The following is a 57,671-nucleotide window of genomic DNA, read 5'->3' as shown; positions in this document are numbered from 1 at the left end:
ATAGCAAAAGCAATTGATCAATATAATGATATTGAAAATGATGTATCAAAAAATAAAAATGATAAAAAGGTTCTTAGCAAGTTGACTGACATAACGAATAAAATTGATTCTGCACACACTACATATGAAAATGATATTGATAAAGATAAAATGAGTGATGAAGATAAGAGTAAAAAGAAAAACATCACTAAATTAAATAAAGACCTTAGTTCAGCAATGAATGATATTAGAGATGGTTATAGTGAGAAAGATAAGAAAAAACTTAAAAAAGGACAAAAAGCCCTATCAACCATTAGTATCGATAATAAACAGAGTTAACAACTTAATAGGAGTGTTATAAATTGAAACGAGCAATTTTTTATATAATAATCGCAATCGCAGCAATTGGGTTAATTCTCAATTTAGATGCGTTTATATTCAGTTTTGTTAGTATGGCAATTAGTTTTGCTGTATTTGCAGGGATTATATATGCGATATATTACTTCTTCTTTTTAACAGAAGATCAACGAAAGTATAAATGCGCACAAAGAAAATATAAAAGACGCAATAGAAAAAAATAATTTTATTGTGCTATCTTACTCTTAAAACTTTTATTTAAATCTATCTAACTTTATATGTATAAAAAATGTGAGGATACAGTCGTTAAAAACTGTATCCTCACATTTTTTTAGTGTAAATATATTATTTACGATAGTTCCATTCGTCAGCTTTATATTTTTCAATGAGTACATTTACTTCTTCTTGTTGTTTATGTGTTAGGTTTAGTGGTTTAAAATCAATATTCAATCCTTTCTTAAAACCTATCTCAAAAGCCTCTTCCATTTCGGGTATTGTAATATGTCGGTCTGAAATATCATTAATCGCCACTGCTTTTTCTAGAAAAGATTGTTTCATTTTATCTTTTAAACGCTCGTTTTTAAAAATGAACATATCGAATAAATCATCAATGTCGACGTCTTGTAACAAGGAACCATGTTGTAAAATGACTCCTTTTTGACGTATCTGCGCACTACCCGCTATTTTACGTCCTTCTACAACTAACTCATACCAACTAGGAGCATCAAAACACACAGCACTTCTTGGTTGTTTTAATTTCTCACGTTCTTCCTTTGAACGAGGAATTGAAAAGGATGCTTCGAAGCCTAAAGCTTGAAATCCCTCTAACAAACCTTCAGATATCACTCTGTATGCTTCTGTTACGGTCGAGGGCATCTCCGGATGAGATTCTGGTACAATAACACTATATGTAAGTTCTTTATCATGTAGCACGCCTCTGCCACCTGTTTGACGTCTGACTAAACCATATCCTTTTTCTTGTACTTTTTCTATATCTATTTCTTTAGTCAGTCTTTGGAAATAACCGACAGATAATGTTGCTGGATTCCACGTGTAAAATCTTATAACTGGATCAATTTCTCCTCTAGAAACAAAATTAAGCAGCGCTTCGTCCATTGCCATATTGAAATATGGATCGTTACTTCCTGTATTTATAAAATTCCAAGATTCAGTCACACTAAAAACCCCAATCAATAAATTAAATTGTTTTAATCCTCATTTTATGTTATCGTTTGCAATAATTGTCTAAGTTTGTCAGCATTATCCAATAAATTAAATAAAAAATTTTGATAAATTGTGCTAACAGTCTTATAATATATAATATCGGTTAATTAGGGAGGATGCAAGATGAGTAATTTTTGGTTTATAGCGTTAGCAGCATTAATAATAATCATCGCTTACATGCTAATCAATTATCTTGTTAACAAGAGAGCAGTCACAGAACTAAACCAAAATGAATTTCATAATGGTTTGCGTAAAGCTCAAGTTATTGATGTAAGAGAAAAAGTGGATTATGATTACGGGCACATTAACGGCGCACGTAACATTCCAATCACAATGTTTAAGCAAAGATATCAGGGATTGAGAACAGATCAACCTATTTATCTATGTGATGCTAATGGCATTGCAAGTTATCGTGCTGCTAGAACATTAAAGAAGAATGGTTATACAGATATCTACATGTTAAAAGGTGGATATAAAAAATGGACTGGAAAAATTAAGTCGAAAAAATAAATGTATAAATAAGTATTGCGTTTATAAAACTTGATGTGCATTAGCTTAACTCTACATAATCATTTTTATAGCGGATTATTGACCTTATTGGGTGAATAATCCGCTATTTTTAATATGTATAAATGTATCAAAAAATTTAGTCGTCGTTTCATTACTGGATTTTTTATTTTTAAAATGACTATGATTATTTGATATAAGATACTTTAACATAATGAAACGATTTTGATTAATCATAAGAATTTAATATAAAAAAATACTACTCCTATTATAATTTTAAAGGAGTAGTATTTATATTATAGAAATAAGGATGCATTACTCAGACGTTCTATTCTTTTTCTGAACGTAAATTTTCAAATTTCAATACTGGATGGCGTGCAGCTTTCGTTTCATCCAATCTATCTATAATTGTAGTGTGTGGTGCTTCCAAGACTTTGTCCGGATCTTCTTTAGCTTCATTAGCTATTTCTATCATTTTATCACAGAAATAATCTAGAGTTTCTTTTGATTCAGTTTCTGTAGGTTCAATCATCATACCTTCATCCACGTTAAGTGGGAAATAAATTGTAGGTGGATGAACACCGAAGTCTAGCAAACGTTTAGCCATATCTAATGTACGCACACCGTGTTCTTTTTGTTTTGAACCACTTAACACAAATTCGTGTTTACAATATTGTTCATATGGTATTTCAAAGTGGTCTTTTAATCGAGCTTTAATATAGTTAGCATTTAACACAGCAGCTTCTGAAACTTCTTCAAGACCTTTATTACCCATCGTACGAATGTAAGTATATGCTCTTAAATAGATTCCAAAGTTACCGTAGAACGGTTTAACGCGACCGATTGAGTTTTCAATATCATTATCATATTTATATTCGTTATCTTCTTTGATAACCATAGGTTTTGGTAAGAAACTAGCAAGTTCTTTCTTAACACCTACTGGACCTGAACCTGGTCCACCTCCACCGTGAGGGCCTGTGAATGTTTTGTGTAAGTTTAAGTGTACAGCGTCAAATCCCATATCCCCCGGTCTTACTTTATCCATAATTGCATTTAAATTTGCACCATCGTAGTATAATAAGCCGCCTGCTTCATGAACGATATTTCTGATATCCATAATATTCTTTTCAAAAATCCCCAAAGTGTTAGGGTTAGTTAGCATAATTGCTGCTGTTTTTTCATTAACTAAGCGTTTCAAATCATCAATGTCAACTTCGCCGCGCTCATTTGATTTCACAGTAACTGCTTTGAATCCTGCAAATGCAGCTGAAGCTGGATTGGTACCGTGAGCTGAGTCAGGAACAATAACTTCGTCACGGTGTCCTTCGCCATTTTTTTGATGATAGGCTTTGAAAATCATTAATGCAGTCCATTCACCATGTGCACCAGCAGCTGGTTGTAATGTAACTTCATCCATACCTGTAATCTCTTTTAACTCTTCTTGCAGACTATGAATAATTTCTAATGAGCCTTGAACTTGTGATTCATCTTGTAATGGATGTGATTCTGCAAATCCTGGTATTCTTGCAATTTTTTCATTTATTTTAGGATTATATTTCATCGTACATGAACCTAATGGATAAAATCCTGAATCAACGCCAAAGTTTTTGTTTGAGAGTTCGGTATAATGGCGAACCAAATCTAATTCTGCAACTTCTGGTAATTCTGCTTTGTTTTTTCTGATGAATTTATCATCTAGTAATTTATCTACAGCACCATTATCAATTTCTTTCTGTGGTAACGAGTATGCATAACGATCCTTTTTAGAACGTTCAAAAATTAGTGGACTAGATTTACTTACTACCATTTAATTCACCTGCTTTCTTAACAAATGTGTCTATTTCATCTTTCATTCTTAATTCTGTTACTGCAATTAACATATGATTATTAAAGTCTTCAGAAGCTTCACTTAAGTCAAATCCTCCGATAATTCCTTCTTCAATTAGAGCATCATTAACTTCTTTTACTGATTTGTCGAATTTAACTACAAATTCATTAAAAGATGTACCGTTAGCAACTTCAAAACCAGCTTGTTTGAATTGATCTTTAGCATAGTTAGCATTTTCAAAGTTTCGTACCGCGATATCATAAATACCTTGTTTACCTAAAGCTGACATACAAATTGAGGACGCCAAAGCATTTAATGCTTGGTTTGAACATATATTTGATGTCGCTTTATCACGACGAATATGTTGTTCACGTGCTTGTAATGTTAATACAAAACCACGATTGCCATCTCCATCTTCGGTTTGTCCTACCAAACGACCAGGTATTTTTCTCATTAATTTTTTAGTTGTTGCGAAGAACCCACAATGAGGTCCACCAAATTGAGCAGGTATACCAAATGGTTGTGTATCTCCGACAACAATGTCTGCTCCAAAACTACCTGGAGGAGTTAATAAACCTAATGCAAGCGGGTTTGCGTATACAATCATTAAAGCCTTTTTGTCTTCAATAAATGAATTGATTTTTTCTAAATCTTCAACAGAACCATAGAAGTTTGGATATTGTACAGCAACTGCTGCTGTATCATCGTCAACTGCTGCTTCAAGCTTGTCTAAATCTGTAATCGTACCATCTAAATCAACTTCAACGATTTCAAATTCTTCACGTGTTTTAACATAAGTTCTTAATACCTGTAAAGCTTGATAATGTAGCCCTTTTGATACAACAACTTTGTTTTTACGTGTTTGATTGAAAGCTAAAATACATGCTTCTGCAAAACTTGTAATACCATCATACATTGACGAGTTTGCTATATCCATATCCGTTAATTCACAAATTAGCGTTTGAAATTCGAAAATCGCTTGTAATTCACCTTGAGAAATTTCTGGTTGATAAGGTGTATACGCAGTATAAAATTCTGAACGTGAAATCATTGAATCAACAACAGCTGGAGCATAGTGATCATATACCCCTGCACCTAAAAATGATGAATGCGTTTCTTTAGTGATGTTTTTGTTTGCAATTCTGCTCAATCGCTTACTTAATGTTGTTTCTGATTCAGCATCAGGTATAGCTAATTCTCTTCCCAGTAAGATATCTTTTGGAACGTCTCCAAAAAGTTCTTCAATAGAATTGGCTCCAATAGTATCTAACATTTCCTTTTTATCTTGCTCTGTTAATGGAATATAACGATGACTCATAGTAACACCCCTTTGAATTATTTAGTAATTTGGTTTTTCTTAACAATTTTAGCTTTAAGTTGTCTTTTTCTAACTTGTACAATTACTTCTTTACCCATTTCAAAAGCATCGCGATTGATTAAAGCTAACCCAATTGATTTACCACTCAATGGAGACTGTGTACCAGAAGTGATTTCACCAATTTCATGGCCATCTAAATCATAGACTGTGTAACCAGTTCTTGGAATACCTTTGTCTATCATTTCTAAACCAACAGTTCTGCGTTTAGAACCATTTTCTTTTTGGTCTTTGAGTACGCTTTTACCAATAAAGTCAGCTTCAATCAATGGTTTTGCAGCAAATGCAATACCAGCTTCATATGGTGTTATAGACTCAGTCAAATCTTGACCATGCAGTGGCAGTCCAGCTTCAAGTCTTAATGTATCTCTTGCACCTAGTCCACAAGGTTGTACATTAAATTCAAGAATTTTTTCCCATAAGTAAGGTGTATCTTCTGCATTACAATAAATTTCAAATCCATCTTCACCTGTATAACCTGACTGTGAAAGGATTACATTCTTTCCAAAGAATTCAACGTTTTGTTTAAAATCAAAAGGCTTCATTTCTGCTACGTCAACGTTAACATGTTGTTTAACTAAATCACGTGCTTTCGGTCCTTGAACTGCTAATTGACCATAATCATTTGAAGCATTAATTACTTCTGCATCAAAATTTTTGGCATGTTCTTTCATCCATTCAAAATCTTTATCTGTATTTCCAGCATTTACTACTAATAAATAAACTTTTTCATCTAATTTGTAAGTAATTAAATCATCAATAATTCCACCATTTTCATTACATAGCGCAGTATATTGAGCTTTAGTAGTAGTTAAGTTTTCAATATCATTTGAAAGAAGATATTGTACTAATTCATCTGCTTCAGAACCTTTAATAATAATTTCTCCCATATGGCTTACATCAAACAAGCCAATGTCAGTTCTTACGGCATTATGTTCTTCTTTTATACTTGAAAACTGAACTGGCATTGCCCAGCCACCAAATTCCACAATTTTAGCCCCGCTATCAACAAAATTTTGATAAAGCGGTGTATGTTTAAGTTCGTTAGACATGAAGAAACCTCCTAAAAATTTTATAAAAAAAAACAGAGTAGACTAAGCTACCCTGTTTATGATACTCCAGGAATGCGTCACAGTATTATCCTTTTGCCTGAGAGTTTCGTTGAACTTGCACCTTCGGCGATGGCCTAATGTTATATATAATATAACCTACCATTCTCTCTAATACTGGTCATTCGCATGTTAGCTCTTTCATGATTTCTTTGTGTAAATCTGAAAGAGCATTACTACTATTTACTTTTTTGAATGCGATTTCATTATATCTTGAAACCCTAGATGAATACAAGCTTTTTAAATCAAAAAGTGATTTATTATTAGCATTCGGTCTATTATTATCATTCTTAATTCTATTGTAAACAATTGTCAAATCACAATCTAACCAGATAATTTTAGTTTGTTGCTTTAACAAGGCATATGACTTCTCGCCTTCTATAATGCCACCACCAGTAGAAATGATATCAAAACGATCAATACACTCTGTTAAATATTTATATTCTAGTGATCGAAAACCACTTTCACCTAGTTGCTCAAAAATATCAGGGATTGTATTGTTTTCTTGTTGAACGATATAGGCATCTAAATCGACATAAGAGAGGTGATTAGCTTTAGCAAGATATTTACCTAAAGTTGTTTTGCCAGTCCCCATAAATCCTATAAGAATAATTGGCTCTAAAATGTTATTTTTCAAAAATATCTTCCTTTTTTATAAATAAGTTGATTTGTTTTTCGTAATAAGATTCAATATTATCTAACGTTTTTAGCTGAGCGCTAAATTGGAACGTGTAGTTTGTTATTAAAGATAAATATAGCACAAATATGACCATCACAAAAGGATATATATAGCCAGATATATTAAAATTGAATTTGTTTTTCAAATGTCTTATCCTTATCAAAAATTTTTAAGTTAACAAGTAAAGATTTATTTTTTAGAATTCGAAATTTTATAGCCTTTACGTTATTAAGTAATGTGATATTTCCCTTCCCATTAATAGACTTAACAATTTTATTATTTTTAAAGCTATAAGATATAAGTTTATTTTTGTCTTTAATAGAAAGTTGAGTTCCTTTAGATTTATCTATCATTATATCCCCCTTGTTATTCATTAAATCTTGCGTTAAATCTCTCGCAAAAAATTCACTTTCTATATTTAGATGATCATTTGCTAGAACACTTAAGGCTGTAGTTGATTTGAATAATGAAGGAATTATAGTTAGTAACAATACAGTTATCATTAATGCAAAAAGCACTTCGATATAAGTGAAAGCTTTAATCTTTTTTATAATAGCAAATTCCATTTTTTGTTTCCCTTTTTATTATACAAATTTTATTTTCTTTAAGAGTTAAACTATATTCATCCAAAATCAAACCTCTTTTCAATTCAGGTTCACTGTAATTATGCAATGAAAGTAATAGGATTCTTTTCATTTCAATTTCTGATAACTTTTCTTTTGTAGCTTGATTTAATTGTAATAACATTGGTAAAAACACTAAACAGATAGTAGTGATGATTGAGAAAGAAATAATAGCATCTAAAAATAAAGAAGCCGTGACATTATATTTTTTCAAATCTCATCCTTCCTTTTTCAATGTGAAAAATGATTTTATATAGTCGACCGTTTGTAGATAGGTAAAGTGTTCCGAATTTATTAGTATCACCATTTTTATCAAAGGTTAAATAATTTATATTTGTTCTCGGATGAATATAAGTATTTTTAGTTAATTTTATATGAGGATTTTCATGTTGGGGTTCTCTAACAATAATTTTCGAGGAAAAAGTATTGAATATTAAAGTAATTGGTTTATTATCTTTAATTGCTTTCGATTTTAAAAAATTAAATTGCATAATTAGATTAATCATAGAATGATTATTTGATTGGAGTGCGGAATTATTTATAGAGATATATCTAACTTGTAAAAATAATAATAAACTTATTATACCTAAAACCATTAACATTTCTATATAAGTAAAAGCTTTATTAGTTAGCAACTGCTTCACCATTATTTATTGAAATTGTTGAACCAGTTTTACATCGCTTTTGACTTTCGTTAATATATCCTTCTGAGACGAGTTCATCGATTGATGTTGGCTTTTTATTATATTTTAATGAATAAGCTTCAATTTGACTGTCTATCATTTTTATTTGAGCTTCACAACCAGCAGTTTGTATATGTGATGATTGTTTTGCAATGTTAGGTATGATTAAAATAAGCAATAAACTTATGATTAATAAAACAAGCAACATTTCTATAAGTGTAAATGCTTCTTTATTAAATAGTTTTTTTAAGTTTTTCAAAAAATGTATAGGCTCCTTTCGTTTTCATTTAATTGTTTGCATTAAATCAAACATTGGTAACATAATAACGAGATATAAAGATACGATGAGGAAAGCTAATAATGTGAAAATACAAGGTTGAATGAATTTTATGAGGAGTTGTAAATAACGTTCTATTTGTGCAATGACTATCTCACTATATAATTTCAATTCTATTTCAACTCTACCTTTTTTCTCGCCTTCTTCTATAAATTCTGTTAATTCTTTTTCAAAACATGCGATGTTAGTTAAAATTTCACTGAGTGTTAATCCATTTTGTGTTCCAAGTGTTATGCGATTAGCTAAAAAATTTAGATATTTATCATTGCGTTGTTCAGCATAAATTTGCACTATTTTTTGCAAATTCACGCCATTTTTATAAAATAAAGAGAATTCAGAAGCAATTCGATACGTTTTATAAAGTTTGAAAAATTTACGTATGATAGGCAATGCTAAAACAAGCTTATGTTTATGCTGTATTGATAAAGTATTGTAATAAAGGATAAATGCTATTGTAGTAATGAACAGTAATATAATAAGGTAAGATATGAAAGTAGGAAAACAGAGAATACATGTTGACAAAAATTGTTGTAAAGTCGATATTTGGACATCCATATTGTTATATAAATTTTGAAATTCTGGAATAATCGTATGATTTAAAACAATCAACATAGTTATGAATAACGTTAATAATAATAATGGATATTGAAGTGTTTTTAATAAGGCTTTTTTAGCATTATAATTTCTCAATAAATAATCATGTGCATGGGCTAAACTCACAGGTAAATCACTAAATAGCTCTGAGAAATAAATAAGCATCACAACAGGTTGTGGATATTTTAATATTCGAAGGATTTGATGACAGTTTGCGCCATTCTTTAATTCTTCTTCAATTATTGTAGTTACTTTAGATGATTTAACTTTAATATGTTTTAATAAAAACCTAAAGGCTTCAGAAAGTGTAAATCCATGTTCTAGTAAATCTTTCAATCTTATTAAAAGTTCTATTTGATTTTTTTCTGTTATTATCTTTTGTTTGGGTATTTTAAATATAGCGATCAACAGTTTCTTCACAAATAACACCTGCTTTAGACATTTGCTTTAAATGAAAGGATAAATTATGAAAATGGTTTGGTAATGTGTAATCATTATTTAAAAAATAACTTATATCGTGTTGTAGTAACTGTTCATAAATTAATTTTCTTTCACTGTTATATATTGTGATTAGTCTTTGGTTTAACACACTCAAAATAGATTGGTTAATTTCTTGTTTTGTTATGCCCATTTCTAATAATCTTAATAACGCGCCCTTACAATTGTTAGCATGTATTGTAGTTAGTACTAAGTGACCACTTAAACTTGCTTGTATAACGTATTTTGCTATCGTAGGATCTCTAACTTCTCCAATAAGTATAATGTCTGGATCACACCTTAGTATTGCCTTAAAAGAACTCTCATAATTAATACCTGCCTTTTCATTGATAGAAACTTGAGTAACACCCTCAACTAATTGTTCCACCGGATCCTCTACAGTTATGATATTTAAACCTAACTTTTCTTTTGCATACATAACCATTTGATACATTAAAGTACTTTTACCAGATCCAGTTGGACCGCTAAATAGTATTAAACCTTGCTTTTTATTCATTAATGTATACAGTTTTTCAATATCATGAGTGATATTTTGCTTTTGAAAATATTGAGGAATGATTCTTACAACACAACTTTCATTACCGAGAGACAATGGTAACGTAGAGATTCTTAAATAAAATATTTGTTTTAGTTTATATATGTATCTTCCACTTTGTGCCGAATTATGTTTTGATACATCTAATCCAGCTTGATATTTCATATAAGTAAGCAGCTTTCTATAAACATGTGTCTGAATTGATTCAATAAAAGTTAAATCATCATGAATTCTAAATTTGATATACACTTCCTTTTCAGAAGGTATAAAGTGTATATCAGTAGCATTTCTCTGAATTGCTTTCTCAATTATGTTGTTGAATAATAGCTTCAAAAAAACACCTCCTACTTATAAACACGTAGGAGGTGATAGAATTACTTTACCTATTTTATTTTTAATCGTTTTTATAATCCTTATTTACACGATGATATATTAACCATGTAAATAAGGATTTAATTGTTCATCCTCTACTGTAGTGTGCGGCCCATGACCAGGGAATAGTGGTAAATCAGCGTCTAATTTGAACAATTTATCTAATATTGAATTAACCAAAGTTTCATAATCACCTTTATATAAATCAGTTCTGCCTATACCTTGATTAAATAATGTATCACCAACAACTGCAAATTCATTAAAGACGAATGATAAACTACCTGGAGAATGTCCTGGCGTGTGAAGCACTTCGAAATTAAAGTCAGCAATTTGTGCTTTACCCTCTTTAAGTTCTGTTGGTGTCGCTTTACTTTTTATAATTGGCATGCCGTATTGTTTGAATTTTTCAGAACCATTTTTTTCTGTATTTGTTAAAAAATCAAATTCTGATTTATGCATATAAACTGGCACATCATATTTTTTTATAATATCATCTAAAGCACCAATATGATCAAAATGTGCATGTGTTAACAATACAGCTTTTAGTGATTTATTAATTTGATTTAGTTTTTTAATAATTAACTCGCTATCACTAGCAGGATCTACTAAAATGACTTGCTTATCATTTTCAATAAAATATGTGTTAGTATCAACTAAACCTAAGCTTAAACTCGAAATCCTCACCCTAGTTGCCTCCATTTTCCAAATGATTTTGGACAGCTTTTACCTTATCATTCATTTTGCGAGATTTATCACGACGATCATCAATCCTTATATTCGTACAGACACGGTCTAAACCTTTATCAAAAGGTAATTCATGAATTGCTTGAACAACCTCTAATAAATCTTTTAAGTCACCTTCGATTAATGTGTTCATAGGTGTCAATTGATAATCTATTTTGCCTTGTGCTTTATATTCTTTTAATTTTGTTTGTATTTCTGCAATATATTTACTAACACTCGGACCATCTGTACCAACTGGTATAACAACTACATCAACAATAGCCATTATTTAACACCATCCTTTTCAATTATATAAGTATAAATTAACCCGGCTGCTCCGGTAATGCCAGCATCATTTCCAAGTTGTGCTTGAACTATTTCTGTACCTTGTTGTGCTGGTGTAAATGTTAAATTATGATACTCTGTTTTAATATTTTCAATTAATATCAAACCAGCTGTAGACATGCCTCCACCTAAAACAATATATTTAGGATTACTTGTAACGCTAATAATACTACATAAGTAGGCAATATAATTTGCTACACGTTCCGTAATGAAAATACAAAATTGATCTCCAGCCTTAGCCGCATCGAATACTGCTTTTGCACTTACTTCATTATCTTTAATTAACTGCAAAATTGATGATTTAAACGTTAATTTAGGATAATAAAAATTGACCAAATTAACTACACCAGTTGCAGACGCTACGGTTTCAATACAACCTGACTTGCCACAATTACAACGGAAACGCTGATCATGATCTACTCTAAAGTGTCCAATCTCTGCACCAGAACCGTTATGACCGTGAACAATTTCTCCATTAGAAATAATACCGCCACCTAATCCGGTTCCTAGTGTTATAGCCACAACATCATCTGAACCATTTCCAGCGCCTTTATGTTTTTCACCTAAGGCTGCAACGTTCGCATCATTATCAACGTAAACTGGACAATCTACAAACTGTTGGAATATATGTCGCACATTAACACTTTCAGTCCAATATAAATTAACTGCTCCATTTACTTCGCCCGTTTCGAAATTCACTGGACCTGGGACACCTATGCCGACACCAAGAACGTTTGAAAAAGTATATTCAGATTCATCTATGTAATTTACGAAAGAATCATAAACCTTTTTTAATAGTAAATAGCCAGTAGCATCAGACGTATCTGTATCAATTGACCATTTTGCTAAACGATCAAGTTTTTCGTCAAAAGCACCTAATTTACATGTTGTTCCACCAATATCTGCTGCTAATATGATTTTATTCATTAATTTATTCATCCTTCTCTGTTTTTTTGAAAGGGTATGCTATCTTTCACTGTAGTTCAAAAACGCTTATATATCAAGGGGTTTGGAGATTTTACATCAATAAGTACTTCATATTTTTTTAGTGTTTTTAAAATAATACGTCCTTTTTACCCTTAAAATATTACTAGATATTTCCTTATATACATTTTAATCTTAATCAATTATCAATTGCAATTATAATGAACAATAAACACCTGTTAATCTAGTTAGGACTTTACTAATACTTATCTAATTTCATAAAATCTGATTATAATTTTATATTGTGGTGACTTATAAATAGAAAAAGGCAACACACATACGTGCATCATCCAATTAAGCCCGTTAAAAAAACTGTGGCATTATTCTTAAATTATATACTTAATAACCATCGAACCTACCTAAGTTAGCGATGGTTATTTTACTAAACTAATGGTTTATAACACAACCATCAGCATTTCATAATCAGTCATGCTAGCCCTTTCTAGGAGTAAGATCTAGCATGAAATTTTGGTCTTTTTAATCCTCAAAATAAATTTCCCCCTGTAAACACAAATGTTATAAGGGGGAAATTTTATTTATTCATTCTTCTTTGATTAATAATTAATATACATTTCAAATATTCATCATTTGTTAATAATTTATAATCGTATAATGATTTTATTTCTTGTTCCATCATTTCATACATATCATTTTTGTCTTTAAAATATATAATAAAGCCAAACTTTTTTAAAAGCTGAAGTACATCATAAAAATTATTAATCTTTTGGTTCACTATTATCGCTCAATTCTTTATTTAAATTAATATAATCATTATTGCTAGGGTCTGCCTTTAACGCAGCTTTTATATATTTTTTTGCTTTATCATCATCTTCAAGAGACCTACTTGCAATCGCTAGTTGATAATTTAATAGACCAGAGTCAGGAAAATACCTTAAGCCCCTTTCCCAACTTGCTACACCTTCAGATTTTGAGTTTAAGGTTGCATTAATTAGTCCATGCAGATAATATGTTTCATCATCTGCATAGTTCTTATCTATCGTATCTTCAACCATGTCTTTAGCCTCATTATATTGACCTTGCTTCATTTCATTTGAAATAATTGTATTATATATATTATCTTCATTAATCGTAAAAATACGAATTTGTGCTGCAATAAATAATACAAGCATTAGAATTATTAAGAACCAAAACCTGTTTTTATTCGCTTTAAAATAATAGCCGATTAATGTAATTAATAGACCACCTACAAAGCCACCAATATGTGCGACAATGTTAATATTTTGCATAAATAAGGATAATCCTATCATTATTACAAGAACAATTAGCAATTGACCAATAAGTTTACGATTAAATTGTTTACCTACATACATAAATCCAAATATTGCACCAATCAAACCGAATATTGCACCACTTGCACCTGCAGAAACAGTGTCAATATTGAATGACAATGATGCAAAATTACCAAATAATCCAGCAACAATGTAGATGACAAGCATTCGCCAATGACCTACGATTGATTCTACAATTTTACCAAAAATGAACAAACTCAGCATATTCATTAAAATATGTTCAAAATCGTAATGTAAAAATATAGATGAAATCAATCTATACCATTCACCATGCACAACATTAAAGTGCACAAGCCCACCTACATCTAACATTTTCAAATCTGAAAATCGATTTAAAAACAGCACCATTGCAAGCCAGATGATAATGTTAACTGCAATTAATGTGTAGGTTACAGGAGAAAACTTTAACATATGTTTCTCAATGGGATTATTATTTAACGCACGTTGTTTATATTGATATTTTGTAAGTTTAGTATCTCGATTATAAATTTTCTTCATTATGAAATTTGGCATTATTCTTTCAGCGTGACTTGCTTCTCTAATAATTTTCACTTTAAATTTCAGTGGTTGTATTTCATTCAAATTTTCATCAGTAAAAGTTTTATCAGTGAATATATATAATTCATAATTTTTAGGTGAAAATTCTAAAAATGAAACGATATTTTCTTCGTTTTCTTGAATTCTACTTTTAGCAAATCTAACTTCTTGAGTGGAATTAGCACCAAATTCAAAGATAGCAACAGACTGTTTTTTCTTGTTTGCTAACCAAATTTCACTATCATCTTGATTACGATGAACAACATGATAATTAAAATATTTAATCCAAGTGTAGATACACTTCCAATAATGTTTTTCTGTAATCATTTCTGCCTCCATAATTAAGTTGTTGCTATTATTAATTTTTCAACGGGCTGATCATGTGATTCAACCTCAAAGTCACCAAGTTGGAAGTCATAAAGTAAACTTATCGTCGGTTGTGTATTTTGACTTAAAAACTTATCAAAATATCCCCCACCGTATCCAATGCGATATCCACTATGATTAAAGACCACGCCAGGAACAATTAATAAATCTAATTGATTTGAAATTTCTGTATCAGCTTCGACATGATTAATACCTTTATCATCTGGTCCGATATGATCAAGACTATCTACATGTTTAAATGCCATTTCTTTACTTTGATAGTTTGTTTCAGGTACAAAAACAGTCTTACCTTCATTAAGCATTTGCTCAATGATAGAATATGTATTTACTTCATGTGGCATAGATAATACAATGCCTACACGCTTTGCTGATTTATATTCACTTGTATCAAATAAATGATTTGCAAGATATTGATCTGAAGATTGTTTTTTATCATTTGACATAAAAGATTTCATTAATTCAATTTTATCATGGCGTAACGCTTTTTTACTCATAACATGCACCTTCCCGTTAATTATACTCTTATTATTATAACGTTAATGAATTACAATGTCATTAAACTGCAATTTTAAAAGATTGGTCAATTTAATTTTCATAAAAAAATAACCAGATTCTAATAAAAGAATCTGGTTCAAAATATAAATTATTTTGTTTCACGGTGCATAGTGTGTTTGTTGTCACGAGCACAATGTTTTTTCATTTCTATACGTTCAGGATTAGTACGTTTATTTTTTGTAGTAATGTAGTTTCTTTCTCCACATTCAGTACAAGCTAGAGTTACGTTTACGCGCATGCTAATTCCTCCTTACCTTTTCAAAATACGACCTACTAATCATACCATTTAGTTATAAAATTGAAAAGTATTAATTTTTCAATAAACACCACTATGTCGGTATTTTTAATAAATAGTACCTTAAAATGATTTAATCTTTGTCTTTTTCTTTAAAATAATAATTTATAACATCTTTACCTAAATCTCCGCCGTTTAACCAAGGTTCAGGTACAGGTTGGTTGGTATATACGATTGAAAATGCTAATTGTGGATTTTCAATTGGTGCATAGCCAACATATGTTGCATTTACTTTAGGATCGCCATCTTGGAATACTTCTGCTGTTCCTGTTTTACCTGCAGAAGGCACTTCAGTATCATTAAAGCTTTCATATCCTGTTCCTTCTTCTTCATTAAAGGCCATTTCAAATCCTTCTTGCACTTGGTTAACTTCCTCTTCAGTGTTATTAACCTTATTAAGTACATCACCTTTGAATTTCTCTTTTACTGGACCAAGAGTATCTTTATTAGTAGCATCTCTTACTTCCAAACCGATATGCGGTTGTACTCTATAGCCATCATTAGCAATGGTAGAAACGTATTGTGATAATTGTAACGGTGTATATGTGTCGTACTGACCAATTGCTAAATCTAAAAAGTTACCTGGATTATCAGTTAATGGTTCAATTTGTCCACTTGTCTCATTAGGTAAATCAATACCTGTTTTAACGCCTAATCCAACTTGGTTTAAACCTTTACGTAATTTTTGACCTGCTTCTGAAATATCTGATGGCAATGTCATATTTGGTGTATAAGCAGATCCAGCGATTTTCAATGCTGTTTTAAACATATAAACGTTAGAAGAATGCATCAATGCTTCTTTATCATCAATAGTCACTTTACCATCTTGATTAAAGTAAGAACTTTTCTTAAGTCCGCCAGCAAATTCCAATGGTTGGTCGACCATCTCATCGCCTACATCAATTGCATCGTTTTGGTATCCGGCTAACAGTGTACCACCTTTTATAGAAGAACCTACTGCATATTGTGAAGTAAATGTACCGATATCATAATCTGTTAAATCGCCATTCTTATCAATTTGTTTACCTGCCATTGCTAAGATATCGCCATTGTTTGGATTTTGGACTACAATCATTGCATTATCCATATCTTTAGCACCTTCACTGCGCAATTTGTCAATTTGTTTTTCTAGATACTCTTCAGTTTTTTTCTGGAGTTCTATATCGATACTAAGAACTAAATCATCACCACGTGAGCCTGGATTTATAACTTTCGAGTCAATAACATCTCCAGATTTATCTGTAGTATATTTCATTTCTTTCTTCTTACCTTTTAGAATGTCATCATATTGATATTCTAAATAAGATTTACCTACTCGATCATTACGTGAATACCCTTTAGATAAATACTTTTCTGTTAATTCTTTTGGTATGCCTTCTTCACTTGTAGAAACGTCACCAAATATACCTCTCAACGTATCATCATATGGGTATTTTCTATCCCAATCCATTGTAGTATTGACTCCTGGCAATTCTGATAATTTTTGAGATACTGCTGCATATTCTTCGTCACTAACGTCTTCGTTTTTAATCATTTGTGGATCTAAAGCTGATCCAGACATCATTTCTCTATAAATAGATAGTATCTGCAAATCTTCATCAGTTAATGTATCGGTTTGTTTAGCACCAATCTTTTTATATAATGCTTCATCATAGTCATCTTGAGAAATACTGCCATCTTCTAATAACGCTTGCTCTTCTTTCATCAAATCTTCAGCTTTATTAGGGTGAATTTGAATCCAATAATCTTGCTTATCTCTTTCTGTAATTTTATCTGTATCCATTTCAATTAAGCGAGACAAGTCTTTAGCAATTTTTAAAACTTCTGATTGGGATGTTTTTCTGCCTCTTGCATATGTAATCGCCTTTTTAGATGCATTATCAACGAGAACTTTACCATTTCTATCTAAAATTCGGCCTCTTGGCACAGCTTCATTAACAGTTAAATTTTCACTATTTTTAATAAGTTGCTCATAATGAGAACCTTCAGCAATTTGTAAATAACCCAATCTTAAAACAATTACTGCGAAAATGAATACAATAACACCAAAAACAAAACTAATTCTTTTATTCATTGTATTTCTAATCTTTTCATCATTTGATTTTTCTTTTAGTCTTTTTAGCAAAACAACATACCTCTATTCAAAAGTTCTCACTACAAATGATATATGAAATCAGACAATATTTCTATTATTTTAGTTAAAAAAAATGACGACCTTCGAAAAGGCCGTCATAATCCACTGTTTAATTATTTAGCAACGCTATATAATTCGTCAACTTTTTCCCAATTTACAACGTTCCAGAAAGCACTAATATAGTCTGGACGTTTGTTTTGGTATTTAAGGTAATAAGCATGTTCCCAAACATCTAAGCCTAGGATAGGTGTTTTACCTTCAGTTAATGGGTTATCTTGATTAGGTGTAGTAACGATTTCTAATTTACCATCGTTTACAACTAGCCATGCCCAACCTGAACCGAAACGTGCTGCAGCTTGGTTAGCAAACTCTTCTTTGAATGCATCTAAAGAACCCCATTGTTCTTTAATTTTATCAACAACAGTACCTTTTTCTTCAGAGTTTGGAGTTAATAATTCCCAGAATAATGAATGGTTTAAGTGTCCTCCACCATTATTGCGAACAGCTGTTTGAATGTTTTCTGGTACACTGTCTAAGTTTGCAACAATTTCTTCGATTGATTTAGATTCTAAATCAGTTCCTTCAACTGCTGCGTTTAATTTAGTTACATAAGTGTTATGGTGTTTGTCATGGTGAATCTCCATTGTTTGTTGATCAATGTGTGGTTCCAATGCATCAAAACCATAAGGTAAGTTTGGTAATTCAAAAGCCATAAATAATCATCCTCCTAATTAATCTTAAATAAAGCATAACAAGTTATATTAATGACAACAATTAATATGCTTGTAGAAGCAATTAATAGTCATAAAATAATATTTGTCATCTTTAGTTCCTTTATTAGTATATCTCAAATCAGACCTATTTAAACATATTTGACGAACTATTTTAAAAATTCAATTTAATTCATACTAATGACCTATGCTTAATCAACTCATTTTTAGTAGAAAGAATTATTTTGTAGTGATTTACAAGTTGTAAAGAAAGGTTTTTGTGTACTTATCTATTATACAAATTATTCATGCATGTTTACTTAGTACTTAAATAAGTAGTCCATTACATTTATATAAAACAGCTTAACATGTTAATTTTAAACATAAAAATAAGCCAAACGTCTTTATGAACGTCGGCTTATTTTATATGTTCTGCGCTTAGTTTAAAAGAACTTAAGCTTTTTGGCATAATTCACAAACACCATAAACCTCTAATTTATGTGTATGAATATCTACTTGTGGTAGAAAAGCTTTAATTTGTTCAATTGGGCAAAAATCAATCACTTTAGTGTCACCGCATGATTCGCAAATAAAATGATGATGGTGATGATCTGTACAAGCGATTCTAAATTTCATTTCTCCATCAAGTTCTGTACCTTCCACAATTCCTAAATCTTTAAAAAGGTGTAGGTTTCGATATATTGTATCAAAAGAAATACCAGGATAATTTTCATCCATTTTTTGTTGAATATGCTTTGCATTAATATATTTATCTTCAGCAACAAAAATATCTACCATTTCTCGTCTTTTGTTTGTATATTTATGACCGTTTGCTTTGATTATGTCAATAGCTTCTTCAGTTTTCATTTTTAACAGCCCCTTTTACCGCTCTTATTTTAAATTTCTGATACATCATCGTTATTGCGAGAATAAGCACTAGTAATACTACAATCACACCACCAGGAGAAATGTTCATATAAAACGCTAAGACCAATCCACTGATAACTGACAGTTCTCCAATAACAACACTTAAGATGATTAACTGTTTAAAACCTTTCGTCATGCGCATTGCGATAGCTACAGGTAATGTGATTAATGTACTTACCAATAAGATGCCTACAACACGCATTGAAGCTGATATGACCATAGCCACAATAATTATAAATAGAAACTGTATCCATTTAGGAATGCCAATGACTTTACTGTACTCCTCATCAAATGACAATATAAATAATTCTTTATAAAAAGATAATATAAAGGTAATCACAATGATCACAATAACGATAATAGTAACTAGATCACTTTCAGTTACTGCACTAATCGAACCAAAGAGTAAACCAACAATCTCTTGATTAAAACCATCGGCAAGAGATATAAAAATCGCACTCAGTGCTATACCTGCACTCATAATGATAGGAATCGCAATTTCTTGATAATTACTGTAAGAAGTTCTAAGGTTTTCAATTAATAGTGCTCCTATAATAGCAAAAAGAATACCAAACCACATAGGATTTATAAATGTGAAGGCTGGTATAATTGTAATGACAAACATACCAAATGAAATACCACCTAAAGTGACATGACTTAATGCATCAGCAATAAGTGATAACCTTCGTACAACAATAAAAGCACCGATTAATGGTGCAATAAGACCAATAAGTACACCACTAATTAAGGAGTACCGCATGAAATCAAAATTAAGTAATGCTTCTATCATGATGAACAACACTCCCTACTATGCTGGTGATCTACAAATTGGATAGGGTGTCCATATATTTTCGATATTTCAACTTCATCCAGTGATTTGAAATCTTCAGTAGAACCATGAAAATGTAAATGTTTATTCAAACACGCTACTTCAGTAGCTGTATCAGCAACAACACCTATATCATGTGTCACTAAAATTATTGTTACACCTTCATGTTTAAGCGTTTCTAGTGTTTCATAAAATTCACTTACATGCTTGGCATCGATACCACTTGTAGGTTCATCTAATATCAACACTGATGGCTCGCTAATTAATGCTCTAGCTATTAATACACGTTGCTGTTGTCCTCCTGAGAGTTCAGCTATGTTTTTATCTATCAAGTGTTCAATATTCAATCTTTGTAATACTTTTTCCACTTTTTCTTCATCGGTTTTATTAAACCATTGAATCATTTTTTTACGTTTAGTTAGTCCACTAATTACGACCTCTTTAACGCTTGCTGGAAACCCAGCTTTAAAAGCTTGCGCTTTCTGGGAAACATAACTGATTTTTAGCATAGATTGTTTTCCATTGTAATCTTTACCATCAACATAAATTTGTCCTTTTTGTATAGGCAATAATCCAAGTATAATTTTTAGCAAAGTTGATTTACCTGCCCCATTTGGGCCTACGATTGCTAGAAACTCCCCACGATTAATTTTGATATTTATATTTTCAAGTACTTGTTTATTGTCAAAATAATAATCAATATTTTTTAATTCGAATACTGGCGTAGACATGTTTTCACCTCGTTTTATACTATACAACGTAGATGTCATTATGTAAATAGTAATCTTTACGACTTATCAAAAAAAACGAACACTTTTATTTATAAAAAGTGTTCGTGCTTTATATTAATTTTATTGATTTAAAAGTTTGTTTTGCAATTCAGGATCAAATTGTTGTTGCTTTAACATTTCAATCTCAAGTTTGTAAGGTGGCTTTTTACTTTTCTTATCTTCCCCTACGAAAGGCGTTTCTAAAATCTTAGGAACGTCTTTAAAAGTATCATGATGAACGATGTAATTTAAAGCGTCAAATCCGATATAACCAAAACCAATGTTTTCGTGTCTATCTTTATGAGCGCCAATATCGTTTTTACTATCATTCACGTGAACAACTTTAATTCTATCCACACCAATTATTTTATCAAATTCATTTAGTACACCATCAAAATCTTCTTTAACATTGTAACCTGCATCGTGCGTATGGCAAGTGTCAAAACACACTGATAATCTTTCATTATGATTGACGCCATCAATAATTCGAGCTATTTCTTCAAAATTTCTTCCGATTTCTGAACCCTTACCGGCCATTGTTTCTAATGCAATTCTTACATTATTATCATTAGTTAGCACTTCGTTAAGGCCTTCAATAATTTTTTTAATGCCTACGTCAGCGCCTTCACCCACATGTGACCCAGGGTGAAGTACAATATCTTTTGCGCCCAACGCTTGTGTACGTTCAATTTCACTTTGTAAAAATTCCACACCTAAATCAAAAACATGTGGTTTTATAGTATTAGCAATATTAATAATATATGGCGCATGAACAACAATATTTGAAAGGCCATGTTGTTTCATAATTTCATGACCTTTTTCAATATTTAATTCTTCGATGGGCTTTCTTCTAGTGTTTTGAGGCGCACCTGTGTAAATCATAAAAGTAGATTCGCCTAATTTATATGCTTCTTCTGCAGAACCTTCTAACATTTTTTTACCATTCATAGATACATGAGATCCCAATAACATAGTAGTCACCTATCCTTTTTTATTTTTCCTTTGTTGTCGACTTTGTTGTTTACTATATTGTTTTCGTTCTTTTAATTTTAAATCATCTAAATCACGTTTGAATTTCTTTTTATAACCAGGTTTAACTTTTTTCTTATTACTTTTTACTTTATGTTTTAATTCATTTGTTAAATGATCATCTTTATTTCTACGTTTTCGACGGGTATTGTGTGCTTTTACAGCTTTTAATTCACCATCTTTGATGTCGACATTTTCAAATTCATAACCACGTTGTTCAATCAAAGTAACATTTTCTTCTTCATCCGGGCTATATAATGTGATCGCGACACCTTTATATTGGCCACGTCCAGTACGTCCAACACGATGGGTAAAGAAATCAATATCTCTTGGCACATCAAAGTTAATTACATGGCTCACGCCATCTATGTCTATACCACGTGAAGCTAAGTCACTCGCTATAACAAATTGAAATTCTAAGTTTCTAACACGTTTCATTTGTTGTTTACGTTCTCTTGGTGTTAAACCACCATGAATCATCCCTAATTTCAAACCAGACGCAGCTAATTGTTTTGCTAATTCGTCTGCACTATCGCGACTATTACAGAAAATAATACATAGATAAGGATTTAAAATATCAATAAGTTTTAAGGTTTTTTCAACTTTCGCTTCACCTTTTGTTGGAATTAAATAGAACTCTATATTCTTTTTATTTTTTTGAGTATTTTCGATTTCAACATACTCGGGGTTTTCTAAGTATTTGTTTAAAAATGGGTGCAATGATTTTGGTATAGTGGCACTGAAAACTGCAATATGCGCATTTTCATCTAATCTTGTAGCCACATAATCTACTTCTTCGATTAAACCTAAATCAATCATTAAATCTGCTTCATCAATAACCAAATAAGAAGCTAAATGAACATGTAAATCCCCATTTTTAGCTAAATCATTTATGCGTGTTGGCGTACCAATAACAAGTTGTGGTTGGTTTTTCGCTCTATTACGGTCTTTTTCTATATCTGTACCACCAATAAATAGCTTTACAGAGACTTCATTTTTAAATTTGGCTAAGTGACTAGCTACATCAAATAATTGTTGTGCTAGCTCTCTTGTAGGGGCTACGATAATTGCTTGTGGTTCTTTATATTCTGTATTGATTGAATTCATTAGTGGTAATAAAAATGCATGTGATTTTCCTGTACCAGTCTGTGATTGACCTATTAAATTTACCTGTTTCATTATTTTTGGAATTACTCGACTTTGTATTTCAGTTGGTTGAGTAAAATTTAAATCCTTCACAGCGTCTAATAGACTTGGTTCTAAATTAAATTTCTCAAATGGGTGATTCGCCATGTCTTGGCCTCCTTAAATCTTCATCTTATCTATTATAAAGCATTAGCTTATAATTTTGAACTAAATTATTTAATCATATTGCATATCGCATTCATTCGTTGTAAATAATAATAACTCGAACCTACCTGTCATAAGTAAATTCGAGTTATTCACATATTATATATATTCAAATGGGTCTGTATTTAATTGAGATGCATTTATATTGAAATCAATTTCTTCATCGTCTAACCATGTAATTAAAAGTTGACGCAACCCATCTTTCATCACATATTCACTATAATGGTTAATATCTAATAAATTAATACCTGATATTTTAGCGTCTAAAGCATCATGATGCTTAATATCTCCAGTTACAAATATATCTGCACCTTTTTTAGTTGCAGCATACTCAAAACCAATACCGGAGCCACCAATTACAGCAACCGTTTTAACCTGTGAGTTTAAGTCACCAGTAAATCGAACACTAGGCATATGCAATTGTGTTTTAACGTGCTTCACAAATGAATCTGCTGACATAGATGCTTTAAGTTCACCAATCATACCTAAACCATAATTTGCTTCTTTTTCCATTTTTATAAAATCATAGACAGGTGTTTCATATGGATGATGTTGCGTGATTAATTGTTGCGTTAAAACGCGTTGATTGGCTTCTATCATAAATTCTAATTTATACTCTTCAACATGTTCTACAGAACCTAATTCTCCAATATGTGGATTCGCATGACCTACAGGTTTAAATTGTCCGTTACCTGGGCTTTCAAAAAAGCAATATTCATATTCGCCTTCTTGTGCTAATCCTGCTTCACTCAGTCGTTTTTTGAAAGTCTCTAAATTTACTTTTGGAATAAACACTTGGACTTTAAAATATGGAATTGTTTCTGGGTTTAAAATATGTTGATTGTGTAATTCGATTTTATTAGCGAGCATCGCATTAACACCTTTTGGATAAACATCTAAATTTGTATGCAAGGCAATTAGATTAATGTTGTTTTGAATTAACTTACGTATGATAGCACCATAGCCATCTTGTTGTGTAATGTTTTTAACCCCTTTAAATATAAGCGGGTGATGACAAACTATTGTATTACATTGATTCGTCATTGCTTCTTCAACTACATCATCAGTACAGTCAAGCGCAGTCAAAACGCCTGTAACTGTAGAAGATGTATCACCAATAAGTAAGCCTACGTTATCCCATGATTCAGCCGTATTCAATGGTACATGCTTATTAATAATGCGAAGTAATTGTTCGATATTCATTTATATCACCTCATTGATTAAATTAATTTCATTATTGATTTCATTTAAGCGTTCGGCGTGATGTTGTGGATTTAAATTCTGTTGTATTTTATATAATGCATCGCGTTCGCGTTCCCATTTTTTGAAAAACAAATTATTTTTATTTTTCAATAATTCAGGACCAAATTTTAATGCTTGTGATGATAACGGTTCAAAATCTTCTAAATAATCTGCAACTATAATTTCATATATATGACCTTTTTCTTCTAATATATCCTCAGCTATAATATTGTAATTCATTTTCACAAGTTGTTTTCGTATGGCACCAGACTGGATGTTACTTTGCAAAATTAGTCTTGGTTGATTTGTTAATTTTTCAGAACCCTCATCTAGTATTTTAGCAATTAAAGGCCCGCCCATACCACAAATAGTAATCGATGAAATATCATCACTATTTTGTATGACAGATAAACCATCACCGAATCTAACATCAATAACTGAATTTAGTTGTTGATCAATGACATTGCGCTTTGATGCTTCAAACGGTCCTTTAATCACTTCACCGGCAATTGCCTTTTGCGTTAAGTTGTTTTCAATTGCAAAAATTGGTAAATATGCATGGTCCGAACCGATGTCCGCTAGACAATCGCCTTGTATATAAGTACTTACTTTTTTTAATCTTTGATTTAATGTAATCATAAAAAGTTCTCCTCTATGTATATGTAAAAAGCTCTTTTGTACATCGTTGTACAAAAGAGCTAAAAAGTTAGTCCATAAAGTCTTTTAGACGTTTACTTCTGCTTGGATGTCTTAATTTTCTAAGTGCCTTAGCTTCGATTTGACGAATACGTTCTCTAGTTACACCAAACACTTTACCAACTTCTTCTAATGTACGAGTTCTACCGTCATCTAATCCAAAACGTAAACGTAATACATTTTCTTCACGGTCAGTTAGTGTATCTAATACATCTTCTAACTGTTCTTTTAACAACTCATAAGCTGCATGATCTGATGGACTTTGGGCTTCTTGGTCTTCTATGAAGTCACCTAAATGACTGTCATCTTCTTCACCAATAGGTGTTTCTAAGGAAACTGGCTCTTGAGCTATTTTCAGTATTTCTCTTACTTTTTCAGGTGGTAAATCCATTTCTTCACCAATTTCTTCTGGTGCTGGATCACGGCCTAAATCTTGTAATAATTGTCTTTGCACACGAATTAATTTATTAATTGTTTCAACCATGTGAACCGGAATACGAATCGTACGTGCTTGGTCAGCAATCGCACGCGTGATAGCTTGACGTATCCACCATGTTGCATATGTTGAGAATTTGAAGCCTTTATTGAAATCGAATTTTTCCACGGCTTTAATAAGTCCCATATTACCTTCTTGTATCAGGTCAAGAAACAGCATACCGCGTCCTACGTATCTTTTGGCTATACTTACTACAAGACGTAAATTCGCTTCAGCTAAACGTGATTTAGCAACTTCATCGCCTTTTTCAATTCTTTTAGCCAATTCAACTTCTTCTTGTGCGTTTAATAAATTTACTCGTCCGATTTCTTTTAAATACATACGGACTGGATCATTTATTTTGACACCTGGAGGTGCACTTAAATCATTTGGATTTAATTTTGAATCTTTGTCTGAACTATCTTTTTCATTAACTAAACTTATATCATTATCTGTTAATTGGTCAAAAAGTTCGTCCATTTGGTCAGAATCCATTTCGAAGTTTTGCATTTTTTCAGCAATTTCTTCATGACTCAAGTGTCCTTGCTTTTTACCTTTTTCAATCAATTGTTTTTTTACATCTTCTAAAGTTAGAGATGGGTCGATGGTTTGCTTTTTAACTTTAACTTTATTTCCAGACATGAAAAGGCCTCCCGAATATATAATATCAACTTGATACCAAAATATTTTATAGTCAAAATTTATAAAACTGAATTAAAATAACATTCTAGTATACAGGCTGTTAATCCTATTAATATACACATACATTCATTATTGAATTAATTCATCCTATTTTTATTATGATTTACAATTTTTTCTAAATAATATTTTTGCAATTCTAAATCACCTAACCTCGAAGCCTCCCGTAGCTTATGATTAAGCGATTCTATCGTTTCTTCATTTCTATTAGATGTTAGTGTATTTACATAGTCATCAATTTCATATTCAAATGGTTCTTCATTTATCATATAGTTATCTAATGATATAAATGCTTCCTTGATTTCATTGGAATCAATGTACTGTAAAACGTCACTAATATTAAATGTATCATGCTCAGAGTAAAACTGGTGTAAAACATTAAATATACGCTTAAAATACTCATTTGTAAAGTCTTCTACTTGAAGTAATTTGTGATAATTCAAGAAAGTGTCTTTATCATTCATAAAATGTTTTAATAAAGCACGTTCTGCTTTTTCGTTTTTGTTTAAGTTATTAAATTGTGGGACTGTTGGTAATTGGTACGATTGAGGTTGATAATAATCTTGTTGGTGTCCTACTTCATTATTTAGACTATCCAAGCTAACTTTAAACAATTCCGATACTTCTTGCAATATCTTTTTACGAAGTATTGATGACTTCATGAGTGATATATCATTCGTTATCTCTTTTAAATATCTTTCATAAGATAAATCATTATTGTCTATTTCATCTTGATGTATATGCACTTTATATAAAATATATGATTTCTTTTCATGTTCTACATAATAGTTAAATGCATCAGCGCCGTGTTTACCAATATATTCATCTGGATCCATATCTTTTGGGAGTTGGACCACAAATACATTAAATCCTTGTTCCAATAATGCTTGACCTGATTTTAACGTTGCTTCACTACCTGCAAAGTCACCATCAAACATTAAAGTTACATTAGATGTGAGTTTCTTGATGAAGGCAATATGTTCTTGTGAAATTTGTGTACCCATGCTGGCAACAACTTGTTTGATTCCAGCTTGATCAACTTTAATGACATCCATAAATCCTTCTAATAATATAATTTCATCATTTTTTCTTATCGATTTTCGCGCCTTATCAACATTGTATAACAATCTTCGTTTCTGGAAGATGGGCGTTTCAGGACTATTAAGATATTTCGGCTCTTGATTTGTATATGTTCTACCGGAATACCCTACAGTTCTACCTTGAGCGTTCATCAGTGGAAACATAACTCGATCTCGAAAGCGATCATAGTAACTAAAGTTCTCTTCATTTCTTGACAATAAACCCGCTTCATAGGCTAATTGAATGTCGTACCCTTTCTTTTGTAAAAAATCATGGCAAAAATGAGAATTCTTTGGTGCATAACCAATTTTTCTGGCATCAATTAATGCATCTGTAAAGCCACGTTCTTTTAAATAAGTTAAAGCTGCTTCACCTTCAACTGTTTTCTTCAATGCATAGTGATAATATTCTTGCATAAGTTCATGCATTTCAATCATTTGCAAATCTTCAGATGCGACTTGGTGTGTATCATCTTGCCCTGAAGCACTTTGGTCAGTTTCAACTTCAATATTTACACGTTCACCTAATTCTTTTACTGCTTCTGTAAAAGATATATCTTTTATTTCTTGAGTAAACTGAAAAACATTACCACCCTTTTTACAACCAAAGCAATGACAAATTTGTTTATCTTCTGACACTGTAAATGACGGTGTTTTTTCATCATGAAAAGGACACAAACCAATATAATTGCGTCCCCTTTTTTCTAATTTGACATACTCGCTAACTAAGTCGAGTATGTCAGTCTTATCTTTTATTTCATTTATCGTGGATTGTTCTATTCGCAACTTAATCACCTATTAGACATTAATTACAATATTATAGCTTTTTTCATTGATTTTTGAAACTATTTTGCTCAATAATGCTAATAATATCATTTGCAGTTTCTTCTATCGCTTTATCAGAAACATCAATAACTGGACAACCTATCTTATCCACGAGTTCATGGAAGTAATTTAATTCTTCTTCAATACGTTGTTCAGTCGCATATCTTGCACTGTCTCCTAAACCGAGTTGTTTCAAACGTTCTTTACGAATACGGTTTAGCTTTTCCTCACTTATTTTTAAGGCAATGCATTTTGATGGGTCAACACTAAATAAGTCGTCTGGTGGCGTTACTTCTGGAACAATAGGTATATTCATCACTTTATAACTTTTATGTGCAAGATATTGTGAAAGTGGGGTTTTGGACGTTCTAGAAATCCCTAGTAATACGATATCTGCTTTTGATAAGCCTTTAGGATCTTTGCCATCATCGTATTTTACGGCAAATTCAATTGCATCAATTTTTTTGAAATAAGCCTCATCTAATTGGTGTACTAAACCTGGTTCGAAATAAGGCTGTTCATCAATTTTATCTAAAAGAATATTCATCAATGGTCCCATAATATCTACAGACTTGATTTCATACTCTTTAATTTTTGCTTCCATATATTTTCTTATTTCCGGTTTAACTAGTGTGTAAACAACAATAGCTTCTGTATCCTTAGCTACTTGGATAACTTCATCTACGTTTTCTAAAGCCTCAATATATGGATATCTATTAATTTCACTATCGCATTGATTTGGATTAAATTGTGAAATACATGCTCTTGCAACAAGTTCGGCTGTTTCTCCTACCGAGTCTGATGCGACTATAATTTTTATATTTTCCATAAGTTAAATACCACCTATTCGTTTAATAATGAGACAAAGATTTTTGTAATTGTAGTTTTTGATATACGTCCTTTGACTTCATACTTGCCATTTTCTTTTTTTGTTACGATGGGTAACGAATCAATTTCTTTTTCAATCATTAAATTCGCTGCAAAAACGACTCTTTCATCTTCAAGAATAAAGCTTAAATTCGGCATGCGTGTCATGATAATATTTACAGGCATAGTGTGTATATCCTCACCAATCATAGATGCTCGTAATAAATCCTTACGTGAACAAACACCAATAAAATCCCCATTACTATTGATTACGAATAATGTACTGACATCTTCTAAAAATATTGTACATATTGCATCATAAACTGACATTTCATTTTTGACCACAACAGGATGTGATGCATAATCTTTTACTATATATTGTTTTAATTGATCAGCTAATAATTTATTCTTTGGTTTGCCAGAATAATAATAACCTACACGTGGCCTAGCTTCTAAAATACCGGACATTGTTAAAATGGCTAAGTCAGGTCTTAATGTTGCACGTGTCAAACTAAGTCTTTCTGCTATATGCTCGCCAGTTATAGGACCGTTGTTTTTGACAATTTCAACTATTTGCTGTTGTCTTTTACTTAGTTCTATTGGACTTCACCCCTTCACTCATTCTTCTTAATTATACATGGAATTTTTAATTGCTACAAATACATATAATTACTTGCTAATAAACGCACAATACATTAATATTGAAATTAAAGCGAGTTGGGGATAGTGAAAGCCTAACAAGAACTATTGGCCACAACTAAATGATAGACAAAAGCGAGTGTACACACTAAGTTGGGTGGAACCGCGGGTTATCAAGAATAATTTAAATAAGCACGTATATTTTATATGTGATTAAAATGATTAACTCGTCCCAAGACAATGATTAAGTTTTTTTGGCTTTTTCTTTGTCTTGGGGCGTTTTTATGTTAAAAAGGAGAGTTTTTTATGACAAAAGATATGGAAACAATTGTCTCATTAGCGAAACATAGAGGTTTCGTATTCCCTGGTAGCGATATTTATGGTGGTTTATCAAATACATGGGATTACGGTCCACTTGGTGTAGAATTAAAAAATAATATTAAAAAAGCTTGGTGGCAAAAATTCATTACTCAATCACCTTATAACGTTGGTATTGATGCGGCTATTTTAATGAATCCAAAAACTTGGGAAGCTTCAGGTCACTTAGGTAACTTTAATGATCCTATGATTGATAACAAAGACAGCAAGATTCGTTATCGTGCTGACAAAATTATTGAAGATCACATGGCAAATGTTAAAGGCGATGAAAACTTTGTAGCTGATGGCTTAAGTTTTGACGAAATGAAACGTATTATCGATGAAGAAGGTATTGTTTGTTCTGTAAGTGGTACAGCCAATTGGACTGATATTCGTCAATTTAACTTAATGTTCAAAACGTTCCAAGGTGTAACAGAAAGTTCTACAAATGAAATTTTCCTACGTCCAGAAACTGCACAAGGTATTTTCGTTAACTATAAAAATGTACAACGTACAATGCGTAAGAAATTACCATTTGGTATTGGCCAAGTTGGTAAATCATTCCGTAACGAAATCACACCTGGTAACTTCATTTTCAGAACACGTGAATTTGAACAAATGGAATTAGAATTCTTCTGTAAGCCTGGTGAAGAAATTGAATGGTATAACTACTGGAAAACATTTGCAAGTCAATGGTTAAAAGATTTAAACTTAAGCGAAGAAGCTACACGTTTACGTGATCATGACGCAGATGAATTATCTCACTATTCTAATGCTACAACAGATATTGAATATCGTTTCCCATTTGGTTGGGGTGAACTATGGGGAATTGCAAGTCGTACAGACTTCGACTTGAAACAACACAGTGAACATTCAGGTGAAGATTTCCAATACCACGATCAAGAATCAGGCGAAAAATATATTCCATATTGTATCGAACCTTCATTAGGTGCTGACCGTGTTACATTAGCTTTCTTATGTGATGCATACAACGAGGAAGGCGTTGAAGGAAGTAAAGATTCTAGAACTGTACTACACTTCCACCCTGCTCTAGCGCCATATAAAGCGGCTATCTTACCTTTAAGTAAAAAATTATCTGGCGACGCTATCAAAATATTTGAAGAACTAAGTGCTAACTTTGCAATAGATTTCGACGAATCACAATCTATTGGTAAACGTTACCGTCGTCAAGATGAAATCGGCACACCTTACTGTATTACATTTGACTTTGATTCATTAGAAGATCAACAAGTTACAGTACGTGACCGTGATTCAATGGAACAAGTACGTATGCCAATTTCAGAACTAGAAGCATTTTTAACTGAAAAAGTAAAATTCTAATCTATTAATAAAATATACATCTACGATTTAACAAATAACTAATAAATGATAAGGCTGAGACAAAATACATGTCTCAGCCTTAATTATTAAAACTGAAATAATCCATATTATTAATATAAAAAGAGTGCACCTTGAATTTAAAATCCAAGATGCACTCTTTTTTGAAATATACATTATTCTATTACCCTATTACCTCAAATCATTAAAGATTACTATCTAACCTATGTAGTTGGTTAATTAGCTTTTGACTTTTAAAAAACATACCTGCATATTCACTATATAACATAATCATTAACTCTGACATTTCATCTACCACATCATCATGAATACTCAAAGAACTCATTTGACTAATTGGCAATTTTTGCAATATATCCAATAGATAAAGAGTTTTATTCATTAAAATGAATGCATGTGGATCTTGATGTCTCACATTCGCAGAAATAGCACCATCAAATTTAAAACTATAACCAATTAAACGAGATTGATCGTCATTATCTGTGATTACACATTTATCAAAAATTGCATTAAAGCCAAACTTTGTCATACATTTCAATAAAACAACGACTGACATGAGTTGGGCAGATACACCGTCTTTAATTTTCGACAATACAAAATGTAATAAATCATAACTATATTGAGAAATTTCATCACTTTCAATCGAGCGGTCAATTGTTTCAGCACTTAAACTCGCAAAACTACTTTCATAAATGTCTAAACGAAGGTTGTAATTTTGGTCTATTACATCCACAGAACTCAGTGTTCCCATACCCTTCCATTTAGAATAAATAAATAAGCCATACACAAATAATTGTGTATTAGCTTGTAAACCACTTTTGCTTTTTTTAGCTCTTCGTACCATAAGCGGCACTTTTGCACCATGTTCATTTAAAATTGTAATAATTTTATCGGATTCGCCATAATCAACCGTTTTAATAATAATACCTTTTTGCTTGATTAACACATTAGCTCACCGACTCCCAAATTAATCTCGATCTTCTAAATAACCCATTTGACGAATAAAGTTAACTTTATTTCGCCAATCTTTTTGAACTTTTACCCAAAGTTCTAGGTAAACTTTAGATCCTAGTAACATTTCGATATCTTGACGCGCACGTTTACCAACTTCTTTAAGCTTTTTACCGCCTTTGCCAATAACAATACCTTTTTGTGAATCTCGTTCAACAAATATTGTTGCTTCAATTCGAACTCTGTCTTCATCTTCTTTAACCATGCGATCTACATTTACACCAATAGCATGAGGGATTTCTTCACTTGTTAAATGTAAAATCTTTTCACGAATTAACTCGCCTACAACAAATTGTTCTGGGTGATCAGAGATTTGGTCGTCTGGATAGTATTTCGGCCCTTCTGGTAGATAAGATTTTATTACATTTATAAAATGATCTACATTTAAGCCTTCCAGTGCTGAAATCGGTACAATTTCAGTGAAATCCATATATTTTTTGTATTTTTCAATTCTTGGCATAAGTTCATCTGGGTGTACTAAATCAATTTTATTTAATACTAAAAAGACAGGTGTTTTAATTGTTTTAAGCATATCCATAATATACTCATCACCACGACCTATATCTTCATTTACATTTACCATGAACATAATAGCATCTATTTCAGATAACGTGTTCGTAGCGACACGCATCATGTAGTCGCCTAATTTATGTTTCGGTTTATGAATACCAGGTGTATCTAAGAAAATGATTTGAGCATCTTCTTGTGTCATAACGCCTTGAATTTTGTTTCTTGTCGTTTGTGCTTTATCAGACATAATAGCTATCTTATGTCCGATTACACGGTTAACAAACGTAGATTTCCCAACATTGGGTCTACCTATAATTGATATAAATCCTGATTTATGTCCTGTCATTAATTTAAATCCTTTCCAGAAAATCCTAATGGTAATAAGTCATTTACGGTTGATTCTATCATATCGCCCTTATGATTAGTCATATATACTGGCATATCATCATCGCATAGTTCTTTTAACACCTGACGACATTCGCCACAGGGTGAAGATGGCGCATCTGCATCAACAGTAACTGTAATTGATTCAAAATCACCTGGTTTATAACCATCTGATATTGCAGCAACCAAGCTTGATCTCTCTGCACAAATAGCCATTGAGTATGCTGCGTTTTCAACATTTGCTCCATGATAAACTTTACCGTCTTTCGTTCTTAAATATGCACCAACTTTAAAATTACTATATGGTGAATATGAATTGGCTTGAGCATTTCTTACTTCTTTAAAATAGTGTGGTTGATAAGCCATAGTTAACACGCTCCTATTCAATATTAAGTGTTATTAAAAAATCCACTTTATTATCTGTTTAATTACTTTGTTCTTTAAGTATAAACAAATTCTATAAAATTGCACTACAATTTAGAACACATATGGTAAAAAAACCACGAGTCCAATTGCAAATGCTGTAATAGAAGCTAGCACAACACTAAAAGCAGCGATATCTTTAGCCTTTTTGGCTAATATATGATAATCACCTGTAACTAAATCAACCACATATTCTACTGCTGTATTGATAGCTTCAAAAGCAAGTACAAGACCTATCGCTATAATAATAAAAAGCCAGTCTAATTGACTAATACCAAAAACAACACCACAAATAACAGTGGCAAGTCCTAATAAAAGATGCATTAAAAATTTGCTGTCTTTATTTAGTAATACTAACATACCTTGAAAAGCGTATTTAAAACGTTTCATGACTACCTCTAATCTCTTGTTAAACCATAAGCATTTAGAATTTGATCCTGTCGTCCAAACATTTCTTTTTCGTCTTGTTCATCTATATGATCATAACCTAATAAATGTAAGAAACCATGGAGCGCAAGGAAGCCTAATTCTCTTTCAAAAGAATGACCATAAGAATCAGCTTGTTCCTGAGCTACGTCAGTACAAATAATAATGTCGCCTAATACTCTTGGCATATCAAGTCCAATAATTTCTGGTTCATCTTCTTCTAAAGCAAATGATATAACATCTGTTACTTTATCTTTATCGCGATACATTTTATTAATTTCTTGTATTTCAGTTTTATCTACAAAAGTTACAGATAACTCCGCATCGCTATCAATTTGTTCTTGTTCTTTTGCAAAAGTGAGGAGTTTGTCAATCTGAGTTAACCATTCACTTTTAACTATCTCAGTATGATCACTAAAGTCTATTGTAAACATTTACTCTTCTCCTTCATAACGGTCAATAATTTTACTTACTAATGGGTGACGGACAACATCACTTTGATCCAGATAATGCACACTTAAGCCTTTAACTTCTTTTAACTTTTTAACAGCTTCTTTAAGACCACTTTTAACTCCTTTTGGTAAGTCTACTTGAGTTTGGTCTCCAGTAACTACCATTTTCGAATCAAAACCTAGTCGAGTTAAGAACATTTTCATTTGTGCTTGTGTAGTATTTTGTGCTTCATCTAATATAACAAAAGCATCATCTAATGTTCTACCGCGCATATAAGCTAGAGGCGCAATTTCTATGATACCTCTTTCTATAAAGCGAGCTGTTTGTTCTCTTCCTAGAACAGTATTTAAACCGTCATACAGAGGTCTTAAGTATGGATCTACCTTTTCCTTTAAATCTCCTGGCAAGAAGCCTAGTGACTCTCCTGCTTCCACTGCAGGTCTTGTTAGCACAATACGCTTAACATTGCCTTTTCTTAACTGTTTCGCAGCATACACAACAGCTAAGAAGGTTTTACCAGTACCAGCTGGCCCTACGCCAAATACTAAATCATTATGATACATAGCATTTACATACATACGTTGGCCCATTGTTTTTGCACGGATGGTCTTCCCGTATGCATCTTTAGTTATTTCTTCATCATATAAATCTAATAAGTATTGAATCGTACCATTATTTGCCATTTTCACTGCTGCTTCAACATCTTTTGAAGAGATTGAAATACCTTGTTGAATGACTTTCAAAAGGTTAATGAGTACTGATTCTGCTTTTTTAACATGCTCTACTTGCTCTCCTTTTACGGAGATTTCTTGACCTCGAGCATGTACAATGACATCAAACCCTTCCTCAACTAATTTAAGGTGTTCATCGTTATTTCCAATGAGCGCTTGAGCTTCATTGATGTCATCTATTTGAATAATTCCAGGCATATAGGTGCTCCTTTACAAATATATTCGTTTCATCTTATTTTATCCTATTAGATTTTAACTTACAAAAATTATTATCGTTCATTAAATTATTTTAAGCATTTAACAAATCAATCATATAATGATGATTACACCATCATTATATCACGAATTAACTATATATTATTTCAAAGTGTATTAAATAGAAGCTCATTTATCAAATTTTACATGATGTTTACATTCTTATTAGTCGTAAACTATTAGTTTAATTTATTATGGTTATTTATTCATTGAAATTATTGCAAAAGAAACACAAAAACGCCTTACAGAGTCATTATATATCGACTCCATAAGGCGTTTAATTCATAGACTATACTGCGCTATAATCTTTTGGGTCTTTCTAATACTTCTGACCAAATAATACCATTTACAACTTCATCTTCTGCAAACCTGTATTTTTCATTACCAACTGGACTCTGAATTGCCTGTGCGTCCATTAACTGTTTTAAACGGAAACGTTTTGTTCTCTCAGATAAATATTTATCTGAAATAATAGCACGTGCTCTTCTTTCAGTTCTCTTCAGTTTTTTCTCGTTTTCACGATCTATTTCTGTACGCACATCTTGTAACTCGCCCATTAAATCTGCTTCAAGTTCTTTCTGCAGTTTATCCTCTTCTTGCTCTTGCGAACGTTTTAATTTTTCTGCTTCAGTCTCGTTGTCTGTACGCATTGTTCGAGTCGATTGTTGAGGATTAGGCGATTCCATTTTTTCAGCTCTAGTTTCAACTGGTCTTGCAGGTTCTGTAGTTTTTTGCGGTTGCTGTTCAATATCTTTCCTCGTTGGACCTTCATTCATTTGTTGTTCTATTTCTTTGAATGCTTTACCAATTTCATCTAGGAAACCGCCTCTTTTAGGTTGCTCACCATTTCGATTAGGTTGATTGTTTATTGGTGGTTTTTGGTTTTTTCTATCTTTATGGCTATTATCGCTAATAGCGCTGACTATTGTAACAATCACAGATATTACAAAGATAATAATAGCTATATTCATTTAATCACCCCTAATTAATTTTCCGGTGATTCATCATCTTTTTGGTTCGTACGTTCATTGATTGAATTTCTCATACCTGTATCTGCTTCAACATTTTTAAGATTATAATAATCCTTAACGCCTAAGTTACCAGAACGTAAAGCTTCTGCCATAGCAAGTGGAACTTCTGCTTCTGCTTCAACAACTTTAGAACGCATTTCTTGAACTTTAGCTTTCATTTCTTGTTCTTGAGCTACAGCCATTGCTCTACGTTCTTCTGCTTTAGCTTGTGCAATGTTTTTGTCAGCAAGCGCTTGTTCAGTTTGTAAGTCTGCACCAATGTTTTTGCTAATATCAACGTCAGCAATATCGATTGATAAGATTTCAAACGCTGTACCAGAATCTAAACCTTTGCTAAGTACTGTTTTAGAAATATTATCTGGATTTTCTAGAACTTGTGTATGGTGTTCACTAGAACCAATTGTTGAAACGATACCTTCACCAACACGTGCAATAATTGTTTCTTCACCAGCACCACCTACTAAACGAGCGATGTTAGCACGAACAGTAATACGCGCTTTAGCTTTTACTTCGATACCGTTCATCGCAACACCTGCGATAAATGGTGTTTCTATTACTTTAGGATTAACAGACATTTGAACAGCTTCTAATACATCACGGCCAGCTAAATCAATAGCTGCACCACGTTCAAATGGTAAGTTGATGTCCGCTCTTTGTGCTGCAATGTTAGCATCAACTACACGGTCAACGTTTCCTCCTGCTAAGTAATGTGATTCAAGTTGGTTTGTTGTTAAATTCAAACCAGCTTTATGTGCCTTAATTAATGGTGAGATAACTTTTCGTGGTGAAACTCTACGAAGTCTCATACCAACTAATGTACCAATACCTACTTTAACACCTGCAGCTATTGCTGAAATCCATAATCCGACTGGAACAAATGAAAATAGTAATAATAAAGCTATTACTACTATGACGACGATAACAACTAATCCGATCATACTTTCTCTCCTTTATGATTCGTTTTCTCTAACAACAACTCTAGTACCTTCAACTTCTAAAATGGTTACTGCTTTATTTCGCAAAATAAATGATCCATCAGAAACTGCGTCGATACGTTCATTGTTGAGTGTAATGATTCCTGCTGGTCTTAAATCTGTTAACGTAGTAGCAGTAAGACCAACTAAATGAGAGCGATCTTCATGTGAAGTGTAGCCTGCCTCTGCATTTGTAGAATCCTTCAAAACTACTTTATCTAAAAACGGTATCTTACGTTTGAAAATTTTCACTAGTATCACCCACTCTATGATTGATAATATCAATGCTACAACTACACTAGCAATCATATAAATTAAATTGTCACCTAAAGTAATAATACTAAAAATTATTAGCCCCATACCGATAATACCGATAATCGCACCAACAACAAAAAGTTCTATTATTACCAATATGACACCGATTCCAAATAAGATGATTGAATACAAGTTGACATCGCCTTTTACAAAAAAACCTAAAAAGAGTATTAATAAGGCTAATGTGGCAACGATACCCACAATATTTATCTTATTAGAGTATAATTGATATAAAAATCCTAGGAAGATAATACAAGTTAAAATTAAAGCTCCAAACGGACTGACGATAACGCTTGCAACATTATCAATCCAATTTCCTTGTTCAACAAAGTTGACTGAAAATATTGTATGTATACTACTCGAAGGAATCACTCTATCACCTCGCTCTCAACTTGATTATACATGAAATGAATGTATGATTATAGCGTTTATAGCATAAATGTTAATTATATTAATTTTTTCAAATCATGAACCTGAATTTATAAAAAAATAATAGTCTTAGCTGTTGAACAACTAAGACTATTACTATTTATAATTAATGTTGGTGTTGAGGGAGTCAACGACACAATTAATTATTAGAATATTCGTTTACGTGCAAGCTACTGTTAGTAAATACTATTTACGTTTACGCGCAGCTTCTGATTTTTTCTTACGTTTAACACTAGGTTTTTCGTAATATTCACGCTTACGAACTTCTTGAATTGTACCGCTTTTAGAAACTGTACGTTTGAAACGACGTAACGCATCTTCAAGTGATTCATTACTCTTAACTGTTGTTTTAGACATGTGTATTTCCCTCCCTCCAAATATCAACGAAACTTTATTATCATTTCATGGTTATGACCATGTATTAATCAGTATAATATATCTGATTAAAGTGGTCAATTAGTAAAATTTACATTTTTTTAATTTAAAGCATAAATTTGTACTGAAATGTAGACATCGTATAATTTAATACATGATAATTTTTAATGTTAATCTAATAAATCTTTTTCAAAACTTACAGCACTTAATACATAAAGCGGTGCAGTTTCTGCTCTTAAAATCCTTGGCCCTAGACCAATTTGATACGCCTTACCATCGAACAATGCCACTTCTTCTTCTGATAAACCACCTTCTGGCCCAAATATAACTAATATATGGTCACCAGATTTCATTTCACGAACTACAGACTTAAAATTGTGTGTTTCACCTGTTTTCGCAGCATTTTCATAAGCGATGAGTACATAATCGTATTCATCGATATAATCATAAACTACTTTTAAACTCGCTTCATAAGTTATGGATGGTATTGCTAAACGGTAGCTTTGTTCAGCTGCTTCTTTAATAATCTTTTGCCAGCGGTCTAATTTTTTATCAATCTTACTATCATTTAATTTAACCACTGAACGTTTCATACCAGCAGCTATGAAATGGTTTGCGCCTAACTCTGTCGATTTTTGGAGCATCCACTCATATTTATCAGCTTTAATTAAACCACTACAAATCGTAATATGTTGAGGTAATTCAGTATCAATATCAATTTTTTCTACTAATGAAAGTTCAATACCTTCAGTAGCTATATCGATAATTTCACACTTATAAACATTCTGATCCACAAATGTAATAATTATTTTTTCACCAGTTTGATGACGCATCACATTGGATATATGATGTATGTCACCTTTATCAGTAATGAAAAAACGCTGATTTACATCAGCGTTTTGGTCAATAAAGTATCTTTGCATTGTTATTCGCTCACTTTCTGTCCAACGATACAAACCCAACTGTTATCGTGATTAATAGAAACAATTTCAAAACCACTACGCTTCATATGATTTACAATAGATTCATGTTTTTCTTCTATAATACCAGAAGTTATAAAATAACCATCTTTATTTAAAACGTTATAAGCATCTTCGATCATTTCTTCAATAATATGAGCTAAAATATTGGCGACAACGACATCAAATTTTTCAGTTTCCTCTGTTAGTAAATTTCCAGGAACTGCTTCAATTGCCTTATCACAATTATTTTTCATAAAATTTTCTTTAGCAACTTTCACTGCCATTTCATCAACGTCTAATGCTTTAATACGTTTAACACCTAAAAGATGTGCAGCAATACTTAATATCCCTGAACCTGTACCAACATCTATAACTGAATCACTCGGCTCCACATAAGTTTCAATTGCTTTTAAACACATGCTCGTTGTAGGATGATCGCCTGTACCGAATGCCATACCTGGATCCAATTCTATGCACAATTCACTATCATCTTCTTTTTGATATGTTTCCCAACTAGGGACTATCGTAAATTGTTTTGATGCACGAAATGGATGAAAATAATTTTTCCATTCATTTTCCCAATCTTGTTCTTGAAGCATTTGCTCTTCGTAGTTAAAACTAGAGTTATCTAGAGATTCAACTTGCGAAATTTCATTTAAAAGCGCTTTTCTAAACGTTTCAGTATATTTCAGTTCATTGAAATACGCTTTAAGCCTGACCCCTTGCTTAGGATAATCATTAGCATTAAGCGCATATAGCTCGCCATATTTATCCTCAAAGTCGTGATTTAAGTCATGAGAGTCCTCTATAACGACACCATTTGAACCAAAATCTTCCAATATATTAGTAATTATAGGCGTTGCTTCATGATTAGCAATGATTGATATCTCGGTCCAATTCATATTCTAATCTCCTTTAAAGAATCTTTTAGCTTTGTCTCTAAAATTTGATGCTTGTTCAGAAATTTCTTCACCATCAATTTCGGCAAATTCTCTTAATAATTCTTTTTGTCGATCACTCATTTTACTTGGTGTTACGACATTTATATTGATAAATAAGTCGCCATAGCCGTAGCCATGAACATTCTTAATTCCTTTTTCTTTTAGACGGAATTGTTTTCCAGTTTGCGTACCTGCTGGAATTGTTAACATCACGCTACTATTAAGCGTCGGCACTTTAACCTCGTCACCTAGTGATGCTTGAGCGATACTAATATCAAGTGAATAATAAATATCATCGCCATCTCTTTCAAATTTTTCTGAAGGTTTAACTCTAAATACAATATATAAATCACCTTGAGGGCCACCATTTTCTCCAGGAGCACCTTCACCAGCTAATCTAATTTGTTGTTCATTATCTACACCTTCAGGGATTGTGACACTGATTTTAACATTTTTATTCTCAGTACCTTTACCTTTACATGTTGGACATGGTTCTTCAAACTCTTGGCCAGAACCACTACATACTGGACAAACTTTTTCAGTTCTAACTCTACCAAGTATTGTATTTTGTTCTACAGACACATGTCCAGCACCACTACAGTATTGACAAGTTTTCTTTTTAGTTCCTGGTTTAGCACCTGCACCATCACAAGTGTGACAAGACACATCTTTACGGATTGAAATTTCTTTTTCACTACCGAAAACAGCTTCATCAAACGTAACTGTCATCGTATACTGTAAGTCATCGCCCTTTCTTGGAGCGTTAGGATCACGTTGTTGACGTCCGCCACCAAAGAATGAACTGAATATATCTTCGAAACCGCCGCCACCAAAGCCACTAAAGTCTTGGCCACCGAATCCTTGGCCGCCAAAGCCACCTTGAGGACCATCATGTCCAAATTGGTCATAATTTGCGCGTTTATTTTCATCACTTAATGTTTCATAGGCTTCAGAGATTTCTTTAAACTTCTCATCAGAACCTTCTTCTTGATTAATATCTGGATGATACTTCTTTGATAATTTACGATAAGCCTTTTTAATTTCATCTTTAGAAGCGCCTTTGCTGACACCTAAGACTTCATAATAATCTTTTTTGGCCACTAATATCTCTCCTTTTACAGTTTTATTAAATCATTTTTAAAAAAGGAAAAAGTCAAAGCCAATGTTCAATTGACTTTGACTTAATTTGGCTAAGCAATTGTGTCATATTTTTCTATTAATAACAATTAATTAGTCAATGACTATACTTATTTTTGGTTGTCTTGGTTGTCGTCGTCTTTTACTTCTTTGAAATCAGCATCTTCAACATCACTATCTTGAGAAGCATTTGCTTCTTCACCTTGTGCTTGTTGTTGAGCTTGAGCAGCTTGTTCGTATACTTTTGTTGATAAGTCTTGAACTACTTTTTCTAATTCTTCTTTTTTAGCTTTGATATCTTCAATATCTTCGCCTTCAAGTGCTGATTTTAATGCTTCTTTTTTATCTTCAGCATTTTGTTTGTCTTCTTCGCTGATGTTTTCACCTAAATCAGTGATCGTTTTTTCAACTTGGAATACTAAGCTGTCTGCTTCGTTTCTTGTATCACTTTCTTCGCGACGTTTTTGGTCAGCGTCAGCGTTTTCTTCAGCATCTTTAACCATACGATCGATTTCATCATCTGATAGTGAAGAGCTAGATTGGATTGTGATATTTTGCTCTTTATTTGTTCCTAAGTCCTTAGCAGTAACGTTTACAATACCATTTTTATCGATATCGAAAGTAACTTCGATTTGAGGTACACCACGTGGAGCTGCTGGAATATCAGTTAATTGGAATCTACCAAGTGTTTTATTGTCTGATGCCATTGGACGTTCACCTTGTAACACGTGAATATCAACTGCTGGTTGGTTATCTGCTGCTGTTGAGTATACTTGTGATTTAGATGTTGGGATTGTCGTATTTCTTTCGATAAGTGTGTTCATACGTCCACCCATGATTTCAATACCTAATGATAATGGTGTAACGTCTAATAATACTACGTCTTTAACATCACCAGTGATTACGCCACCTTGGATTGCTGCACCCATAGCAACAACTTCATCAGGGTTAACGCCTTTATTAGGTTCTTTACCTACTTCTTTTTTAACAGCTTCTTGAACTGCTGGGATTCTTGTAGAACCACCAACTAAGATAACTTCATCAATGTCTGAACTTGATAAACCAGCATCGCTCATTGCTTGGCGAGTTGGTACCATTGTTCTTCTGATTAAATCATCAGCCAATTCTTCAAATTTAGCACGAGTTAAATTAATTTCTAAGTGTAATGGGCCATTTTCTCCAGCTGAAATAAATGGTAGTGAAATTTGAGTTTGAGAAACGCCAGATAAATCTTTTTTAGCTTTTTCAGCAGCGTCTTTAAGACGTTGTAAAGCCATTTTATCTTTTGATAAATCTACGCCGTTTTCTTTTTTGAATTCAGAAACTAAATAGTTAATGATTACTTCATCAAAGTCATCTCCGCCTAGTTTGTTGTCACCTGCAGTAGAAAGCACTTCGAATACGCCGTCACCTAATTCAAGGATTGAAACGTCAAATGTACCGCCACCTAAGTCAAAAACTAATACTTTTTCTTCTTGTTCTGTTTTGTCTAAACCGTATGCTAAAGCTGCTGCAGTTGGTTCATTAATAATACGTTCTACTTCTAACCCAGCGATTTTACCAGCATCTTTAGTTGCTTGACGTTCACTGTCGTTGAAATATGCAGGAACAGTAATAACTGCCTTTTCTACTTTTTCACCAAGATAATCTTCAGCTGTACCTTTAAGGTTTTGTAATACCATTGCTGAGATTTCTTGAGGTGTGTATGATTTACCTTCAACATCAACTTTGTAATTCGTACCCATGTGACGTTTAATTGATTGGATTGTATTAGGGTTTGTGATTGCTTGACGTTTAGCAACTTCACCTACTTGAGTTTCATCATTTTTAAATGCAACTACTGATGGTGTAGTTCTTGCACCTTCAGGGTTTTGAATTACTTTTGGCTCATCGCCTTCTAAAATTGAAACACATGAATTTGTTGTACCTAAGTCAATACCTATTACTTTACTCATAAATAATTTCCTCCTGTTTGTTTGTATAAATTGGTGTTTTCATCAATATTAAAACCTATTGATTTACTTTAACCATTGAAGGTCTTAATACACGTTCTTTTAGTTTATAACCTTTTTGTAGCTCTTGAGTGATTTCGCCTGATTCAAAATCAGGGTTATCATCTTGAACTACAGCTTGATGAACGTTCGGGTCAAATTGATGACCTTCAGTTTCAATTAATTCTAAACCATTTTCTTTTAATGCATTAATTAAGCTTTCATGAATCATTTCCACACCTTTTTTAAGTGATTGGAATTGTTCATTTTCGCCTTCAATTTGTAGCGCACGCTCAATGTTATCTATTGTTGGTAAAATATCATTAAGCACATCTTGCGCTTTATATGCTTTCATTGTTTGATTTTCTTTTTGGATTCTACGCTTGTAATTTTCAAACTCTGCGTATAATCTTAAATACTTTTCTTCATTTTCTTGAACATCTTGTTTTAATTGTTGAATTTCTTCATCTTTAGGATCCACATCTTCAGTAGTTTCTTGTGAATCGTCCTCCTGCAGATTATCTTGTGATGCATCTGTAGTTTCATCAGTATTTACAGCAGATGTATTTTGCTCGTTATCTGTTACATCTTCATTTGCTTCTTGATCAAATACTGATTCATTTTTTTCTGTCATTTTCCGCCCTCCAATACAATACTTAATTACCAAATCGTATTTAGTAATCGTATTACGTTCTGATAATTCATCGCTGTTGGTCCTATAACCGCAATTTGGCCTTTTAATCTATCGTCAATGTGATACTGACTTGTGACGATAGAAATACCACTCAAACTTGATTCTATTTCATGTCCAATTTTGACGTTTATTGTCGAGTTAGACATATCATCAAGTAATTGTGTGATTTTATTCGATTCTATATATTGCAAAATAGGTTGAATCGATGACACGTTCGTTTCATTCAACGCATCAATTAGTTTAACCTTTCCGCCCATAAAAATGCCATTACTTTGATTATCAAAATGAATCTCGATTGTACTTAGCATATCTTTGATAAAATGCTTCTCTAATTCAGAATTAACAAAAGCATCTAACTCATTTTCAAAACGATGATGATTCCATTCATCATATTTAACAGTAACAAAATTCGAAATTTTTGTTAGTTCGTCATTAGATAACGGAACATCTGATGCTAAATGCAGATGTTCTACATGACCGGATGTGAACACGACTACCATTATAACCAAATAGGCATTTGCTCGAATCAAATGAATGTTATTAATTATATCTTTTTTGTGATTTGGACGCATTACCAACGTTGTATATTGAGATGCAATTGAAAGTTCATTTGCAAATTCGCTCAGTGCTGAGGAAATGTCATAATGATTATCAACTAGTAAATCACTCAAACGTTGAATTTTTGTTTGCTGTTGATGAGATGTTTGTTGCAATAATTGATTCACATAATATCTGATGCCTGACTGTGATGGTGATCGCCCTGATGAAGTATGTGTCTTCTCAATCAATTCAAGGTCTTCGAGATGCTTCATCTCGTTTCGAATAGTTGCAGGACTAAAATTCAATTTGTGTCGTTCAATCAGCGTTTTTGAACCAATTGGATGACCTAAATCAACATAATCTTCAACAATTGCATTAAGTATGCTCAATTGTCTATCGCTAATCATGTTTTCACCTCATTAGCACTCTTTTGTTCCAAGTGCTAATTATAATTTATCAAATTGGTCAAAGTAAGTCAATGTTAAAGCATTCAATTTTAAATTTTTTTATACATTTAATAAAAATGCTTCAAAGACAATATTTCCAATGACTTTTCCACGTTCAGTCATCGTGATATATCCGTTTTGATCAATTAAAAGTTCACGTTGAATTAAGTCTTCTATAGTTTGACCATAGACTTCTTCTAATGTTTTTCCAAATTTCTGTGAAAACTTGTCTTTATCCACACCTATATTCATCCGTAAGCCTAAAAACATTTCTTCTTCCATTTGCTCTGTTTCGGTGGGAAATGTTGAATCTAATAAGGGGCGTTCATTGTTTTGTACTTTTTTAATGTAATGGTTTACTGGATTTACATTATTATAACGCTCTCCATTTACATAACCACTTGCGCCAGCACCAAAGCCATAATAGCCTTCATTTTTCCAATACACTTTATTGTGTTCGGATTCATGTCCAACTTTACCAAAATTAGATATTTCATATTGATGCATCTCTGATTGTTCCATTCTTTCTAGTAGATATTCGTACATTTCTTCACCAATATCTTCATTAGGAACTTTCAATTGGCCTTTTCTATACATATTATAAAATTTTGTTTTGGGTTCTAATATCAAACCGTAACTTGATATATGATCAATATCCATCGACAAAGCCTTTTCTAAACTATCTTGAAAATCTTCTAGAGTCTGGTTCGGTAAATGATACATTAAATCTAAACTAATAGATGGAATGCCAACTTGACGAGCATTAGCAACCGATTGATAAATATCTTCTGTTTTGTGTGTTCTACCGAGTATGTCTAATAATTCTGGTTTAAATGTTTGAACACCCATAGACAACCTATTAACACCATAATCTTTAAGCAATTGAACTTTTTCAATTGTTAATTCATCGGGGTTTGCTTCAAAGCTAAATTCGCCTTTTATTTCAAAAGTATCTGTAATAGCTACTAATAATTTTTCGAGTTGTTGATAATCAAGTGCTGTAGGCGTACCGCCGCCAACAAAAACTGTTTCTAATTTTCTGACTTCACTTTGCTGCATTTCAGTGATTAAACAATCTAAATACGTATCAACTGGTTGGTTTTGTATAAAGTACTTGTTGAAATCACAATACGTACAAATCCTCACGCAAAAAGGAATATGGATATAAGCACTTTTCACTTCCATATTGCGTTCACCTACTTTCATTTTTTGAAGATGTGAGAACACAACAAAAAACTGGGGCATAAATCGAATGGATTTAAGGCCCCAATGTTTAATTTATATTAATCTTCATCCATCTTAAGAACTGCTAGGAATGCATCTTGAGGAATCTCAACGTTACCTACAGATTTCATTTTAGCTTTTCCGGCTTTTTGTTTTTCTAATAATTTTTTCTTACGGCTGATATCTCCGCCGTAACATTTAGACAATACGTTTTTACCCATCGATTTAATATTCGTACGCGCAACAATCTTTTGGCCAACTGCTGCTTGAACAGGAACCTCAAATTGTTGCCTTGGAATTAGTGTTTTTAATTTTTCAACTAACATTTTGCCACGGTCATATGCGAATTCTTTATGTACTATAAAGCTTAAAGCATCTACTTTTTCGCCATTTAGCAATATGTCCATTTTTACTAAGTCACTTTCTTTGTTATCAATAAATTCATAATCAAAAGAAGCATAACCTTTAGTATTAGATTTAAGTTGGTCGAAGAAATCAAAAACCACTTCTGATAATGGAATTTCGTAAATAATATTTACGCGAATATCATCCATGTATTCCATATTTACAAATTGTCCACGTTTACTCTGACATAATTCCATTACAGCACCAACATAATCATTAGGTACCATCATAGTAGCTCTAACAAATGGTTCATAAATCGTATCAATTTTATCTCTTTCAGGCATATTAGCTGGATTATCAACAGTAACTTCTTCGCCTGTTTTCATAATACATTGATAGATTACTGACGGTGCTGTTGCAATAAGTGCAATACCAAATTCACGTTCAATACGTTCTTGAATAATTTCCATATGAAGCATACCTAAGAAACCAGTACGATAACCAAAGCCTAATGCTTGTGATGATTCAGGTTCGAATTCTAATGAGGCATCATTTAATTGTAATTTTTCTAATGCTTCACGCAAGTCATTGTAATCCTTGTTATCTATAGGGAATAAACCACAGAATACCATCGGGTTCATTTTTTTATAACCTTGTAGTGCTTGTTCTGCAGGACGTTTGACATGCGTGATTGTATCACCAACACGTGAGTCGTCAACATTTTTAATGCTAGCTATAATGTACCCTACATCACCAACAGTAAGTTCTTCTACAGCTAATTGTTTTGGCGTATTAATACCAACTTCAGTAACTTCGAAATCCTTACCTGTAGCCATCATTTTAATGCGGTCTCCAGGTTTAACCGTACCTTCCACAACTCTTATAGATGAAATAACGCCTCTATAAGGATCATACTCAGAATCAAAGATAAGTGCTTTCAACGGTGCTTCAGGATCGCCTTGTGGTGGAGGAACAACTTCAACAATTTTTTCGAGTATATCTTCTATACCAATATTAGATTTTGCACTTGCTAGCACAACCTCGTCTTTATCGATACCGATGACATCTTCTAATTCCTGCTTCACACGTTCTGGCTCTGCTGCAGGTAAATCTATCTTGTTAATTACAGGCAATAACTCCAATTCGTTATCTAGAGCTAAGTAAACGTTAGCTAATGTTTGTGCTTCAATTCCTTGCGCTGCATCAACTACTAAGATTGCTCCTTCACAAGCGGCTAATGATCTAGACACTTCGTATGTAAAATCTACGTGTCCAGGTGTGTCAATAAGATGGAATGTGTATATTTCACCATCTTTAGCCTCATACTTTAAGCGAACAGCATTTAATTTAATTGTAATACCACGTTCTTGTTCTAAATCCATGGAATCTAGCAATTGCGCGTGCATATCTCTCGATTCAACTGATTTCGTGTTTTCTAAAATCCTATCAGCTAACGTAGATTTACCATGGTCTATATGTGCGATAATAGAAAAGTTTCTAATATTTTCGCGTTTATTGAAACGGTCTTGTTTATCCATGTATTATCCTTCTCACTTTCATAATTCTAGCCCGTAAATATGTATGACATTCTTTGATATAATAACGTTTTTAATAGGTAATTGCAAATTAACTACGATTTTTTACTATTTTCCGTAAATAATTGATATACTTGATATTGTATTCTACTTTGCATTATAGAGTGAATGTTCTTCTTTTCCAAATAGTATTGTACCATTTTCATCGATTCTATGCGCCTGCGATAAATAAATGATTGCAGAAAGGCGCTCATTTTGATAAAATATTTCTTGTTGTAATCAAATTCATTTTGATAGCGAAATCATTATTAGGAGGTGACACACATGCCAAACATCAAATCTGCAATTAAACGTGTTAATACAAACCGTACTGCTGAAGAGCGTAACATTTCACAAAAAAATGAAATGCGTACAGCAGTTAAAAGAGCACACACAGCAATTGAATCAAATGCTGACAACAAAGCTGACTTAGTAAACTTCGCTTTGAAGAAAGTAGATAAAGCTGCTCAACGCAACTTAATCCACTCAAACAAAGCTGATCGTATCAAATCTTCACTTATGACAGCTGCTAAATAATAAAAAAGTTCAAGCCCTGGCTTGAACTTTTTATTTGCGCAAATAAATATACGAATAACAAAGAAGTCTGAGCCACTGTGGCTTCAGGCTTTTTTTGTATTATTAAAGGATTTAAACTTGTATTAACTTTCAAATAATATTTGCTCAAACATTTAAAATTAAAGTGATAGAATAAATAATTCTAATATTAAATGTTTATCCATATAAGAAGATTTTAATTTATAGTCTGTCTCCGCACAATTATCAATAATATTCAATAAACCTTCCAATTGATAATGTCTCGCTTGATTTAATGCTAATTTCACTCTATAAGGATGTACATTTATTGTTTTTGCAATTTGTTGTCCACTATAACCCTTTTGACTCAATATTTTACTTTGATAAAATAAACGATAATTACTCGTAATAAGTGCTAATAATTTAATAGGTTCTTCCTTCATTGCAATTAAATCTTTTACTAATCGTATTGCTTTGGCCTTATTATTTTTTTGGATGTATTCTGTCAGTAAAAACACATTCTGTTCAAGACTCCTATTTACAATTTGTTGAACATCTTGTTTGTTTATCGTTGGTCTATCTCCTAGAAAAAGAATCAATTTTTCAATTTCTTGCTTTACTATATTGAAATTAATACCAGTTAATTCTATAAATAAATCTAAAGCATCTTGTTTTATATCTTTATAATTTCCATGCAATTCATTTTTAATCCAATTTTTAATTTCATCTTCAGACATTTGTTCAATTTTTTTTAATTGAGCATGCTTCTTCAGAGCCTTCACTAATTTTTTTCGTTCATCAAGTTTAGAATGATAAACTTCGAAAACAATCATGCTCTCACCATCGTATTTTTCTATAAATTCCATGAGTTGATCTATATTATGATTTACATCTTTAGGCGCTTTTTCACCAGTGAATACATATGCATTTTGAACTAATACTGCCTTTTTATCTGAGAAAAATGGCATCGTTAAAGCTTCTTCTATAATTGGCGATAAATCGCTTTCATATAGGTTATATTTAACAAAATTGAAATCATCTTTTTGAGTATCTAAATATTTTTCAATTACTTCTGTAGATTTTTTTTCAATTAATTCAGGCACTTCTCCGTATATTGTAATTATATTATTGCTCATATGTAGCACCCTTTCATCACTATTACACATTTAATCATTATATCATGCAGTGCTTTATCTCTCTACATAAAATCATTGTTTCAGATTAGCACTAAGTTCAAAATTAGGATTTAATGTAATAGAAATTTCTCCATTTTCACTTGTTTGTAGAACTTGAGAATTAATGCTTTTTAAGCGTTCTACTATTTCTTTGTTGGGTAATTTATATCTATTATTTTGACCAACAGAAATCAGACTTATTTTCGGCTGAAGTTTATCTATAAAAGATGCGCTAGAACTTGTTTTACTACCATGGTGTCCTACTTTTAAAATATCAATATTTTCAAGGTGATACTTATTTAACAATAACTGTTCGTTGTTTTTTGAAGCATCACCCATAAGTAAAATCTTGAATTTATCATATTCAATTAATGTAATAATTGATTGTTCATTTAGATCATTCGATGCTGTAATTGTGGCATCTAATAATTTAATTTTCGCTTTGTTAAGTGAAAAACTTTGCATTGATTTAAAGTCTAATAATTTTATGTTAAAGCTTTTGCATATATTAACTAATGATTTTAGTTCTTTCAAATGGTAACTATTTTTATTAATTATTATATTTTTTATAGGGTATTTTTCAATCAAAAAATTAAGTTCTCCCATATGATCTATATGTGGGTGAGTAACAATTATATAATCTATTTTTTTAATACCATGTTTTTTCAAAGTCGGTAGTATATGAAACTTTGAGATATTGTGTTGGCTTGACTCTCCTTCTTGCAATAACTTGCCACCCGTATCAATCAATAAACTCTCTTGCCTATTTGTCTCAAATAAAATAGCATCTCCCTGCCCAACATCAAGCATTGTCAATTTATAATCATTAGATAATGGCAATATCGTAACGACTATATACAATAAAACAAATGAACAAATAAATAGACTATAAAATCTATGTGCAAACAATATTAAACACGAAAATATGAGCACAAATCCTAAAGTGATATTTAAGTCATTTAACTCTGGTATATACCATTTGTATGAACTTAAATTAATAAATATTTCCAAAAGAAAATCATGTAACTTTAAAATTAAATTAAGCAAATAAGTTAAAGTCATTATTTCAAATGGAAAGTGGCTTATAATAAAAAAGAAAATTACAAGTGGGAATAGTACAATGATATAAAAAGGAACAAAAATAAGATTTGCTAAAAAACCAAGCCATTGAATCTGGTTAAAATTAATAGCGCTAATCATAAATGTGCCTAACTGAGCTATTATAGTAATAATTAGTAGCGATTTTATCGGTGAGGATTGAGCTATTAATGGCAATGTAAAAAGTATGAAGAATGTAATTAAAAAAGAAAATTGGAAGCCTATATTATAGGCATAAGCAGGAGAAATAATCGTTAAGATTATAAATAAAAGTGCGAGTACATTCATTGGATTTTTTATAATTGCTTTAGGAAGTACAATGATTATTAAGGCTGCTAAAATTGATCTCACAGCACTAGGAGCTAAATCAGTATAAAGGGCATATATCGGGAGAAAGATAAATAATATCATCTTGATATAGGCTAACGGACACTTAAAAATATTTAATACGTATATTACAATGCCTATGATCGCTGCAATATGTGTACCACTTACTGCTAATAAATGATATATACCTATTTCTTTGAATTTATCTAATTCATTTTTATTGATTTTTGAGGTATCTCCACTAATTAATGCAATAATTTTCTCTGGATGTTTGATTTTGGTGTGACTTAAACGTTCGAAAATATATTGTTTATGCCTATCTAAAATAGCATGATAATTCGAATTGTTTACTTTGCAACTTTCGAAATCAATTGTATTAATAAAAAGTGAAACCGGGCTATATGAGGACTGATTTAATGGTTTTAATATTGCTTTCACGTTACATGTCTTTTGATATAGCTGTATGTATTTATTACTGTTAATGTTGTTGTTAACATAAAAGTAATAGTTATATTTTTTATTATTAATTTTAGCTTTACCATGTAGCTTTTGATGTTCCAGAATAGGCTTAGTTACAAATTGTGCACCTACTTCGATATTTTGATTTAAGTATGCTGCACGTGCTTTATTCTCACTTATTAAATTACTCTGAAACATCATATAACTAATGAATGGTATGATTAAAACAAATAAAATTTGAAACCACTTTAACCTTTTAAGTATCACTAAAAAAATTAAGATACCACATAAAAATATCGATAATAATTTAACATGTAGCCATAAAAGACCAACTAAATAAGCAATTGCATAGTAAATCAGTGCTTATTTATTGGTAAGGTATTGTGCTACATGCTCTTGATTAAATGCTATTTTTTTATAATCGATACCTGATTGGTCTAGTAACTTTAATGCATATGAATGGTTGTGATAGTCTTCAGCGTAATAAATTGTTTGAATACCAGCTTGGATGATTGATTTCGTACAATTTAGGCAAGGGAAATGTGTTACATATATCGTTGCTCCGTCTGTTGACACCCCTTGTTTGGCACATTGTAGTAATGCATTCATTTCAGCATGTATCGTACGTATACAATGACCATCCTCTAACAAACAATCCTCATCAATACAATGAACTTCGCCCGAAACTGAGCCATTGTAACCACCAGCAATGATTCTATTATCTTTAACAATTGTTGCGCCCACAGATAAACGTTGACAAGTGGAACGTAACGCCAATAAATGACTTTGAGCCATAAAGTATTCTTCCCATTTAATGCGATCCATGATGTTATACCTCCGTTAATAGTAATTATTTATTTTATGAGTAACTATAGGTTAATTTGTATTGAGTTATATTGCAATAAAAATCTATGTTGTAAAATATGACCCTAATTTTTCAAGCGTCTTTGCTCCAATTCCTTTAACTTCTGTTAATTGGTCGATAGATTCAAAAGCACCATTTTGCTCTCTATATTCTATAATAGATTTAGCTTTTGAAGGACCGATGCCAGGAACTGTTAATAGCTCTGATTCTGAAGCAGTGTTAATATTTATTTTTTCCTGATTAGCGCTATTGTCAGTAACTTTTGTTGAATTTGAACTTACATTTTTATTTGTGGTATTAGTATCATTGATTTGTTGATTTGAATTTATCGTTTCCTCTTTCTTTGGAATATAAATCAACTTTTGATCCACCAACTTTTCAGCTAAATTTATTTTTGACAAATCAGCATCCTCAGTAACAATTGCTCTATCTAAAAGTTGCTTAATTCTATCAGAAGATTTCATCATATAAATATCAGGATGCTTCACAGCACCTTTGATGTCCACAAAAATATCTTCTGTTTTAATCTTTTTAGCTTGTTCAGTACTATTTTTTGTATGCTTTGCATTGGTTTCTAGTTGTGTTTCTGTATTTGTGGTAATATCATCATTCGAATTTACTATTTTATGATCATTTTCGTTTGTAAAAGTACTTTGTAGCAACCAAGCGATTAAAATGACCACGATAATTAAAATTGCTATAGCTACTGCTTTGTATTTACAAATGATTTCTTTTAGATTGTTCCACTGATCAAGCAATAAAAAATCACTCCTTTATACTATACACGTATAAAAGAGTGATTTTACTTTTATTTTTTGACAATGAAAAACAATCGATGTCCTTCATGACTATTATTCTTAATATCAAAATCGACAAACGTAGTAATTTGGCTAAACCCTACATTATTAAGCATTTCAATATAATCTGCTTCTGCGTAAGTGCGTTGATAATGAGATTCATCAAACCTTGCATATTGATTGTCGTCTTGTTTAATAAAGAATGACATATCATGCCAAACGCTCAGTGGTTCCTCGCCTTGTACAGCTTCCCAAGCAAGAAAAACCTTTTCAGATTCATCGATATAACTTTGGTTATTAAATAATGTATTCATTTTAAAAGGTGTATGAACATCAAACATAAACACACCTTCTGTTTCTAAATGGTTAAAAACATGACTAAATGTGGTGAAGACATTATCTTTTTCAGGTAAATAATTTAAAGAATCACAAAAAATAGTAATTACATCAAATTTCTGATTCAATTCAAATTCAGTCATATCACCTTCTATCCAATTCACTTTGTTAGATTTCTGAGTTGCTATTGAAAGCATATCAACACTTAAATCCATACCTGTGATTTGGTCAAAGTCTGTTAGCAATGATGTTAAGCTGCCTGTGCCACAACCAATATCTAATATAGACGTCCTATTTTCAGCAAAATGGTTTACAATTTCTAACCATGATTCATAGGGTTGATCTAACGTTAGTTGATCATAGAACAAGCTCATTTCTTCATATTGCACCATAATTAATAAACAACCTGTCTATAACTCTCAAGAGGCGCATCACGATATAATTTCTCAATATTATAGTAATCACGTTCATCTTTATGGAATACGTGAACAACTACATTAGATAGATCAATAAGAATCCATCTGGCATCATTAAAGCCTTCCATTCGTTTTACTTCGATTTCAGCTTCGCTTGCTGCATCTTTTACCGAACGAGCTATAGCTTGAACTTGTTTTTCGTTATTACCATGACAAACTACAAAATAATCAGTCATGTCACTAATGCCTTTCATTTTTAAAGAAATAATATCTTCTGCTTTTTTATTCTCTGTTGCTTCGACAGCAATGTTTAATAATTGATCTGAATTCATTTAATCATCCTTTACTCTTTCGTCACTGTAATTGTAATAATTCAAGCATGCAATCGTGGCATCATAAACATTAATATCTTTATTAATTAAATATAGAACTGTTCGCTTAGAAATTTCATAAATGGTTTTATCTAAGCTACCTTGATTGTATGCTAAATCTCTAATTTCTTCAACGCCTGGGGTCTGACGACCTGGCTCTATATAATCAGCTATGAATATCAATTTCTCAGTTTTTGTCATTTGAGCGCGTCCAGTTGTATGATTTTTAATCGCTAATAAGACTTCTTCATCAGTGACATCAAACTGTTGATTCATTATTATAGCTGCTACTGGTCCATGTAATATTTCGGAACCATAACTCAGTAAATTACTATCTAATTCATTCTGTGTAACGATTTGATACATTGATCCTAAATCATCATATTTACAGTAATCATGTAATATACCTGCAAGTTCAGCCTTGTCTTTGTCGCCATCATAGATTTCTGCTAATTTCACAGCTGTTTCAGCAACTCTCAATGAATGGTTAAACCTTTTCTCGGGTAATTTATCTTTAACTAAACTAACTGCTTGATCAATTTTCATATAAACCTTCCTCTCGGATATATTGTTCTACACTAGAAGGAACTAAAACTTGAATATTTTCGTCGTTTTTAATTCTATCTCTGATTAATGTTGAACTAATATCAATACGCGGTATATTTATCGCTAACATACCAGGCTCTACTTCTTGAGCTGATTTATCTCTATTAACAATTACAAAAGTAATTAATGATTTTAACTCATCAATTTTATACCACTTTTCAAGTTGATTGTATTGGTCAGTACCTATAACAAAGTATAGCTTAGATTGAGGATGCTGCTTTAAAATATGCTCTACTGTATCATAAGTGTAGCTTTGCCCTTTTCGTTCAATTTCATCAAGACAAATTGTTCCAAATCCAAGTTCATTAATCGCACACTGAATCATATCTATTCTATACTGCACGTCTAAAAAATCATTATGCTCTTTTAATGGAGACATATAGCTCGGTATAAAATAGAACTTCTCAGGTTTTATTACGTTATTCACTTCACTTGCAACAACCATGTGAGCTGTATGAATCGGGTTAAACTGCCCACCATATAATACAATTGACTTAGTCATTATGGTAATTGTATTTGTTTGTTATCTTGAGATTCTTTGTACAATACAATCATAGACCCGATTACTTGTACGATATCACTTCTCGTCGCATCACTTAAGCTTTGTGCTAAATCATTTTTATCTTCATAATTATTTTGTAAAACATGTACTTTAATTAACTCTCTATTTTCTAAAATATCGTTAATTTGACTAACCATATTATCATTTATACCTGATTTCCCAATTTGGAATGTTGGATCTACGTTATTTGCTTTACTTCTTAAAAATCTTTTTTGTTTACCTGTTAGCATAATATGCTCCTTTTATAAATGTTTTAGTACTGCTTCTTTCATTACTTGAATGTCTGGTGTTTGTTCGGTCCAAATCTCAAAGCTTTCTGCGCCTTGGTAAACAAACATGTCCAATCCATTGTGTATAGGATTGCCTTTTTCTTCTGCTATTTCTAAAATTGGCGTTTTAAAAGGAATATAAACAATATCACTCACTAATGTATGTGAAGCTAATTGGTCGAGACTTATGGCTACATCTTTGTTTTGATTCATACCTGCAGGTGTAGTATTAATAATAATATCAAATTCAGCCAATGATTTTTCTGCGTCTGATAAACTAATCTTATTGATATCTAAATCCCAGTTATCAAAGCGACTCATAGTTCTATTAGCAACGGTTAATTTGGGTCGAACGTGTTTATTCAGTTCATTTACAATACCTTTACTGGCACCGCCTGCACCTAAAATGAGTATATACGCATTTTGTAAATCCGGATAAGCCTGTTTAAGTCCTGTAACATAGCCTATGCCATCTGTATTGTAGCCTATCCATTTTCCGCCTTCAATTTTCACTGTATTAACTGCACCAACTGTTTTAGATTGGTCATCAATTTCATCTAAATAAGGTAAAATACGTTCTTTATGAGGTATTGTAACATTAAATCCAGAGAGCGCTTTGTCTTCTATGATTTCTTTAATAAGATGAAAATGTGCTTCAGGAATATTAATCGCTTCATATGTTGAATCATCATTTAAAGTCGCAAAGTTCGCATTATGCATAACTGGTGACAAAGAATGATCAATAGGATTGCCTATTACTGCATATTTCATACTAAACACACCTTACATTATTGAATTTCTTAACACAACATCTACATTTTTAGGTACACGAACTATAACTTTGGCACCTTCATCAATCGTGATA

Annotated in this window: 65 protein-coding genes and 1 riboswitch (2 of these 66 running past the window's edge); of the genes, 5 read left to right on the top strand and 60 right to left on the bottom strand. The window is 31.9% G+C overall.

Annotation, left to right across the window (positions count from 1 at the left end; all coding sequences use genetic code 11):
- Both MHB47_RS06705 and MHB47_RS06700 read left to right on the top strand, forming a co-directional pair.
- Positions 1–318 carry the 3' portion of a hypothetical protein gene (locus MHB47_RS06705; RefSeq protein ID WP_340755796.1) on the top strand. The gene continues 270 nt to the left of window position 1, outside the view, so the window shows 318 of its 588 coding nt (coding positions 271–588); the start codon falls outside the window, past its left edge; its stop codon occupies positions 316–318.
- A gap of 23 nt (positions 319–341) precedes the next feature.
- Positions 342–560 carry an SA1362 family protein gene (locus tag MHB47_RS06700; protein WP_340755795.1) on the top strand — a complete coding sequence of 73 codons (219 nt, stop codon included), beginning with the start codon at positions 342–344 and terminating at the stop codon, positions 558–560.
- Positions 561–681: 121 nt separating this feature from the next.
- Here the strand turns inward: MHB47_RS06700 and MHB47_RS06695 are convergent, their stop codons facing one another.
- Positions 682–1,512 carry a lipoate--protein ligase family protein gene (locus tag MHB47_RS06695; RefSeq protein WP_002507514.1) on the bottom strand — a complete coding sequence of 277 codons (831 nt, stop codon included), beginning with the start codon at positions 1,510–1,512 and terminating at the stop codon, positions 682–684.
- 171 nt (positions 1,513–1,683) lie between these two features.
- Between MHB47_RS06695 and MHB47_RS06690 the strand changes: the two genes are divergently transcribed.
- Positions 1,684–2,070: a rhodanese-like domain-containing protein gene (locus MHB47_RS06690; RefSeq protein ID WP_056935675.1), complete on the top strand. Its 387-nt coding sequence runs from the start codon at positions 1,684–1,686 to the stop codon at positions 2,068–2,070.
- Between the two features lie 325 nt (positions 2,071–2,395).
- On the opposite strand, the gene gcvPB is transcribed toward MHB47_RS06690, so the two are convergent.
- The 30 genes from gcvPB to MHB47_RS06540 all read right to left on the bottom strand — a co-directional run bounded on the left by gcvPB (position 2,396) and on the right by MHB47_RS06540 (position 30,068).
- Positions 2,396–3,874: an aminomethyl-transferring glycine dehydrogenase subunit GcvPB gene (gene gcvPB, locus MHB47_RS06685; protein WP_002507512.1), complete on the bottom strand. Its 1,479-nt coding sequence runs from the start codon at positions 3,872–3,874 to the stop codon at positions 2,396–2,398.
- On the bottom strand, positions 3,861–5,213 hold the full coding sequence (gene gcvPA / locus MHB47_RS06680) for an aminomethyl-transferring glycine dehydrogenase subunit GcvPA (RefSeq protein ID WP_021339245.1): 1,353 nt from the start codon (positions 5,211–5,213) through the stop codon (positions 3,861–3,863). The genes gcvPB and gcvPA overlap by 14 nt, the downstream gene beginning before the upstream one ends.
- A gap of 17 nt (positions 5,214–5,230) precedes the next feature.
- On the bottom strand, positions 5,231–6,322 hold the full coding sequence (gcvT, locus tag MHB47_RS06675; protein WP_021339246.1) for a glycine cleavage system aminomethyltransferase GcvT: 1,092 nt from the start codon (positions 6,320–6,322) through the stop codon (positions 5,231–5,233).
- 75 nt (positions 6,323–6,397) lie between these two features.
- Positions 6,398–6,504, bottom strand: a riboswitch (glycine riboswitch).
- Positions 6,501–6,974 (bottom strand): shikimate kinase, encoded by a 474-nt coding sequence (locus MHB47_RS06670; protein ID WP_230456625.1) that lies wholly within the window; start codon positions 6,972–6,974, stop codon positions 6,501–6,503. (Overlaps the previous riboswitch by 4 nt.)
- A gap of 206 nt (positions 6,975–7,180) precedes the next feature.
- Positions 7,181–7,624, bottom strand: coding sequence for a competence type IV pilus minor pilin ComGF (comGF, locus tag MHB47_RS06665; protein ID WP_002507508.1), 444 nt, complete (start codon positions 7,622–7,624; stop codon positions 7,181–7,183).
- Positions 7,596–7,895: a hypothetical protein gene (locus MHB47_RS06660; RefSeq protein WP_071562752.1), complete on the bottom strand. Its 300-nt coding sequence runs from the start codon at positions 7,893–7,895 to the stop codon at positions 7,596–7,598. The genes comGF and MHB47_RS06660 overlap by 29 nt, the downstream gene beginning before the upstream one ends.
- Positions 7,882–8,277 carry a competence protein gene (locus MHB47_RS06655; RefSeq protein ID WP_340757283.1) on the bottom strand — a complete coding sequence of 132 codons (396 nt, stop codon included), beginning with the start codon at positions 8,275–8,277 and terminating at the stop codon, positions 7,882–7,884. The genes MHB47_RS06660 and MHB47_RS06655 overlap by 14 nt, the downstream gene beginning before the upstream one ends.
- 28 nt (positions 8,278–8,305) lie before the next feature.
- Positions 8,306–8,623: a competence type IV pilus major pilin ComGC gene (gene comGC / locus MHB47_RS06650; protein ID WP_056936206.1), complete on the bottom strand. Its 318-nt coding sequence runs from the start codon at positions 8,621–8,623 to the stop codon at positions 8,306–8,308.
- Between the two features lie 24 nt (positions 8,624–8,647).
- Complete coding sequence (gene comGB / locus MHB47_RS06645) at positions 8,648–9,715, bottom strand: competence type IV pilus assembly protein ComGB (RefSeq protein ID WP_340755787.1); 1,068 nt, start codon at positions 9,713–9,715, stop codon at positions 8,648–8,650.
- Positions 9,687–10,661, bottom strand: a complete 975-nt coding sequence (gene comGA / locus MHB47_RS06640; RefSeq protein ID WP_340755785.1) for a competence type IV pilus ATPase ComGA — start codon at positions 10,659–10,661, stop codon at positions 9,687–9,689. Before comGA ends, comGB begins: the two co-directional genes overlap by 29 nt.
- Positions 10,662–10,760: 99 nt before the next feature.
- The gene (locus MHB47_RS06635; protein ID WP_002507502.1) at positions 10,761–11,384 is read right to left on the bottom strand and encodes an MBL fold metallo-hydrolase; all 624 of its coding nucleotides are present in this window, start codon (positions 11,382–11,384) and stop codon (positions 10,761–10,763) included.
- Between the two features lies 1 nt (position 11,385).
- Positions 11,386–11,709, bottom strand: a complete 324-nt coding sequence (locus MHB47_RS06630; RefSeq protein ID WP_002507501.1) for an MTH1187 family thiamine-binding protein — start codon at positions 11,707–11,709, stop codon at positions 11,386–11,388.
- Positions 11,709–12,695 carry a glucokinase gene (locus MHB47_RS06625; protein WP_002507500.1) on the bottom strand — a complete coding sequence of 329 codons (987 nt, stop codon included), beginning with the start codon at positions 12,693–12,695 and terminating at the stop codon, positions 11,709–11,711. Before MHB47_RS06625 ends, MHB47_RS06630 begins: the two co-directional genes overlap by 1 nt.
- Positions 12,696–13,284: 589 nt before the next feature.
- On the bottom strand, positions 13,285–13,485 hold the full coding sequence (locus tag MHB47_RS06620; protein ID WP_002512453.1) for a YqgQ family protein: 201 nt from the start codon (positions 13,483–13,485) through the stop codon (positions 13,285–13,287).
- Positions 13,469–14,926 carry a rhomboid family intramembrane serine protease gene (locus MHB47_RS06615; RefSeq protein WP_340755780.1) on the bottom strand — a complete coding sequence of 486 codons (1,458 nt, stop codon included), beginning with the start codon at positions 14,924–14,926 and terminating at the stop codon, positions 13,469–13,471. Before MHB47_RS06615 ends, MHB47_RS06620 begins: the two co-directional genes overlap by 17 nt.
- A gap of 14 nt (positions 14,927–14,940) precedes the next feature.
- Positions 14,941–15,480, bottom strand: coding sequence for a 5-formyltetrahydrofolate cyclo-ligase (locus tag MHB47_RS06610; RefSeq protein WP_340755778.1), 540 nt, complete (start codon positions 15,478–15,480; stop codon positions 14,941–14,943).
- A gap of 149 nt (positions 15,481–15,629) precedes the next feature.
- Complete coding sequence (rpmG, locus tag MHB47_RS06605) at positions 15,630–15,779, bottom strand: 50S ribosomal protein L33 (RefSeq protein WP_002483181.1); 150 nt, start codon at positions 15,777–15,779, stop codon at positions 15,630–15,632.
- A 130-nt stretch (positions 15,780–15,909) separates the two neighbouring features.
- The gene (locus MHB47_RS06600) at positions 15,910–17,961 is read right to left on the bottom strand and encodes a peptidoglycan D,D-transpeptidase FtsI family protein (protein WP_340755776.1); all 2,052 of its coding nucleotides are present in this window, start codon (positions 17,959–17,961) and stop codon (positions 15,910–15,912) included.
- A gap of 122 nt (positions 17,962–18,083) precedes the next feature.
- On the bottom strand, positions 18,084–18,683 hold the full coding sequence (locus MHB47_RS06595; RefSeq protein ID WP_340755774.1) for a superoxide dismutase: 600 nt from the start codon (positions 18,681–18,683) through the stop codon (positions 18,084–18,086).
- Positions 18,684–19,133: 450 nt separating this feature from the next.
- Positions 19,134–19,547 (bottom strand): Fur family transcriptional regulator, encoded by a 414-nt coding sequence (locus MHB47_RS06590; protein ID WP_002507494.1) that lies wholly within the window; start codon positions 19,545–19,547, stop codon positions 19,134–19,136.
- On the bottom strand, positions 19,537–20,397 hold the full coding sequence (locus MHB47_RS06585) for a metal ABC transporter permease (protein ID WP_340755772.1): 861 nt from the start codon (positions 20,395–20,397) through the stop codon (positions 19,537–19,539). The genes MHB47_RS06590 and MHB47_RS06585 overlap by 11 nt, the downstream gene beginning before the upstream one ends.
- Entirely contained in the window at positions 20,394–21,167 is a 774-nt protein-coding gene (locus tag MHB47_RS06580; protein ID WP_340755769.1) for a metal ABC transporter ATP-binding protein, read from the bottom strand. Before MHB47_RS06580 ends, MHB47_RS06585 begins: the two co-directional genes overlap by 4 nt.
- Before the next feature lie 120 nt (positions 21,168–21,287).
- A complete protein-coding gene (locus MHB47_RS06575) occupies positions 21,288–22,178 on the bottom strand; it encodes a deoxyribonuclease IV (RefSeq protein WP_340755768.1) in 891 nt (296 codons plus the stop codon).
- Positions 22,179–22,187: 9 nt separating this feature from the next.
- Complete coding sequence (locus tag MHB47_RS06570; RefSeq protein ID WP_107518546.1) at positions 22,188–23,528, bottom strand: DEAD/DEAH box helicase; 1,341 nt, start codon at positions 23,526–23,528, stop codon at positions 22,188–22,190.
- A gap of 156 nt (positions 23,529–23,684) precedes the next feature.
- Positions 23,685–24,788, bottom strand: a complete 1,104-nt coding sequence (locus tag MHB47_RS06565; RefSeq protein ID WP_340755764.1) for a Nif3-like dinuclear metal center hexameric protein — start codon at positions 24,786–24,788, stop codon at positions 23,685–23,687.
- Positions 24,789–25,466 (bottom strand): tRNA (adenine(22)-N(1))-methyltransferase, encoded by a 678-nt coding sequence (locus MHB47_RS06560; RefSeq protein ID WP_340755762.1) that lies wholly within the window; start codon positions 25,464–25,466, stop codon positions 24,789–24,791. It lies immediately after the preceding gene.
- A 67-nt stretch (positions 25,467–25,533) separates the two neighbouring features.
- Positions 25,534–26,640: an RNA polymerase sigma factor RpoD gene (gene rpoD / locus MHB47_RS06555; RefSeq protein ID WP_002507487.1), complete on the bottom strand. Its 1,107-nt coding sequence runs from the start codon at positions 26,638–26,640 to the stop codon at positions 25,534–25,536.
- Between the two features lie 137 nt (positions 26,641–26,777).
- On the bottom strand, positions 26,778–28,562 hold the full coding sequence (gene dnaG, locus MHB47_RS06550) for a DNA primase (protein WP_002507486.1): 1,785 nt from the start codon (positions 28,560–28,562) through the stop codon (positions 26,778–26,780).
- A 43-nt stretch (positions 28,563–28,605) separates the two neighbouring features.
- Entirely contained in the window at positions 28,606–29,430 is an 825-nt protein-coding gene (locus tag MHB47_RS06545) for a pyruvate, water dikinase regulatory protein (RefSeq protein ID WP_021339264.1), read from the bottom strand.
- Between the two features lie 14 nt (positions 29,431–29,444).
- Positions 29,445–30,068: a helix-turn-helix transcriptional regulator gene (locus MHB47_RS06540; protein ID WP_071561808.1), complete on the bottom strand. Its 624-nt coding sequence runs from the start codon at positions 30,066–30,068 to the stop codon at positions 29,445–29,447.
- Between the two features lie 345 nt (positions 30,069–30,413).
- Here MHB47_RS06540 and MHB47_RS06535 point away from each other — a divergent pair, with 345 nt between their 5' ends.
- A complete protein-coding gene (locus tag MHB47_RS06535; RefSeq protein ID WP_340755760.1) occupies positions 30,414–31,805 on the top strand; it encodes a glycine--tRNA ligase in 1,392 nt (463 codons plus the stop codon).
- Positions 31,806–32,007: 202 nt separating this feature from the next.
- Here MHB47_RS06535 and recO read toward each other — a convergent pair whose 3' ends face one another.
- The 18 genes from recO to lepA all read right to left on the bottom strand — a co-directional run bounded on the left by recO (position 32,008) and on the right by lepA (position 48,955).
- Positions 32,008–32,766: a DNA repair protein RecO gene (recO, locus tag MHB47_RS06530; RefSeq protein ID WP_002512457.1), complete on the bottom strand. Its 759-nt coding sequence runs from the start codon at positions 32,764–32,766 to the stop codon at positions 32,008–32,010.
- A 21-nt stretch (positions 32,767–32,787) separates the two neighbouring features.
- Positions 32,788–33,687: a GTPase Era gene (gene era, locus MHB47_RS06525; RefSeq protein ID WP_002507481.1), complete on the bottom strand. Its 900-nt coding sequence runs from the start codon at positions 33,685–33,687 to the stop codon at positions 32,788–32,790.
- The gene (gene cdd, locus MHB47_RS06520; RefSeq protein WP_021339266.1) at positions 33,687–34,091 is read right to left on the bottom strand and encodes a cytidine deaminase; all 405 of its coding nucleotides are present in this window, start codon (positions 34,089–34,091) and stop codon (positions 33,687–33,689) included. Before cdd ends, era begins: the two co-directional genes overlap by 1 nt.
- 111 nt (positions 34,092–34,202) lie before the next feature.
- Positions 34,203–34,538, bottom strand: coding sequence for a diacylglycerol kinase family protein (locus tag MHB47_RS06515; protein WP_340755756.1), 336 nt, complete (start codon positions 34,536–34,538; stop codon positions 34,203–34,205).
- Between the two features lie 8 nt (positions 34,539–34,546).
- On the bottom strand, positions 34,547–35,008 hold the full coding sequence (gene ybeY / locus MHB47_RS06510; RefSeq protein ID WP_021339268.1) for an rRNA maturation RNase YbeY: 462 nt from the start codon (positions 35,006–35,008) through the stop codon (positions 34,547–34,549).
- Entirely contained in the window at positions 35,009–35,956 is a 948-nt protein-coding gene (locus MHB47_RS06505; RefSeq protein WP_002507477.1) for a PhoH family protein, read from the bottom strand. It lies immediately after the preceding gene.
- Between the two features lie 356 nt (positions 35,957–36,312).
- A complete protein-coding gene (locus tag MHB47_RS06500) occupies positions 36,313–36,984 on the bottom strand; it encodes a hypothetical protein (RefSeq protein ID WP_021339269.1) in 672 nt (223 codons plus the stop codon).
- A gap of 14 nt (positions 36,985–36,998) precedes the next feature.
- On the bottom strand, positions 36,999–37,982 hold the full coding sequence (floA, locus tag MHB47_RS06495; RefSeq protein WP_002507475.1) for a flotillin-like protein FloA: 984 nt from the start codon (positions 37,980–37,982) through the stop codon (positions 36,999–37,001).
- Between the two features lie 12 nt (positions 37,983–37,994).
- Positions 37,995–38,705, bottom strand: coding sequence for an NfeD family protein (locus MHB47_RS06490; RefSeq protein ID WP_002507474.1), 711 nt, complete (start codon positions 38,703–38,705; stop codon positions 37,995–37,997).
- Between the two features lie 243 nt (positions 38,706–38,948).
- Positions 38,949–39,119 carry a 30S ribosomal protein S21 gene (gene rpsU / locus MHB47_RS06485; protein WP_002507473.1) on the bottom strand — a complete coding sequence of 57 codons (171 nt, stop codon included), beginning with the start codon at positions 39,117–39,119 and terminating at the stop codon, positions 38,949–38,951.
- A 188-nt stretch (positions 39,120–39,307) separates the two neighbouring features.
- Positions 39,308–40,060, bottom strand: a complete 753-nt coding sequence (locus MHB47_RS06480; RefSeq protein ID WP_340755754.1) for a 16S rRNA (uracil(1498)-N(3))-methyltransferase — start codon at positions 40,058–40,060, stop codon at positions 39,308–39,310.
- A gap of 2 nt (positions 40,061–40,062) precedes the next feature.
- Positions 40,063–41,001, bottom strand: a complete 939-nt coding sequence (gene prmA / locus MHB47_RS06475; RefSeq protein WP_002507471.1) for a 50S ribosomal protein L11 methyltransferase — start codon at positions 40,999–41,001, stop codon at positions 40,063–40,065.
- Positions 41,002–41,004: 3 nt separating this feature from the next.
- Complete coding sequence (gene dnaJ / locus MHB47_RS06470; protein ID WP_002507470.1) at positions 41,005–42,141, bottom strand: molecular chaperone DnaJ; 1,137 nt, start codon at positions 42,139–42,141, stop codon at positions 41,005–41,007.
- A 146-nt stretch (positions 42,142–42,287) separates the two neighbouring features.
- Entirely contained in the window at positions 42,288–44,132 is a 1,845-nt protein-coding gene (gene dnaK, locus MHB47_RS06465) for a molecular chaperone DnaK (protein WP_002507469.1), read from the bottom strand.
- Between the two features lie 55 nt (positions 44,133–44,187).
- The gene (gene grpE / locus MHB47_RS06460; protein WP_021339273.1) at positions 44,188–44,802 is read right to left on the bottom strand and encodes a nucleotide exchange factor GrpE; all 615 of its coding nucleotides are present in this window, start codon (positions 44,800–44,802) and stop codon (positions 44,188–44,190) included.
- 26 nt (positions 44,803–44,828) lie between these two features.
- Positions 44,829–45,809, bottom strand: coding sequence for a heat-inducible transcriptional repressor HrcA (gene hrcA, locus MHB47_RS06455; RefSeq protein WP_340755749.1), 981 nt, complete (start codon positions 45,807–45,809; stop codon positions 44,829–44,831).
- 99 nt (positions 45,810–45,908) lie between these two features.
- Positions 45,909–47,033 (bottom strand): radical SAM family heme chaperone HemW, encoded by a 1,125-nt coding sequence (hemW, locus tag MHB47_RS06450; RefSeq protein ID WP_340757281.1) that lies wholly within the window; start codon positions 47,031–47,033, stop codon positions 45,909–45,911.
- A gap of 98 nt (positions 47,034–47,131) precedes the next feature.
- Positions 47,132–48,955: a translation elongation factor 4 gene (lepA, locus tag MHB47_RS06445; RefSeq protein ID WP_340755747.1), complete on the bottom strand. Its 1,824-nt coding sequence runs from the start codon at positions 48,953–48,955 to the stop codon at positions 47,132–47,134.
- A gap of 321 nt (positions 48,956–49,276) precedes the next feature.
- On the opposite strand from lepA, the gene rpsT reads away from it, so the two are divergent.
- Complete coding sequence (gene rpsT, locus MHB47_RS06440; RefSeq protein WP_002507464.1) at positions 49,277–49,528, top strand: 30S ribosomal protein S20; 252 nt, start codon at positions 49,277–49,279, stop codon at positions 49,526–49,528.
- A 158-nt stretch (positions 49,529–49,686) separates the two neighbouring features.
- Here the strand turns inward: rpsT and holA are convergent, their stop codons facing one another.
- The 11 genes from holA to yqeH all read right to left on the bottom strand — a co-directional run.
- Positions 49,687–50,661: a DNA polymerase III subunit delta gene (gene holA, locus MHB47_RS06435; RefSeq protein ID WP_340755745.1), complete on the bottom strand. Its 975-nt coding sequence runs from the start codon at positions 50,659–50,661 to the stop codon at positions 49,687–49,689.
- Positions 50,662–50,733: 72 nt separating this feature from the next.
- Entirely contained in the window at positions 50,734–52,782 is a 2,049-nt protein-coding gene (locus MHB47_RS06430; RefSeq protein WP_340755743.1) for a DNA internalization-related competence protein ComEC/Rec2, read from the bottom strand.
- 165 nt (positions 52,783–52,947) lie between these two features.
- Positions 52,948–53,409, bottom strand: a complete 462-nt coding sequence (locus MHB47_RS06425; RefSeq protein ID WP_002507461.1) for a ComE operon protein 2 — start codon at positions 53,407–53,409, stop codon at positions 52,948–52,950.
- Between the two features lie 84 nt (positions 53,410–53,493).
- Positions 53,494–54,207: a helix-hairpin-helix domain-containing protein gene (locus MHB47_RS06420; RefSeq protein ID WP_340755742.1), complete on the bottom strand. Its 714-nt coding sequence runs from the start codon at positions 54,205–54,207 to the stop codon at positions 53,494–53,496.
- A gap of 50 nt (positions 54,208–54,257) precedes the next feature.
- Positions 54,258–54,974, bottom strand: a complete 717-nt coding sequence (locus MHB47_RS06415) for a class I SAM-dependent DNA methyltransferase (protein ID WP_021339145.1) — start codon at positions 54,972–54,974, stop codon at positions 54,258–54,260.
- Between the two features lie 2 nt (positions 54,975–54,976).
- Entirely contained in the window at positions 54,977–55,330 is a 354-nt protein-coding gene (gene rsfS, locus MHB47_RS06410) for a ribosome silencing factor (protein WP_002507458.1), read from the bottom strand.
- On the bottom strand, positions 55,331–55,915 hold the full coding sequence (gene yqeK, locus MHB47_RS06405; protein WP_002507457.1) for a bis(5'-nucleosyl)-tetraphosphatase (symmetrical) YqeK: 585 nt from the start codon (positions 55,913–55,915) through the stop codon (positions 55,331–55,333). It abuts the gene before it with no gap.
- On the bottom strand, positions 55,905–56,477 hold the full coding sequence (locus MHB47_RS06400; protein WP_340755740.1) for a nicotinate-nucleotide adenylyltransferase: 573 nt from the start codon (positions 56,475–56,477) through the stop codon (positions 55,905–55,907). Before MHB47_RS06400 ends, yqeK begins: the two co-directional genes overlap by 11 nt.
- Positions 56,477–56,767, bottom strand: coding sequence for a ribosome assembly RNA-binding protein YhbY (gene yhbY / locus MHB47_RS06395; protein WP_340755738.1), 291 nt, complete (start codon positions 56,765–56,767; stop codon positions 56,477–56,479). Before yhbY ends, MHB47_RS06400 begins: the two co-directional genes overlap by 1 nt.
- A gap of 12 nt (positions 56,768–56,779) precedes the next feature.
- On the bottom strand, positions 56,780–57,577 hold the full coding sequence (gene aroE, locus MHB47_RS06390) for a shikimate dehydrogenase (protein ID WP_340755735.1): 798 nt from the start codon (positions 57,575–57,577) through the stop codon (positions 56,780–56,782).
- 12 nt (positions 57,578–57,589) lie between these two features.
- A protein-coding gene (yqeH, locus tag MHB47_RS06385) for a ribosome biogenesis GTPase YqeH (RefSeq protein WP_002507453.1) crosses the window boundary here: on the bottom strand, positions 57,590–57,671 show its 3' portion. Its footprint extends 1,019 nt past the window's final position; the window shows 82 of its 1,101 coding nt (coding positions 1,020–1,101); the start codon falls outside the window, past its right edge — the gene reads right to left on this strand; the stop codon is at positions 57,590–57,592.

Origin of the sequence: Staphylococcus sp. FSL K6-3157, from assembly GCF_038005145.1 — a bacterium.
GTDB classification, from domain to species: domain Bacteria; phylum Bacillota; class Bacilli; order Staphylococcales; family Staphylococcaceae; genus Staphylococcus; species Staphylococcus equorum.
This window is presented reverse-complemented; position numbering and strand designations above follow the sequence as displayed.

Bases quoted from the DNA above. Each gene is read 5' to 3' on its own strand.
- MHB47_RS06545 (WP_021339264.1), bottom strand. From the start codon at position 29,430: ATGGAAAATATAAAAATTATAGTCGCATCAGACTCGGTAGGAGAAACA.
- MHB47_RS06425 (WP_002507461.1), bottom strand. From the start codon at position 53,409: ATGGATCGCATTAAATGGGAAGAATACTTTATGGCTCAAAGTCATTTA.
- MHB47_RS06500 (WP_021339269.1), bottom strand. From the start codon at position 36,984: ATGAATATAGCTATTATTATCTTTGTAATATCTGTGATTGTTACAATA.
- MHB47_RS06505 (WP_002507477.1), bottom strand. From the start codon at position 35,956: ATGCCTGGAATTATTCAAATAGATGACATCAATGAAGCTCAAGCGCTC.
- gcvT (WP_021339246.1), bottom strand. From the start codon at position 6,322: ATGTCTAACGAACTTAAACATACACCGCTTTATCAAAATTTTGTTGAT.
- aroE (WP_340755735.1), bottom strand. From the start codon at position 57,577: ATGAAATATGCAGTAATAGGCAATCCTATTGATCATTCTTTGTCACCA.
- MHB47_RS06610 (WP_340755778.1), bottom strand. From the start codon at position 15,480: ATGAGTAAAAAAGCGTTACGCCATGATAAAATTGAATTAATGAAATCT.
- rpsT (WP_002507464.1), top strand. From the start codon at position 49,277: ATGCCAAACATCAAATCTGCAATTAAACGTGTTAATACAAACCGTACT.
- MHB47_RS06480 (WP_340755754.1), bottom strand. From the start codon at position 40,060: ATGCAAAGATACTTTATTGACCAAAACGCTGATGTAAATCAGCGTTTT.
- MHB47_RS06515 (WP_340755756.1), bottom strand. From the start codon at position 34,538: ATGAAACGTTTTAAATACGCTTTTCAAGGTATGTTAGTATTACTAAAT.
- MHB47_RS06430 (WP_340755743.1), bottom strand. From the start codon at position 52,782: ATGTTTCAGAGTAATTTAATAAGTGAGAATAAAGCACGTGCAGCATAC.
- MHB47_RS06615 (WP_340755780.1), bottom strand. From the start codon at position 14,926: ATGATTACAGAAAAACATTATTGGAAGTGTATCTACACTTGGATTAAA.
- floA (WP_002507475.1), bottom strand. From the start codon at position 37,982: ATGATCGGATTAGTTGTTATCGTCGTCATAGTAGTAATAGCTTTATTA.
- MHB47_RS06560 (WP_340755762.1), bottom strand. From the start codon at position 25,466: ATGATTACATTAAATCAAAGATTAAAAAAAGTAAGTACTTATATACAA.
- MHB47_RS06690 (WP_056935675.1), top strand. From the start codon at position 1,684: ATGAGTAATTTTTGGTTTATAGCGTTAGCAGCATTAATAATAATCATC.
- rpsU (WP_002507473.1), bottom strand. From the start codon at position 39,119: ATGTCTAAAACAACAGTTAAGAGTAATGAATCACTTGAAGATGCGTTA.
- comGF (WP_002507508.1), bottom strand. From the start codon at position 7,624: ATGGAATTTGCTATTATAAAAAAGATTAAAGCTTTCACTTATATCGAA.
- era (WP_002507481.1), bottom strand. From the start codon at position 33,687: ATGACAGGACATAAATCAGGATTTATATCAATTATAGGTAGACCCAAT.
- ybeY (WP_021339268.1), bottom strand. From the start codon at position 35,008: ATGTTTACAATAGACTTTAGTGATCATACTGAGATAGTTAAAAGTGAA.
- rsfS (WP_002507458.1), bottom strand. From the start codon at position 55,330: ATGAATTCAGATCAATTATTAAACATTGCTGTCGAAGCAACAGAGAAT.
- MHB47_RS06575 (WP_340755768.1), bottom strand. From the start codon at position 22,178: ATGTTATTGGGATCTCATGTATCTATGAATGGTAAAAAAATGTTAGAA.
- MHB47_RS06595 (WP_340755774.1), bottom strand. From the start codon at position 18,683: ATGGCTTTTGAATTACCAAACTTACCTTATGGTTTTGATGCATTGGAA.
- rpoD (WP_002507487.1), bottom strand. From the start codon at position 26,640: ATGTCTGGAAATAAAGTTAAAGTTAAAAAGCAAACCATCGACCCATCT.
- rpmG (WP_002483181.1), bottom strand. From the start codon at position 15,779: ATGCGCGTAAACGTAACTCTAGCTTGTACTGAATGTGGAGAAAGAAAC.
- MHB47_RS06415 (WP_021339145.1), bottom strand. From the start codon at position 54,974: ATGGTGCAATATGAAGAAATGAGCTTGTTCTATGATCAACTAACGTTA.
- MHB47_RS06570 (WP_107518546.1), bottom strand. From the start codon at position 23,528: ATGGCGAATCACCCATTTGAGAAATTTAATTTAGAACCAAGTCTATTA.
- hemW (WP_340757281.1), bottom strand. From the start codon at position 47,033: ATGGAAGTGAAAAGTGCTTATATCCATATTCCTTTTTGCGTGAGGATT.
- yqeK (WP_002507457.1), bottom strand. From the start codon at position 55,915: ATGAAAATTGATCAAGCAGTTAGTTTAGTTAAAGATAAATTACCCGAG.
- prmA (WP_002507471.1), bottom strand. From the start codon at position 41,001: ATGAATTGGACCGAGATATCAATCATTGCTAATCATGAAGCAACGCCT.
- cdd (WP_021339266.1), bottom strand. From the start codon at position 34,091: ATGGCTTATCAACCACACTATTTTAAAGAAGTAAGAAATGCTCAAGCC.
- gcvPB (WP_002507512.1), bottom strand. From the start codon at position 3,874: ATGGTAGTAAGTAAATCTAGTCCACTAATTTTTGAACGTTCTAAAAAG.
- hrcA (WP_340755749.1), bottom strand. From the start codon at position 45,809: ATGATTAGCGATAGACAATTGAGCATACTTAATGCAATTGTTGAAGAT.
- yhbY (WP_340755738.1), bottom strand. From the start codon at position 56,767: ATGCTAACAGGTAAACAAAAAAGATTTTTAAGAAGTAAAGCAAATAAC.
- MHB47_RS06565 (WP_340755764.1), bottom strand. From the start codon at position 24,788: ATGAATATCGAACAATTACTTCGCATTATTAATAAGCATGTACCATTG.
- MHB47_RS06625 (WP_002507500.1), bottom strand. From the start codon at position 12,695: ATGAATAAAATCATATTAGCAGCAGATATTGGTGGAACAACATGTAAA.
- MHB47_RS06670 (WP_230456625.1), bottom strand. From the start codon at position 6,974: ATGGGGACTGGCAAAACAACTTTAGGTAAATATCTTGCTAAAGCTAAT.
- lepA (WP_340755747.1), bottom strand. From the start codon at position 48,955: ATGGATAAACAAGACCGTTTCAATAAACGCGAAAATATTAGAAACTTT.
- MHB47_RS06585 (WP_340755772.1), bottom strand. From the start codon at position 20,397: ATGATAGAAGCATTACTTAATTTTGATTTCATGCGGTACTCCTTAATT.
- MHB47_RS06580 (WP_340755769.1), bottom strand. From the start codon at position 21,167: ATGTCTACGCCAGTATTCGAATTAAAAAATATTGATTATTATTTTGAC.
- MHB47_RS06535 (WP_340755760.1), top strand. From the start codon at position 30,414: ATGACAAAAGATATGGAAACAATTGTCTCATTAGCGAAACATAGAGGT.
- MHB47_RS06655 (WP_340757283.1), bottom strand. From the start codon at position 8,277: ATGGTTTTAGGTATAATAAGTTTATTATTATTTTTACAAGTTAGATAT.
- MHB47_RS06630 (WP_002507501.1), bottom strand. From the start codon at position 11,709: ATGGCTATTGTTGATGTAGTTGTTATACCAGTTGGTACAGATGGTCCG.
- MHB47_RS06590 (WP_002507494.1), bottom strand. From the start codon at position 19,547: ATGAAAACTGAAGAAGCTATTGACATAATCAAAGCAAACGGTCATAAA.
- dnaK (WP_002507469.1), bottom strand. From the start codon at position 44,132: ATGAGTAAAGTAATAGGTATTGACTTAGGTACAACAAATTCATGTGTT.
- grpE (WP_021339273.1), bottom strand. From the start codon at position 44,802: ATGACAGAAAAAAATGAATCAGTATTTGATCAAGAAGCAAATGAAGAT.
- holA (WP_340755745.1), bottom strand. From the start codon at position 50,661: ATGAGCAATAATATAATTACAATATACGGAGAAGTGCCTGAATTAATT.
- gcvPA (WP_021339245.1), bottom strand. From the start codon at position 5,213: ATGAGTCATCGTTATATTCCATTAACAGAGCAAGATAAAAAGGAAATG.
- MHB47_RS06400 (WP_340755740.1), bottom strand. From the start codon at position 56,477: ATGACTAAGTCAATTGTATTATATGGTGGGCAGTTTAACCCGATTCAT.